The sequence below is a fragment of the Williamwhitmania taraxaci genome (assembly GCF_900096565.1).
GTDB classification, from domain to species: domain Bacteria; phylum Bacteroidota; class Bacteroidia; order Bacteroidales; family Williamwhitmaniaceae; genus Williamwhitmania; species Williamwhitmania taraxaci.
Genome location: NZ_FMYP01000038.1, coordinates 1 through 40,897, shown reverse-complemented (window position 1 = coordinate 40,897; position 40,897 = coordinate 1). Strand labels below are relative to the sequence as shown.

32 protein-coding genes and 3 tRNA genes are annotated in these 40,897 nt (G+C 45.3%); 16 read left to right on the top strand and 19 right to left on the bottom strand.

Annotation, left to right across the window (positions count from 1 at the left end):
- The first annotated feature begins 706 nt into the window (after positions 1 to 706).
- The 4 genes from mutS (at position 707) to BLS65_RS10790 (ending at position 3,885) form a co-directional block, all read left to right on the top strand.
- On the top strand, positions 707 to 3,286 hold the full coding sequence (gene mutS / locus BLS65_RS10805) for a DNA mismatch repair protein MutS (RefSeq protein ID WP_092438845.1): 2,580 nt from the start codon (positions 707 to 709) through the stop codon (positions 3,284 to 3,286).
- Positions 3,287 to 3,423: 137 nt separating this feature from the next.
- A tRNA-Gly gene (locus BLS65_RS10800) sits at positions 3,424 to 3,496 on the top strand.
- Positions 3,497 to 3,507: 11 nt separating this feature from the next.
- Positions 3,508 to 3,592, top strand: a tRNA-Leu gene (locus BLS65_RS10795).
- A 220-nt stretch (positions 3,593 to 3,812) separates the two neighbouring features.
- Positions 3,813 to 3,885 (top strand) — tRNA-Gly (locus tag BLS65_RS10790).
- Between the two features lie 126 nt (positions 3,886 to 4,011).
- Here BLS65_RS10790 and BLS65_RS10785 read toward each other — a convergent pair.
- The 7 genes from BLS65_RS10785 to BLS65_RS10755 form a co-directional block, all read right to left on the bottom strand.
- Positions 4,012 to 6,816, bottom strand: a complete 2,805-nt coding sequence (locus BLS65_RS10785) for a helix-turn-helix and ligand-binding sensor domain-containing protein (RefSeq protein ID WP_092438839.1) — start codon at positions 6,814 to 6,816, stop codon at positions 4,012 to 4,014.
- A 491-nt stretch (positions 6,817 to 7,307) separates the two neighbouring features.
- Positions 7,308 to 9,551 (bottom strand): glycoside hydrolase family 3 N-terminal domain-containing protein, encoded by a 2,244-nt coding sequence (locus BLS65_RS10780; RefSeq protein WP_170830084.1) that lies wholly within the window; start codon positions 9,549 to 9,551, stop codon positions 7,308 to 7,310.
- Between the two features lie 48 nt (positions 9,552 to 9,599).
- Positions 9,600 to 10,901 (bottom strand): glucoamylase family protein, encoded by a 1,302-nt coding sequence (locus BLS65_RS10775; protein ID WP_394331458.1) that lies wholly within the window; start codon positions 10,899 to 10,901, stop codon positions 9,600 to 9,602.
- A 94-nt stretch (positions 10,902 to 10,995) separates the two neighbouring features.
- Positions 10,996 to 11,838 (bottom strand): LamG domain-containing protein, encoded by an 843-nt coding sequence (locus BLS65_RS10770; protein WP_092438835.1) that lies wholly within the window; start codon positions 11,836 to 11,838, stop codon positions 10,996 to 10,998.
- A 15-nt stretch (positions 11,839 to 11,853) separates the two neighbouring features.
- Positions 11,854 to 13,227 (bottom strand): glucoamylase family protein, encoded by a 1,374-nt coding sequence (locus tag BLS65_RS10765; protein ID WP_092438833.1) that lies wholly within the window; start codon positions 13,225 to 13,227, stop codon positions 11,854 to 11,856.
- The gene (locus BLS65_RS10760; RefSeq protein WP_092438831.1) at positions 13,227 to 14,687 is read right to left on the bottom strand and encodes a RagB/SusD family nutrient uptake outer membrane protein; all 1,461 of its coding nucleotides are present in this window, start codon (positions 14,685 to 14,687) and stop codon (positions 13,227 to 13,229) included. The genes BLS65_RS10765 and BLS65_RS10760 overlap by 1 nt, the downstream gene beginning before the upstream one ends.
- Before the next feature lie 11 nt (positions 14,688 to 14,698).
- Positions 14,699 to 17,707: a SusC/RagA family TonB-linked outer membrane protein gene (locus BLS65_RS10755; protein ID WP_092438829.1), complete on the bottom strand. Its 3,009-nt coding sequence runs from the start codon at positions 17,705 to 17,707 to the stop codon at positions 14,699 to 14,701.
- 553 nt (positions 17,708 to 18,260) lie between these two features.
- On the opposite strand from BLS65_RS10755, the gene BLS65_RS10750 reads away from it, so the two are divergent.
- The 6 genes from BLS65_RS10750 (at position 18,261) to BLS65_RS10725 (ending at position 23,074) form a co-directional block, all read left to right on the top strand.
- The gene (locus BLS65_RS10750; RefSeq protein ID WP_092438827.1) at positions 18,261 to 18,965 is read left to right on the top strand and encodes an NUDIX hydrolase; all 705 of its coding nucleotides are present in this window, start codon (positions 18,261 to 18,263) and stop codon (positions 18,963 to 18,965) included.
- Between the two features lie 18 nt (positions 18,966 to 18,983).
- Positions 18,984 to 19,763 carry a cysteine hydrolase family protein gene (locus tag BLS65_RS10745; RefSeq protein ID WP_212590536.1) on the top strand — a complete coding sequence of 260 codons (780 nt, stop codon included), beginning with the start codon at positions 18,984 to 18,986 and terminating at the stop codon, positions 19,761 to 19,763.
- An 11-nt stretch (positions 19,764 to 19,774) separates the two neighbouring features.
- Positions 19,775 to 20,932 (top strand): nicotinate phosphoribosyltransferase, encoded by a 1,158-nt coding sequence (gene pncB, locus BLS65_RS10740; protein ID WP_092438823.1) that lies wholly within the window; start codon positions 19,775 to 19,777, stop codon positions 20,930 to 20,932.
- 2 nt (positions 20,933 to 20,934) lie between these two features.
- Positions 20,935 to 21,753: an NAD(+) synthase gene (gene nadE, locus BLS65_RS10735; RefSeq protein ID WP_092438821.1), complete on the top strand. Its 819-nt coding sequence runs from the start codon at positions 20,935 to 20,937 to the stop codon at positions 21,751 to 21,753.
- Between the two features lie 324 nt (positions 21,754 to 22,077).
- A complete protein-coding gene (locus BLS65_RS10730; RefSeq protein WP_092438818.1) occupies positions 22,078 to 22,602 on the top strand; it encodes a hypothetical protein in 525 nt (174 codons plus the stop codon).
- 160 nt (positions 22,603 to 22,762) lie between these two features.
- Positions 22,763 to 23,074 carry a hypothetical protein gene (locus BLS65_RS10725; protein ID WP_125869844.1) on the top strand — a complete coding sequence of 104 codons (312 nt, stop codon included), beginning with the start codon at positions 22,763 to 22,765 and terminating at the stop codon, positions 23,072 to 23,074.
- Here BLS65_RS10725 and BLS65_RS10720 read toward each other — a convergent pair.
- From BLS65_RS10720 to BLS65_RS10675, 10 genes are all read right to left on the bottom strand, one after another.
- Positions 23,052 to 23,984, bottom strand: a complete 933-nt coding sequence (locus BLS65_RS10720; RefSeq protein ID WP_092438813.1) for a HipA domain-containing protein — start codon at positions 23,982 to 23,984, stop codon at positions 23,052 to 23,054. The two genes, BLS65_RS10725 and BLS65_RS10720, sit on opposite strands and share 23 nt — an antisense overlap.
- A complete protein-coding gene (locus BLS65_RS10715; RefSeq protein WP_092438811.1) occupies positions 23,981 to 24,295 on the bottom strand; it encodes a HipA N-terminal domain-containing protein in 315 nt (104 codons plus the stop codon). Before BLS65_RS10715 ends, BLS65_RS10720 begins: the two co-directional genes overlap by 4 nt.
- Positions 24,282 to 24,518 (bottom strand): helix-turn-helix domain-containing protein, encoded by a 237-nt coding sequence (locus BLS65_RS10710; protein ID WP_092438841.1) that lies wholly within the window; start codon positions 24,516 to 24,518, stop codon positions 24,282 to 24,284. Before BLS65_RS10710 ends, BLS65_RS10715 begins: the two co-directional genes overlap by 14 nt.
- 252 nt (positions 24,519 to 24,770) lie before the next feature.
- Positions 24,771 to 25,520 (bottom strand): NADH-quinone oxidoreductase subunit B family protein, encoded by a 750-nt coding sequence (locus BLS65_RS10705; RefSeq protein ID WP_092438809.1) that lies wholly within the window; start codon positions 25,518 to 25,520, stop codon positions 24,771 to 24,773.
- Positions 25,521 to 25,534: 14 nt separating this feature from the next.
- A complete protein-coding gene (locus tag BLS65_RS10700) occupies positions 25,535 to 27,034 on the bottom strand; it encodes a hydrogenase large subunit (protein ID WP_092438807.1) in 1,500 nt (499 codons plus the stop codon).
- Between the two features lies 1 nt (position 27,035).
- On the bottom strand, positions 27,036 to 28,463 hold the full coding sequence (locus BLS65_RS10695) for a complex I subunit 5 family protein (protein WP_092438805.1): 1,428 nt from the start codon (positions 28,461 to 28,463) through the stop codon (positions 27,036 to 27,038).
- 19 nt (positions 28,464 to 28,482) lie between these two features.
- The gene (locus tag BLS65_RS10690) at positions 28,483 to 29,115 is read right to left on the bottom strand and encodes a hypothetical protein (protein WP_125869843.1); all 633 of its coding nucleotides are present in this window, start codon (positions 29,113 to 29,115) and stop codon (positions 28,483 to 28,485) included.
- Positions 29,116 to 29,134: 19 nt separating this feature from the next.
- The gene (locus BLS65_RS10685) at positions 29,135 to 30,040 is read right to left on the bottom strand and encodes a respiratory chain complex I subunit 1 family protein (RefSeq protein WP_092438801.1); all 906 of its coding nucleotides are present in this window, start codon (positions 30,038 to 30,040) and stop codon (positions 29,135 to 29,137) included.
- A gap of 1 nt (position 30,041) precedes the next feature.
- On the bottom strand, positions 30,042 to 32,072 hold the full coding sequence (locus BLS65_RS10680; RefSeq protein WP_092438799.1) for a proton-conducting transporter transmembrane domain-containing protein: 2,031 nt from the start codon (positions 32,070 to 32,072) through the stop codon (positions 30,042 to 30,044).
- Entirely contained in the window at positions 32,069 to 34,075 is a 2,007-nt protein-coding gene (locus BLS65_RS10675) for a proton-conducting transporter transmembrane domain-containing protein (RefSeq protein WP_092438797.1), read from the bottom strand. Before BLS65_RS10675 ends, BLS65_RS10680 begins: the two co-directional genes overlap by 4 nt.
- Positions 34,076 to 34,438: 363 nt before the next feature.
- On the opposite strand from BLS65_RS10675, the gene BLS65_RS10665 reads away from it, so the two are divergent.
- The 3 genes from BLS65_RS10665 to BLS65_RS18000 all read left to right on the top strand — a co-directional run bounded on the left by BLS65_RS10665 (position 34,439) and on the right by BLS65_RS18000 (position 36,249).
- Positions 34,439 to 34,954, top strand: coding sequence for a hypothetical protein (locus BLS65_RS10665; protein ID WP_092438793.1), 516 nt, complete (start codon positions 34,439 to 34,441; stop codon positions 34,952 to 34,954).
- A gap of 484 nt (positions 34,955 to 35,438) precedes the next feature.
- Entirely contained in the window at positions 35,439 to 35,930 is a 492-nt protein-coding gene (locus BLS65_RS10660) for a hypothetical protein (protein ID WP_092438791.1), read from the top strand.
- Between the two features lie 58 nt (positions 35,931 to 35,988).
- A complete protein-coding gene (locus BLS65_RS18000; protein WP_125869841.1) occupies positions 35,989 to 36,249 on the top strand; it encodes a hypothetical protein in 261 nt (86 codons plus the stop codon).
- A gap of 136 nt (positions 36,250 to 36,385) precedes the next feature.
- Here BLS65_RS18000 and BLS65_RS10655 read toward each other — a convergent pair whose 3' ends face one another.
- Positions 36,386 to 37,510, bottom strand: a complete 1,125-nt coding sequence (locus tag BLS65_RS10655; protein ID WP_092438789.1) for a Fic family protein — start codon at positions 37,508 to 37,510, stop codon at positions 36,386 to 36,388.
- A 619-nt stretch (positions 37,511 to 38,129) separates the two neighbouring features.
- On the opposite strand from BLS65_RS10655, the gene BLS65_RS10650 reads away from it, so the two are divergent.
- Both BLS65_RS10650 and BLS65_RS10645 read left to right on the top strand, forming a co-directional pair.
- A complete protein-coding gene (locus BLS65_RS10650; RefSeq protein ID WP_092438787.1) occupies positions 38,130 to 38,426 on the top strand; it encodes a helix-turn-helix domain-containing protein in 297 nt (98 codons plus the stop codon).
- Between the two features lies 1 nt (position 38,427).
- Complete coding sequence (locus BLS65_RS10645) at positions 38,428 to 39,678, top strand: type II toxin-antitoxin system HipA family toxin (protein WP_092438785.1); 1,251 nt, start codon at positions 38,428 to 38,430, stop codon at positions 39,676 to 39,678.
- Here the strand turns inward: BLS65_RS10645 and BLS65_RS18270 are convergent.
- Positions 39,661 to 39,807, bottom strand: coding sequence for a hypothetical protein (locus BLS65_RS18270; protein ID WP_170830083.1), 147 nt, complete (start codon positions 39,805 to 39,807; stop codon positions 39,661 to 39,663). The two genes, BLS65_RS10645 and BLS65_RS18270, sit on opposite strands and share 18 nt — an antisense overlap.
- Positions 39,808 to 40,034: 227 nt before the next feature.
- Here BLS65_RS18270 and BLS65_RS10640 point away from each other — a divergent pair.
- Positions 40,035 to 40,897, top strand: an 863-nt coding sequence (locus tag BLS65_RS10640; protein ID WP_092438783.1) for a hypothetical protein, incomplete at its 3' end; no start/stop codon positions are given.

Genomic DNA, 40,897 nt, shown 5'->3' with positions numbered 1-40,897 from the left:
CGGACATAGTAATTTACCGTATTGCGGTGTATGGCTAAACTTGAAGAACAGCTGCGGTTGCTTTCTCCTTTGATTTTTAACTGAATTAATTGTCGTACATCCATGATATCTATCTTCTTTGCGGCCATATCCCTGATTTAAGTTTCAGCGATAAGATAGAAATCATTCCTTTCAATGGCTCAATGGCGCAATTTGCGTCGAAACGGGTGGCGCAACTTCGACCGAAACAATAGCCTAAATGCACCTAAAAAAGTGGCACAACTTCGACCGAAACGCCTGGCACAACTTGAACCGAAATGGGTGGCACAACTTCGACCGTTTTATCTAAATAAACATATTTTGTGTTTTGTGTAATAGTTATGCGGGTCTTTAATTAGTCGTAGAGAACACCTAAGGAAATATAAAAATATCTATCGCTCATCGCTCTAAGTGAATATTCTGTGTTGTTTTTATTCCAGCTAGCATTATGTGCCACCAAAATTCATTTTTATGCCTAAAACTTTTATGGGAAGTGATGTTTTTCTATATGGTTTCGGGCATATTGGCTTTCTGTTTCTCCGTATTAAGACTCTTTTTTTTGCAGAGGCGCATAATTAAAAATGTATAATCCCATGGAAGGTTGATCTGAATTTTTACTTTTGCTTTCGAATAATCTAACAATATCCTATCCGTGTCGAGTTACGATAAATACGTGGAAACGCCCTTAATGAAGCAGTACGTTGCTATTAAGCGGCAACATCCTGATGCCATTTTACTCTTTAGGGTGGGCGATTTTTACGAAACTTTTGGTGAGGATGCCATAAAGACGAGCGAGATTGTGGGCATTACCCTAACTCGTAGAGCAAATGGTGCTGCCTCCTTTGTCGAACTTGCCGGATTTCCGCACCATGCACTGGATACCTACCTGCCAAAACTGGTTCGGGCAGGAATGCGGGTGGCAATCTGTGAACAACTTGAAGATCCAAAACTTACTAAGACTATTGTAAAGCGCGGCATTACTGAACTGGTTACGCCTGGGGTGTCTTTTAGTGATAATGTGCTGGAGCGACGCGAAAACAACTTTCTAGCGTCGGTATTCATTGGAAAGTCGGCAGCTGGAGTATCATTTCTCGACATTTCTACGGGCGAGTTTCTCCTTGCCGAAGGCACTTTTGAGTATATCGATAAGTTACTGGCCAACTTTAACCCTAAGGAGGTTCTTGTGGAGAAGGCCAAGACCACGGAGTTTACTGAAATCTTTGGCAGTAAGTATCATCTTTTCAAACTCGACGATTGGGCATTCTCGGCTGATTTGGGTCGCGAGAAGTTGGAAAATCAATTTCAGGCTTCCTCTTTAAAGGGATTTGGAGTTGAGAACCTTGTCTTTGGCGTTACTGCGGCCGGCGCAATTCTCTACTACCTCGATCTGACGCAGCATACAAAGCTAAAGCATATAACGTCTATCTCTCGAATCGATCAAGACCATTACGTTTGGCTCGATAAGTTCACGGTACGCAACCTCGAACTATTTGGAACAGTAAACGAGGGTGGTAAGACACTCCTTAGTGTTATTGACAAAACTATAACTCCTATGGGAGCCAGGTTGCTCCGGCGGTGGATGAGTTTGCCATTGAAGGATGTCCAGCCTATTCGTGAGCGCCTAGATGCGGTTGAACATTTGATTAAGGAGTCCGAAGAAAAGGGTTTGTTGCAGGAGAAATTGAGGGAATTGGGCGATTTAGAGCGTATCGTTTCGCGTATAGCTGTGGGGCGTGTGAATCCTCGGGAGCTCGTCCAGCTTCGCGCTGCATTACTTTTGATTGACCCCATTAAAGAGGTCTGTTCTCAAACGGGCGATCCTACATTGAAGGTTATTGGGGATCAACTCAACCCCTGTCATGTTATACGGGAACGCTTGCAAAAGGAACTGGTGGACGATCCTCCGGTGCTAATTGTTAAGGGCAATGTGATTGCTTCCGGAATAAATGCTGAACTGGATGAGTTGCGGGCCATTGCTTTTTCGGGGAAGGATTACCTTTTGAGTTTACAACAACGGGAGTCGGAACGCACGGGAATCACCTCGCTTAAGGTTAGCTTTAATAATGTGTTTGGATATTTTATTGAGGTTCGTAATACCCATAAAGATAAGGTTCCACCCGAATGGATTCGCAAACAGACCCTGGTGAGCGCCGAGAGATACATTACGGAGGAACTTAAGCAGTATGAGGAGAAAATACTTGGTGCCGAGGAGAAGATACTCGCTATTGAACAAGCATTGTTTGGCGAACTTGTGCTGGCTTTGCTCGACTACATATCGCCAATACAACACAATGCCTCTCTATTGGCCAAGCTCGATTGTTTGCTCTCATTTGCAGAGGTTTCTACCATGTATAACTACCGGAAACCCGAACTTAATGAGGATTTTTCTTTATTAATTAACGAAGGACGCCACCCGGTAATCGAACGAATGCTACCGCAGGGGGAGGAATATATTTCCAATGATGTGGTCTTGGATAAGGAGAATCAGCAGATCATCATCATAACAGGTCCTAATATGTCCGGTAAGTCGGCACTGTTGCGACAGACTGCCCTGATAGTATTGATGGCTCAGATTGGGTGTTACGTTCCTGCAAAGGGTGCCAAAATAGGGGTTGTCGATAAGATATTTACGCGGGTAGGTGCTTCCGATAATATATCGTTGGGCGAATCCACCTTTATGGTTGAAATGCTTGAGGCCGCAAGCATTCTCAATAACATATCGGACCGAAGCCTAATCCTTCTCGATGAAATTGGGCGGGGCACCAGCACCTACGATGGTATCTCCATAGCGTGGGCCATGGCCGAATATATTCACAATCATCCTCACTGTAGGGCCAAAACCCTTTTTGCCACCCACTATCACGAGCTCAACGAAATGGAAGGATTCTTCCCTCGGATTAAAAACTTCAATGTGAGCATAAAGGAGTTGAATAACAAGGTGCTGTTTTTACGAAAGTTGGTGCCAGGAGGCAGTGAGCACAGCTTTGGTATTCATGTGGCTCGTATGGCGGGAATGCCCCAAAGCGTAGTGAAGCGGGCCGAGGAGATATTGGTTCAACTGGAAAAAACACATAAGCAGAAACAGTTCGACAAGCCGGTTACCGACATTGTAGAAAAGCGGGAAGGATTCCAACTTAGTTTCTTTCAGCTAGACGATCCGGTTTTAAAGCGTATTCGGGACGAAATAGTTGGTCTCGACCTCAACAATCTAACGCCGTTGGATGCCCTTAACAAGTTGAATGAGATTAAGAAAATTGCCGGATTATAGGTTCTGATTAACTCTTTTGAGAGAAATAGAATAAAATGCGGCAAAAACGAGTCTAAAGGTTTGTGGTGAAAAAAATTGTTCTATATTTGCACCCGCAATTGCAAGCCAAGCGTGGCTTGATGTTCAGATAAAATGATGCGAGAGTAGCTCAGTTGGTAGAGCACAACCTTGCCAAGGTTGGGGTCGCGGGTCCGAGTCCCGTCTCTCGCTCTTTTTTAGTGGCCCGGATGGCGGAATTGGTAGACGCGCTGGACTTAAAATCCTGTAACCTTTGCGGTTGTGCGGGTTCAATTCCCGCTCCGGGTACCGATGAAAAAAGCCTTCTGGAAACAGGAGGCTTTTTGTTTTATTGGAAGTAGATAAAATATTGTATAAGTGGTTCGCCCTTAAAGGGCAGCGTTTTTGAAGGCGAGAAAAGTTCGAAATCTTCAAAAAAAACGGCATCTCAGTTTTGGATGCAACAGAAAAGTCTTTATATTTGCACCGCAATTCCAGCCCCGCTAAGGGAAACGAGAATTGAAATATTGCGAGAGTAGCTCAGTTGGTAGAGCACAACCTTGCCAAGGTTGGGGTCGCGGGTCCGAGTCCCGTCTCTCGCTCAGAATTAAGGGAAAAGTAAAAACGACCATCTGATATTTCAGGTGGTCGTTTTATTTGGATGTGGTTGAGCGCAGCCTTATCTTATCGTTAGATATCACTGCCAGCCAAAAAAGGGTTATTATATCCTACTCCTTCTCTGGCGAGAAACTCATAAGGAATTCGGTGAGATTTTCGTCGTGTGTCAAGCCCAACTTTCGTCGCAGCCGATATCGACCTATCTCAACACCTCGTGTGGAAATGTTTAACAACCGTGCTATCTCTCTTGTGGTGAAATTCATGCGCAGGTATGAGCAAAGGCGTAAATCATGGGGCGTAAGGTTGGGGTTCTTTTCCTTGAGTTCCTTGAAAAAACCCTGCTCCGATAGTTTAAGATTATTCATGGCTCCCTTCCACTCTTCAGTTTGTAAGTCAAGCCCCTCGGTAATTACCTTCTCAATGTCACGGATATACTTTACTGGATATTTGGACGAATCGTTCTTAAGCAGCTGAATCTTTTCCTGCAATTGGGTAAGAATTTCATTCTTCTGCATCAGAAAGCGCATGGTTAACATCTGCTCATTTGTTTTTATACTGAGTTCGCTTTCCAATCGGTTTTGGCTGAGCGCATATTCCCTGAGCTGATTTCTTCTTCGCACGTCAACGGTGAATATTCGTTTAAAGAGCAATGTTAAACTTACAACCACAGCAATATATAGTATGTAGGCATACCATGTCATATACCATGGTTTTTTGATGGTGAATTTCACCATCGCAGCGTCATCTCCTGTCTCTGTTTTTATGCGAAAATTGTAACTACCATGCTTTAGGTTAAGGTAGGTAATGTTGTCGAGGGTAGTTTTATGCCAACCGTTATCCAACTCATCCAACTTGTAGTAAAAGTTTTTCTCGACCTGTTCGATGCCAGCCGGAAAGGCAAACCAAATGGTAAGGTTGTTTGTTGCATATTCTATCGAAATGGTATTAACCTTTTGGGTCGAGAAAGTTCGGGTCTTATTCTTTCCGCTGAATTCCAATCGGGTTATGGTTGGTTTTATCTGCAAATTGCGCTTTGTGGCAAGCGATAGATCGCATACCGAGAAGAGGTTGTTGTCGGGAAGCAGTATGGTATTGAGCGCAAGCGGCAAAATGTTAATATCACGGGAAGTAATTTCGGCATTTCGGCTTAACAGTTCAAACTTTTTAGTTGCATTAAAGTCCTTGGAGATGGAGAATAGTGCCAGCTTATTGGGAAGAATGAACCAATACTCATTCTTATGAAAGGGAATAATTTGCTTTGCCTGGGCATACTCCAGCAGTGATTTGTTAAGAGAGGAGAATAGTTCTATTCTTTTTTGGTCATAGTTGTATCGGTATAGAAGATTCGAGGATGTGAAGACGATGGTGTTATTAATGGAATAAACGTCGAAGTTAGATTCCGATCGGGAAGCGCTTTGGTAAAACTCCGACTTGCTTATCGTATCCATGGTTTCGTTTAGTTCCAACTTATACACGCCTCGCTGGGGGTGTGCAGCCCAGATATATCCAAGATAGTCGACCTCTATGTGGCGCGTGGGTTCAAAGTAGCCAGCAATACGGTGGTGTATTTGCCAGTTTTCTCCATTTTGCCCAAGCATTACCAGTCCGGTGTAGGTTCCTTCCACCAGTTTGTCTGCATAAGGTTTAATAGTCCAGCAACCGGTTACGTTCGATATTTTTTGCATTCTAGTACCTTTTACCAGAAAAGTGCCCTCGTTATGGCCGCAGAAGATTTGTCCCTTGTGCTTTATCAATGTCCACACCTGGCCTTGGCTACCCGGTATCATCTGTATGTCCGAAAAACTATAGCTGTTGTTTATCTCGCTTATCGAGGCAATGAATAGCCCATGGTTAGTACCAATGTATAGGTTGTCAGCATCGCGAAGAACAGTGTAAATGGTCCCCAATGTACCTGTAGGATTAAAGTAAGGGGTAAATGGATTTTCAATTCCAAGGTAACCTGCTCCCTCATCGAGCCCAACCCAAATACCCTTGAGGTTGTCGCGATAAATCGACAACACCGTATTATTCTTTAGGCCATTGGAGTAGTTATACTGACGAATAATTTGACCCTTATTATTGCTGAAAACAATGCCGTTTAAAATTGTGCCAAATGCAAATAAGGTATCATTAACCTGAATGCCTGCATTGCAATTATAGTAGCTCAGAAAAGATGATACTTCGGAGGTAAATGGTTTGAAAGCGGTGCCGTCATATTTGTAAATACCCTTACTGTCGGTACAAATCAGAAACGTTTTATTGCCGGTGGGTATAATTGCATGGACCTTGCTCTCCTTGAATATTTGACTGCCGGGGATTAGGGTAAACTCTTCCTTTTTTAATTGATAAAGCCCCTCGCTGAGCCCCTGGACAATGAAATCATCGGCTGTTGGGAACATAAATAAGATTATGGTGGGCGCAGCTATGCGCTTCACGGTCTTGTAATCGTAAATATATATGGAGGTAAACGATTGGAAGTAAACTTTCCCATGCTGGAGGTAGATCTTCCATATTTCGTCGTTTTGCGGTGTGGTAATCTTGTTGGAGAGAGAGTGATAGGTGAGGTTGCCATTCTGTTCAGTAGTCCAATACCCAAAATCCTCGAATGAACCGGTAAAAATCTTTCCCGTTGCATCAATTTGAATGGAGCGAATAGTCTTCTGTTCGGGGTGCTTCCAAATTCGACTCGACAGCCCGTTGAACTCTACCAATCCTTGAGTATTGGCAAAGTAGATAAGTTGGGTTGTGGAATTTTGGCAAATCCCCCAACTTTGGCTTGAGATATTGATGTTTCCGGTGAGGTATGGCTTTATAGCGTGGGGATTGCTATTGGATTGCCCTTTGCTTGAAGCAGGTATAAGCCAAGTAAGTATGGCTAAAACAAAAACAAAGCCGTGAACAGTGCGGTAGCGCATATCGCGTGTCTGATTTATGCGCTAATATAATGTATTATTAAGCAATAGGCAACAGGTATCGGCAGCAGGAAGTAGATGGAAAGTATTGCTTTGATGCCCATGGTTTAGTACTTTATTGGAAAAATAATCTTGATTGGAAAAATGGAGAATGTCGATAAGGGTAGAATCCAGGGGCACTTCAAGTAGGTAAATGCGGAGGATCTAAATTATCTGAGAGTTTTAATATCACTGAAGTTGCTAGGTTGGAGATCTTAGGTTGTCTTCTGTAGCCTAGCGAGACGCCCTCGCAATCTTTCGGTGTGCTAATCATGTCTACGCCCCAACCACTATAGTGCAGGGTTTGGTTCTATTTTCGCGAGGATGGTTTGTGAATAATTGACAACATGTTTGTGTCCGCGGGAAGGTTAATGCGATTAAGCAAAAAGAATCGTCCGGAGAGCAAACCCTCCGGACGAAACCACCTAATCCTAAACCCAATAAACTATGAAACCCTATTTGATTGAAAAATTCACTTTTTTTGTTTGATCGGAGTTGGTCCCTACCAATATCTCAAACTGTCCCGGATCGAACTTATAATCCATGTTGCTGTGGTAGTAGCGCAGATCGTTTGCAGTTAGTTTAAAAGTTACCGTGGTGCTGCCTCCGGCTGGAATAAGTACCTTGCTGAAACCCTTTAACTCCTTAACAGGACGAGTTACCTCACCAACTAGATCGTGCACATACAGTTGAACAACCTCTTCGCCATCAAATTTTCCTGAATTCATTACGCTAATCCGAACGACAATGGTGTCCTCAGCGGTATACTCATATTTATCAAGCACCGCGTTGGAGTAGTCGAAGGTTGTGTAGCTAAGTCCATACCCAAAGGGATATAGCGGGGTATTGGCAATGTCGAGATATTTGGATTTATACTTTTCTACCTTTGATGGATCAATGGGTCGTCCGGTGTTCTTGTGGTTATAGTAGATCGGGATTTGCCCAACGTTGCGTGGAAAGGTCATTGTAAGTTTACCCGATGGATTGTATTTTCCGAGCAGCACATCGGCCACCCCATTTCCGGCTTCGGTGCCTCCAAACCAAGTCTCCAGAATTGCAGGAGCAATGGAGTCGAGTTCGGGAATAGCCAGCGGACGGCCATTAAAGAGAACCACCACTGTTTTAGGATTTGCTTTTATTATGGCCTCGGCCAGTTGCTGCTGAACGCCCGGCAGTGAAATGGTCGATCGGCTAGCCGCCTCGCCGCTCATATCGCGGGTTTCGCCAAGGGCAAGGATAACTACCTGTGCTCCTCGAGCTGCTGCAACTGCCTTTGCAAATCCGGCAGTGCTTTGGTCGTTTACGGCACAACCTATTTCGTAGGCAATCTTTGTTTCGGAGTTAAGTGTATTCTTAAGACCCTCGAGTAGGGAAATGCAGCGCTTGCCATCGCCCGCTGCCGACCAACTGCCAAGCATGTCCTGCTTTGCATCGGCCAGAGGACCAATAACCGCCACCGAATTGAGCGTGATGGGGAGGGGCAGCAGCTGATTCTGATTTTTGAGTAAGACGCATGACTTTGATGCGAATTTTCTAGCAAAAGCAATATTCTCGATCGTCAATACTTCCGTTTTCTCCCGTTGATTGCTGCAATAGCGGTAGGGATCTGCGAATAAACCTAACTTAAACTTGGCCACCAAAATGCGCATCACCGCATTGTCGATGGTTTCCTTGGATACCTTCTGCTGCTTTACCAGCTGAATGAGATGCCTGTTGTAAATATTGCCCTGCATATCCATATCAACCCCTGCGTTTATGGCGAGCATACCTGCCTCGGCCGAATCGGTGGCAACTCCATGGGGAATCAGTTCATTTATGGAGGTGTAATCGGTAACCACTAATCCCTTAAATCCCCACTTCTTGCGCAGGAGCTCATTTAAAAGCCAAGGATTAGAGGTGGATGGTGTTCCTGCTATCTCGTTAAAGGAAGTCATTACGGAGCCTACGCCTGCATCAATTGCCGCCTTATAGGGTGGCAAATAGTTCTCGAAGAGCGATTGCTGCGACATGTCCACCGTGTTGTAGTCGCGTCCGGCTTCGGGTGCTCCGTATGCCGCAAAGTGCTTTACGCAGGCTAGCAGTGTGTTCGGGTCAGCTAAATTGTCACCCTGAAATCCTTTCACTCGGGCTGCGGCAATGCTACTTCCAAGCCAAACGTCTTCGCCAGATCCCTCCATTACCCGGCCCCACCTGGGATCGCGGGATATGTCTACCATAGGGGAAAAGGTCCAGTTTATTCCCTCGGCGGTGGCTTCGGAAGCGGCAATGCGCTCCGATTTTTCAATGGATTCCATGTCCCAAGTGCACGACTGTGCCAAGGGTATGGGAAAGATGGTTTTATGGCCATGAATAACGTCGTAGCCAAAGAGGAGGGGAATTTTCAGCCTCGATTCCTCAACGGCAACCTTCTGCAAACTCCTAACATAATCAACGGAGAAGGCGTTGAAAATCGCCCCAGCCTTACCCTCCTTTATCAACTGCTTATAGTTGTTGTTGATCACCGGACCGGTAACGTCCCAATCGCTGGTAAAGAGCGACAGCTGCCCTATTTTTTCCTCAAGGGTCATTAGTTTTAAGATTGAATCGGCCTTTTGCTCATAAACTCTATCCGGTGACGAGGAGTTTGGGCTGCACGACGGTAGCGTTCCAAGATAACCCGAAACACCTAACCAAATTGCTATGCTTAATTTCCAGTTCATGGTGCTTATATTTTATAGTTTCTATCGTCTGTCATGGGTTCAAACTGGTTATTTTCCAGTGTATGTAAAACCAAGGCGTTCGAGCCCCAGTTGCACCTCGGGAATGGAGGAGAATAGATTCCATATTTTCGCGGAGCGATAGTTCTCGATCATCACCACAATTGGGCCTTGATCGATGGCTAAATAGTTGTTGGCATACCAATTTTTCTCATCTGAAAATGCATCAGTAAAACCATATTCACCCCAGATTTTGCCATCCATGTTGTAGTAAAAATGTTTCAGGGCGTCCATGCTTTGCTGGGGTGTGTATGGAAAGGAGGCTAGTGCTGCAGTTGGACTTATCACACCGCGGTCGTTGGTGGGGGAGTGAGCCACATAACCCTCGTAATCATCGCTGGCTGAAAGACCCCAGCACTCTTCTCCGTATCCACTGAATTTCAGCGGGTTGTCGACACAGTAATTATAGTTGATTAATGCGTGATTTTGGTTAAGTTGCCAGTAATCGGCATATTTATCCTTAAGTCCTTTTGGATTCAAACCTAGAAATGAGTAATGAGCAAAAAAAAGTGGTCCACCGTATGGAAAGCCAAGGGCAAGCTCGTGCCCATAGTAACTTTTTTCAAGACGGAAGTGGTTGGACGCAGTCCAACCGCTGTGGTATACATTTGTATCGATGGGATGAGTGGGCGAAGAAGCGGCGAGCACGTATGTAATTAAACACTCGTTCCAGCCTTTGATTGGCATGTTCATAGCCCAGCTAAAGGTAGGCGACCAGTGCCAGTAGAGTGAATCTGAGTTGTTAGTATACCAGTTCCAATCAACCTCATGCCATAGTTTTGTGATTTTGTTGCGCAGGGTAGTTTCTTGGTTATTATCGAGGTTAAAATAGGCTCTGGCGGTGAGTAACCCTTGTATGAGAAAGGCCGTTTCGACCAAATCGCCCCCGTTGTCGGTACGGCTGAAAGGATACGATTTTCCAGTAGATCCGTTATACCAATGCGACCATGCACCATGGTATCGATCGCAGGTATCTAGGAAGTTTGCAATTTTTTGAATTTGGTCGGCGGCTTGGTTCCTGTCAATGAATTTTCGGTCCGAACCAACAATAATGGCCATAATACCAAAACCAGTTCCTCCGGTTGCTACCACTTCATTGGAATAGTTGCACTCGTCGCTGCGCTCCCGGGCCATTCCGGAGATTGGATGTGCAAAGTCGGTAAAGTATTTAAGGGTTTGGCGTTGAACAGTATCCATTAGAGCCTCGTCGGTAAGTCTAACGTTATTTGCCGATTGACACCCCACCAGCAGAAGGGCAATAGCGATAAATAGAATTCTAAGCTTGTTCATGATTAATAGAAAGAGGGGTTGTTGAAAAAAAAGGGGGTGTGTCGTTTAGAAAGCCGAACACCCCCTTGAGTGTAAAACGTTATCTAAAACCTAAGCATTACTCACCTTCAGCATCTTTTTCACCTCTGTAGAGTGCGTCAATTTGACCACTGGTAAGGGCCTTGTCGTAAAAACGAAGGTCGTCCATATCGCCCAAGTAGTTGACAATCCAACCTTGGGAAGTATTAGGATTTTTACCGATGAAAAAGTTTGTTGCAGTAGCAGGAATAGTAATGGCACCCATTGGGGCATCTACGAATTTAATGGTATCCTGAAGAACTTTGCTACCATTTAGATAAAAAGCGCGGATTCCATCACTGGAGTTGTAGGTGTAGGCAACTTGGAACCATTTGCTGGTAGGGAAAAGCGTCTTGTCAGTTTTGCCATATTTAGTGTCGAGCCAAGTATATACAGCCGAACTTTTGTGCATGGTAAAACCTTTAAATCTGAGGGTATCCATTCTGTTATCTCCCTCTTGCCATAGACCAATACCCGCATTCCAGTCAATTGCTGGATCGATAAGGGTAAAGATGAAGGCTGCTCCACCATCGAGCTTTTGGGATCTCAACCAAACGCTGTAAGTCATACTTGCCATTGTTTTTAGCTTTGCAGATGGAACTACTTCGGCATAGGCGGCAGCACCACCCTTGTAGGCCTTGGAGGCTGTGGCAAAACGATCGGTTGTGAATGTTACCCCGTTGTTGGTTGCTATTTGTCCTTTTTTGTCAACCACATCGCCGTTGAACTTAAAGTAGGCTATGAGGTTGTTCACGGCCACAGTATCTGCAATGTTGGTAACGTTGTTGTTATCGTCATTATTGTCGCTGTCGTCCTTAGAGCAGCTTGCAAATGACACTGCAAGTCCTATTGCAGCCATCAAGAAAAACTTTGTGTGCTTCATAATCGTAGTGTTTAGTTAATAAAATTGATAGTTGATAACTGTGAATTCTAATTTTGATAATCCATTCTTTATATCTTGATTTTTCATAAAAGTGTTCCATAGCAATCCTGTACGATAATTCTCAATCATAACCACAATAGGGCCTTGGTCTATGGCTAGGTAGGAGTTGGCATACCACTTCTGGCTAAGGTTAAAAGCATCGGTAAAACCATAGGTGCCCCACACTTTACTGTTCAACCGATGGTAGAAAAACCGTAATGCCTTCATGCTCTCTACAGGAGTGTATGGGAACGACGATAGCGCAGCGGTAGGAGTAATGGTTCCATTGTCATCGCCACCGTTTCGATAGGGAGCATGAGCTTGGTAACCCCTAATTGGATCGTCGCTTGCGGTTAAGCCCCAGCACGAGTCGGAGTAGTGACAGAAACTATATGGGTTTGCCACTGCGTAACTGTGATTTATTTTACTGTGATTAACGTTTTGCTCCCAGTAGTTGGCATACTGATCGGATAGTCCTCGGGGATCTAACCCCAGAAAAGAATAATGGGAAAAGAATAGCGGACCACCAAAGTCTTGACCAAGTGGGAGTTTTGTTCCATAGAAAATTCTTCCGTTCCTTAAACCACCATTCTTAGCCCATCCGTTATCGTAAACTAATTTGGAAATTGGATGGGTAGGCGATGATGCGGCCAGCACATAGGTAATAAGACCTTCGTTCCATCCCGAAATGTGCATGTTTATTTCGAAGCTATAGTTGGCGGACCAGTGCCAAAGAAGAACGTTTTCCCCGTTAGTATACCAATCCCATTCTACCTTATACCAGAGGGAGTCGGCCATTCTGCGCAGGCTATCCTCCTTTTGAGTGGCAGCGCTGAAGTATTCTTTCGCGGCAATGATTCCTTGGACGAGGAACGCGGTTTCGATCAAATCACCGCCATTATCCTTGGTCCCGAAGGCAATGGTTTTGCCGGTTGTTCCATCCATCCAGTGTGGCCAAGCCCCATGGAACCGATCGGCCTTGCTAAGAAAGTTGAAGACCTTAAGGATGCGGTCGGTGGCGGCGTCGCGAGTAACAAAGCCTCTATCGGCACCGACTATTATGGCCATAATGCCAAACCCTGTGCCCCCGGTTGTAACAAGGTTCCCAGAGGTATTCCGCTCCCTACTCATCCCTGAGTTGGGTTCGGCAAAATCCCAAAAATATTTTAACGTTTGCTGCTGCACCTTATTGAGTAGGGCATCATCGGTTATTGTCTCCACGTAGTTCTCCAACTTGACACAAGTATCGGGTGTGTCAATATCTACCGGAGATGTGTCGTCTTCGGACTTGGAGCAAGCTGCAAGAATCAGCAGCGAGGCTAAAAAGTAGTATGGTAGTTTTTTAAGCATTAATAACCAGGATTTTGAAGAAGAACGCCATTGCTCAAGTCAATTTGGGTTTGGGGAATGGGGAACAGGTTGTTTTTTCCGTTAATGTATCCCAGCGATCCCAATTCCGCGGTTGCCTGACCGGTCCGAACCAAGTCGAAGAAGCGGAACTCTTCCATCGCAAACTCTGCCCGCCTTTCATCCCAAACATCCTGAAGGGTAGGGGATCCTAATTCCGTGAGACCCGCTCTTTTTCTAACCTCGTTGAATGGGGTGGCAGCATCGCCTCCTGCATGCAAGGCGGCTTCTGCGTTCATGAGGAGAACTTCGGCATAGCGGATGTAGCGGATGTTTTGATCGAGTCCGTAATCAACCGTGTTGTATTTTTTGGGCGTATATGCCTTGAAGTTGTAGTAGGGGTTGGGGCAGCCCGCATTGATCGAATCTCCCTCGGCGGTTCTAAATCCTCTCGGCAAAACGGTGGCAGCCTTGCGGATATTATCTCCCCTAGACGTGAAGAAATCAACTAACTTTTGGGAAGGAACGCAAAAACCCCAGCCTTGCATCTGTGCAAAATTGTTCCGGGGGCCTTGCACAAAGGCGTATTCGCAGCGGTATTTTCCTTGATTCATGGATGAATTTTGAATCTCAAATACTGATTCGAAGGAACTCTCACCCTCGATACGGAAAAGTCGATAGTAGTTAGGATAAAGGGAAAATGGTCCTAACCCTATGATTTCATCAGTAATAAGTTTCAATTCGGGCCATTTTTCCTCGAACATATAGGTGCGAGCAAGCAAAGCCTTTGCTGCCCAGTTGGTGGCACGACCTACTTGATCAGAAGAGTAGGCTTCGGGTAGAAACGGGATGGCTTCTGAGAGATCTTTTTCGATGAATGCGAATACCTGTTCCTTGGTGGAGCGAGCAACCGTGGCAAAGCCTTCCACGGTTTGGAGGGTATCTACCACTGGAACGCCACCGTAAGCTATATTCATCCGAAGAAACATGAACGCCCGAATAAATTTGGCCTCAGCAACCATCTGGTCTCGTGCGGTGGTGTCGGTGAACTTTAACTTTTTCAGTGTTGTGATGGCATAGTTGCAGGTGCTTATAACGGAGTAGTGATCGTTCCAGTAGCTAGCAATGAGGTCGTTGTTGGCATCGAATTGGAACTTGTCCAGTTCAAGCATAGTGGGCGAGTCATCGGCGGTGCTGCCCTTATCGGCGTCATCGGAGGTTACTTCAAACATTCCGATGTATGGGAAAACGCTTACGCCCCATTTGCGCATGCCTCCGTAGGCTGCACTTACATACTGGAACGCTTCATCGGGGGTTAGTTCCTTGGTATAGTCGGATGGTAGTTGCGACTCAATGGGCACATCGAGATATTTCTCGCAGGAAACAATCAGCGTGGCCGAGGTAATCCCAGCCGCCAAAAGCAGAATGGAGAATCTCTTTTTATATGATAGTATTTGTTTCATGGCTTTTCGGTTTAGAAGGATGCGTTGATTCCAAAGGTGTAAATAGACGATAGCGGATAGGTGGACTCGTCGATACCTGTTGAGGTTGGCCTACCTCCAATTTCTGGGGTAAAGCCGTTATAGCCAAAAATGGTGAGCGGGTTTTGAGCATTTAGGTATACCCGAGCACTCTTGAAGGCTACTTTCTTGGCTATCTTTTCGGAAATAGTATAGCCAAATTGCAGCGATCTTATTCGAATGTAACTTCCCGATTCCACAAAGAAGGAGTTGGGTTGTATGTTCTTTCTGGTAAGAGCCGCAGAAGGATATACGCTGGAGGAACCTTTTCCATCCCAGTGATTTTGGTAAAAGTCGTAGTCGTAGTTGGCATCAGGGAAAGCGTTCCTGTTGGCGCGCTTAAAGTTAAAAAGTTTGTTCCCGGCCACGCCTTGTATTGCAATTGAGATATCCCAACTTCCGTAGGTAACACCCCCATTTAAACCAAGGGTATACTTAGGAACGGGGCTTCCGAGGTAGGTTCTGTCGTCTCCATTGATAATATCGTCCCCATTGGTGTTTGCAAACTTTAAGTCGCCGGGAATGGCGTCGGGTTGAAGAATAGTGCCATTAGCGCTCTTGTAATCATCAATATCGGCATTTGATTGGAATACTCCGACAACATCATAGCCGTAGAACGATCCAATTGGCTTACCTTTTATAGTTCTGGTAATGAAAGATCCATTCAGCAACTGCGGGCCATAAAGTACTCCTGCCTGATTATTGATCTCCAATACCTCGTTGTGAATGGTGGCGAAGTTCGCGCTAACGTTGTATTTTATCTTACCATCTTCGGTTTGGTCGGTCCATCCCAGCACCAACTCTAAACCGTTATTTTGTATTTTACCGTTGTTGCCAAGTAGGTTATCGGTTCCCGTAATGCCTGGAACTGGTGCGTTAAATACGGCATCGTTGGTAACTCTAGTGTAGTAATCCACCTCTAGGTTCATTCTACTATGGAAGGCATAAACTTCAAAGCCGGCATCGTATTCCTCAATAACTTCCCACTTTAGGGGCGATTTAATTACGGTAGAGAAGGTAAGTCCGGGTATGTAGTTGTTTCCACCGAAAATCCCTCCATCCACAGGTCCGCCATAGGTAACGCTTGAATTTGCAGGAACATTACTGTTCCCTAATTTACCCCAACTGGCCCTGATCTTTAGAAAGTTGATATATGTGTTGTCTTTCAAAAAATTCTCATTGCTAAGTATCCATCCTAGTCCAACTGAGGGGAAATAACCCCATTGGTTGTTGGCATATTTTGAAGAGCCATCGGCACGAAAAGTTCCAGTAATGAGATATTTGGAATTGAAACTATATCCAACCCGTGTAAAGAAGGAGGCTACTCTGCTTTTGTTTCCACCATCAGATGCTCGTTGAGTTCCATCATCACCCAATGTGAGGAAAAGGGTGGCGTCGGAGAGGTAGGGCACGTTGTAGCGCGTTCCGGAGAGGTAGGTATCGTAAAACTCTTGGATGGAGCTGCCCACCATAAACTTAAAATCGCTTTTCCCTACTGTTTTCGAATAATCGAGGGTATTATCCCATATAATGTTTTTGCGGAAGTTGTTATTCTTGGCTAGATTGCTCGTCTTGTTCGATTGCAGCCCCGACACGTAGTATGTAGGCGTATAGTTTCGCTGCAGAGAAAAGCCGATGTCGCCGCTGAAGGTGGTTTTAAAGGTTAGGTCGTCGTTGAATTTGAGCGCGAGGTAGGCGTTAGGCAACATGCTATACTCCTCGGTGCGGTCATCGTAGTAGTAAACCGATGCTGCAGGATTTGCAAATGGACCAGAGAAGCCCAACGCTGTTGGGTCTGACCAAGTGCCATCAGGATTTTTTGGCCCAAAGGCAGGCGGAGTTACATATGCTTGAAAAAGTGCATAGTTGTTAGTTGGAATGTTTAGGCTGCGAGAAAATATCAGGCCAAATCCACCGCTTATATGGCTGTTGAAGGTATAATCGTTTTTTGCCCTAAAATTTATCCGGTCGTAGTGGTTATTTTTATTTTTGGTTTCGATAAGTCCGTCTTGGTAGAAATGGCTGATACCAAATGAGTATAGATTCTTCTCACCACCTCCGCTTACGTTAAATTCCACATTGGAAATAAATGGGTTTCGAAGTAACGCCTTATACCATTGGGTAGAAACGGGGAAGTTTGTCGGATCGAAGGTGTTGCCTGCACCAGTAAGGCCTGAGCGCTGGTTCAGCAACTCGATGTATTGCGTGGTGTTGGCCATCTTAACTAAGTTGGTTGCGCGCTGCACGCCAGCGTAGGCGGAAAAGTTGAACTGAGGCTCGCCTATCTTCCCTTTTTTCGTTGTGATAAGCACAACACCGTTGGCCGCTTGAACGCCATAAATTGCCCCTGCCGATGCGTCCTTCAATACGGAGAGAGACTCAATGTCGTTATTGTTTAGGAAGCTGATGTTGCTTACCACAATACCATCCACAATATAAAGGGGACCCGATCCCGTTGCGAGGGCTGTTCCTACTCCTCTAATCCTGATTTGAGGTGCGCTGCCCGGCTCTCCGCTGTTGGTGACTGTTACCCCTGCCATCTTCCCTTGTAGTGCCTGTGCTGGGTTGGCGGTGGTTTGCCTCGATATTTCCTCCGATTTTATGGTAACGATTGGTGCTGTAAGATCCCTCGACTTGGATGTTCCGTAACCAATAACCACAACCTCGTCGAGTTGTCTGCTGCTTGTTTTAAGAACTATGTCGATGGTGGTTCGATTGCCTGGTATAATTTCCAATCGGTTAAACCCCACCATTGAAAACACTACAGTATCCGTGCTATTGACCGATATGGTGTAAAAGCCATCCAGGTCGGTTGTTGTTCCCTTGAATGTGCTCTTTATATACACGTTAGTTCCGGGCATCGTACTGCCGCTTTCATCTGTAACCCTACCGCTAATAGTTTGCTGGGCAAATATTACCGCAGGGAAGAGAATTGCAAAGCAGATTAGTATTATTCTTTTCATAGCAAGGGGTAGTTTGTGGCTAATCGTATTTCAACGAAAGTTAAGGCGACTAAGCATCGATTTCCACAAACGTTTGCACTATTTACCTTCTCAGGTTGAATATATTCGGGTTTGGCGGTACATCATAACCTCTACCGTGTTCTTTAAACGTCATACAGTGATGATATTAACTAATACAAAGTAGAACAGCAATGCTGAAAATTAGTGGTATAAACAGCAGCGTTCCCATTACAAATCTGGGGTTAATAGGACCAATTATTATCAAAAAGATGGGGGAGGAAGGAGTTTCGATTGTTCAGCCGATGGATTTAATGCAAAAGAAACGGGGGTATTACACGCCAAAAAGGGCGAGCAAACTCTGGCCACCTTTCGGTGACTATCTATGGCTGCAAATGAGCCACCACGCAAGTAAGTCGATTTACCTTTCTACTAAGTGCAGCTACCGCCACAGGTTACCCCCCACCCAATTTACTTCTTTGCGTAAAAAATACGCAACAATACTTTGCTATGTGAATAATTGTTTCTTTCTTTGCGTAGAGTCAACACAAAGATTATGGAGGCAATTAAAGGTGCATATACCTACGACTATCCAAGACCAGCAGTAACCACCGATTGTGTAATATTTGGTTTCGATGCAGGGGAACTCAAAGTTCTTCTGATTGAACGCGCCATTGAACCATACAAGGGACGATGGGCTATGCCAGGCGGTTTCTTGAACATGGACGAAAACGCCGATGATTGCGCTCGCCGCGAGCTGCAAGAGGAGACCGGAATTGAGAATGTTTTCATAGAGCAATTATACACCTTTAGCGAAGTGGACCGCGATCCTCGCGGCAGGGTAATTACCGTTGCCTACTTTGCGCTAATTAAGCTATCGGATTATAAGGTTACGGCTGGCGATGACGCCGGGAAGGCTGAGTGGTTCCCAATATCTAAGGTTCCCGCACTTGCCTTCGACCACGACCATATGCTTCGCGTAGCACGCACCAGGCTTAAGGGAAAAATACGCTACCAGCCAATCGGGTTTGAACTTCTTCCCGAAAAGTTTACCATGCCCGAGTTGCAAAACCTATACGAGGCCATACTTGAGGTGAAACTAGATAGGCGCAACTTCCGCAAGAAGATTATGGGCACAGGTGTAATTGTGGATCACGACGAATCCGTTACCGGTGTTCCACATAAGGGAGCCAAATACTACAGCTTCGATAAGGCAAAATACCAAGAGTTGACCGAGCGCGGTTTCAACTTCGAAATATAAACCAAAAACCTCTCGATTATGAAGACAGCACTTTTCATTATCGACATGCAGAACGATTTCTGCAAGCCGACCGGCTCGCTCTACATTCCCGGTGCCGAGCACGATGTAGCAAGGCTTTCGACGTTTATTGATACCAATAGCGGGCTGCTCAACGCCATTATTCTAACACAGGACAACCATCAGGTAATGGATATTGCCCATCCCGGTTTCTGGCGTAATGGGAAGGGCGAGTTTCCTGCACCGTTTACCGGAATAACTTATGCTGATATTGTTTCGGGAGTTTGGATTCCTCGCTTCGAAAAAGAGTTGGTTTTACAGTATCTAAATGCGCTCGATGTGCAGGGCGAATTTCCCCATACCATTTGGCCCGAGCATTGCCTGATGGGAAGTGAAGGCGCTGCCATCGTTCCCGAAATTATGAATGCGGTAAATCAATGGGCCAGCCAAGGTCGCTTTTACCAGCTTGTGGTGAAGGGAACCAACCCATTTACCGAGCACTTTGGAGCCTTACGATCCAACGTACCCATTGATGGTGCACCGGAAACTCAGCTCAATGTTGAACTGGTGATGAAGCTGAAAACCTTTGATAGGATTCTCGTTGCTGGAGAGGCAAAAAGCCACTGCGTTGCCAATACCATTAAGCAGCTGTTTGCCTATCCCGACTTAATGAAGCGGCTGGTAATCCTCAACGATTGCATGTCCAACGTACCCGGCTTTGAGCAAATAGCCGACCCAATTTACCAACGAGCACTTGCAATGGGTGCTGTTATTACCAATTCTACCAACATAAACCTTTAAAACCTTGGGTTATGATAATTAGAGACCTGCTCGATAACGACCTCTACAAGTTCACCACCATGAACGCCGTTCAAAAGAAGTTTCCCAACGCTGAGGTTCTCTACCGCTTTGTGAATAGGGGAAAGACTCCATTCCCAAAAGGATTTGCTGAGGCACTGCGCAAAGAGGTAGACACCTTGAGTAGCCTAAGTCTTACTGCCGAGGCGGAGGAGTATATGCGTAAGAAGTGCTACTTCTTTGAACCGGTATTTATCGACCTACTTAAAGGCTACCGCTTCAATCCGGCTGAGGTAACCATCACACAGGAGGGCACCGGCCTTGAGGTTGAGATCCGCGGGTTGTGGTATCGCACCGTACTGTGGGAGGTGCCAATAATGGCCATAATCTCGGAACTTTACTTTAAAATGACAGGGCAGAAGACCGACGATTACAAACCGCGCATTGTTGCAAAGGCACAGGAGTTTGTGAACATGGGAGCCGAGGTTTCTGAGTTTGGCACCCGTCGCCGCTTCTCCTTCGAAGTGCAGGATAATATGGTAGGATTGCTCAAGGCGCATATGGGCAAAAATCTGCTTGGAACCAGCAATGTTTACCTTGCCATGAAGCACGATCTTACGCCCCTAGGAACCCATCCCCACGAGTGGTTTATGTATCACGGCGCCCATTACGGTTACCGCATGGCCAACGCGATGGCCCTCGAGAGTTGGGTAGATGTTTACCAAGGGAATTTAGGCATTGCGCTCACCGACACTTACACTTCGGACAATTTCTTACAGAGTTTTTCCACCAAGTATTCCAAACTCTTCGATGGGGTAAGGTGGGACAGCGGTAATGCACTAGAGTTTACCGACAAGGTGATTGACCACTACGTTAAGAACCGCATCGACCCAAAGACCAAAACCATTGTTTTCAGCGATGGTCTCGATATGGAGAAGGTGAAGGAGATTAAGGCCTACGTGAATGGACGAATTCATGAAGCCTACGGAATTGGGACATACCTCTCCAACGATGTTGGGGTGAAGCCACTGAATATGGTTATAAAACTTTTTGCTGCAAAACCCGCAGGTTGGAGTAGTTTTGTGCCCACGGTAAAGCTCTCCGATGTTGAGGGAAAGCATACCGGTATTCCCGAGGAGATTGAAATGTGCTTACGAACAATAAATCAATAGCTATGGAGCAGTTAAACTACAAGCAAGTTGCTGAAAATATCCGAAAGGAGCTGTCGACCTATATTCAGCGGTATGGCCTTAAATCATTAGTAATAGGCGAATCGGGTGGAATCGATTCCGCCATTTGCACCGCCTTGGCAGCACCTGTTTGCCGCCAGCTAGGCGTGGCGCTTATTGGCCGCAGCATTACCATCGAAACTAACAAGCAGGAGGAGATCGACCGTGGCGCTGCCATTGGCGAGGCATTCTGCACCGACTTTAAGGCCATTGACCTTACCGAGCAGTATTTCGCTGTGCGCGCTGCATGCGAGTATGAGCAGCCCATTGGCACCGACCTTACTACCAAGTTGCGCATGGGTAATATTAAGGCGCGGATGCGGATGGTTCACCTCTACGACTTAGCCCAAAAGCACGGTGGAATGGTGCTCTCCACCGACAATTACACAGAATTCCTTTTAGGGTTCTGGACCCTTCACGGCGATGTGGGCGACTACGGAATGATTCAAACCCTTTGGAAAACCGAGGTATACGGCCTCTCACAATACCTTGTGGATGGCGAACTGACAAACCCGAGGGAGAAGGCTGCATTGCATAGTTGTATCGATGCCGTGCCCACCGATGGTCTGGGCATTACCAACAGCGACCTTGACCAGCTAGGTGCCGCCACCTACGCCGAGGTGGACCAGCTGCTCATAGCTTACCTCGCCAATCCAAATCAAGTTGATAAGAGCAACCCAGTAATTCAGCGCCATATTCGCTCTGCCTACAAGCGCAGCAATCCGTTGAATTTGGGTAGGGATGTGTTGGTGAATACGCATTGATCGAGCGGACGTTTCGTCCGTTTGCTGAGCAAGGCTGCAAATGAAACCAACATAGGCGTATTGTAGAAAGGTGTAATAACCGCAGTTTAGTCCAGTATTCGAAGCGGCAGCATATGCATTATGCAGGTGGTTTTACTATATTTACGCTGTGTGAGGTTGATGGGAGCGGACGAAACGTATGCTCTTTTAGGGAAAATTGTGTAATACGAATTACAAATAGACCAACTGACTTTGCTTGTGGGATATATTCGACACCTAACCTTCAGCATTGATAAATGCAACCTTTATTTGTTTTCTTGATCAGAAATTCTTAAAATCTAAACAATGAAAAACATAACACTTCTATCTTTATTTCTATTGTTCTTGCTTAAGGTTTCGTATGCACAAGACGTAGACAATAAAGACTTAGACCTTTATCTGAAGGCGTTTCGTTATGTGAATGCCCAGCCGAATGTTGTTGTAAAAGGAGGATTGTTTGTCTCTGACACTATCGTTTATATTGATAATGTTAACTTTTTTAAAGAGATAGGACAGATAGAGAGAATAGATATAAGTGAAAACCAACTGATCACTAAAATAGACAGTCTTGATAAATTAAGAGATTTCAAAGGATTTTATTCTACAAAAATCCATAAAACCTTTAACAATACTTTTAATGGGGGATACACTCTTTTCTTTTCAAAGGTATTCGACAAAACGCTAATCATTGAAATTATTCCGAGTATTGGTTGTGAGTGTAAAAGTTACAGTGATCTAACTGCATATAAAGAAACTACACAATACTTGTTTCGTTTCGATTGTTCAAATGAGATTAAAGATGTGTTTATTAAAGTAATAGCATATGACTAATCTGTGATTCACATTTTGATTATCAGAGGAAAATGTACATTGCTCGAGCGGACGTTTCGTCCGTTTGCTGCGCATGGCTGCCAATGAACCCAACACAGGCGTATTGCAGAAAGGTGTAATAACCGCAGTTTAGTCAAGCACACCAACTGGCAGCATGGGCATGCTGCCCATCTGGAAAGCGAGCCACAGACTTTACACTAACTTTTATATTCCGAACTCCGACGTTGAGGCTTTTTGCTCCGGCTTTGATGTTCCGAACTCTGGCGTCGAGGCTTTTTACTCCGGCTTTGAAGTTCCGAACTCCGACGTCGAAGCTTTTAACTCCGGCTTTGAAGTTCCGAACTCCGACGTTGAGGCTTTTTACTCCGGCTTTGAAGTTCTGAACTCCGGCGTCGAGGCTTTTTACTCCGGCTTTGAAGTTCCGAACTCCGGCGTCGAGGCTTTTTACTCTATTCCAGGCCTAACGTCTTGATTCGCTTCTGTAAAAGTGTTCGATATCTTTCCTTCATTTCCGAGGAGAGGAAACTTGCGTCAATTAGGTTGAACCATGCAGGAAAGGCTTGCATTATTGTAGTCAACGTCGTTTCAACCGTTTTGTCGGTCAGCCCGCAGCGCTCTTTACCGAAGTAGCCGATAAGAACATCTGCGTTCAGGTTGCTCTTTTTGCCTTTGAGGCTTAATGCAATCTCTTCGATGTCACCTTTTAGAACAATGGTTGAGTTCAACAGATCGTAGGCTGGTGCCAGCTCCACCTTACCATCCCTTACAATTACCGAATAGTTTTTGAGGTGCATGTCTTCGTTGCCAATAAGGTAGTTGAAGATTACGCGCTTAAAAAGTTTTGCTTTCTCAATGGCAGGGAAGGTGCAATAGTTGTCCAGCAGGGTTACCAACTTCTCCATGGAATACCCATACTTGGTATCGCGGCTCATGCCGGCCAGCTGGGCAAAATCTTCCACTGCAAGCTTATCTTTCTGGCCCTTTCTGTCGAAACGTTTGATGAAGTATGTAAGCGAGCTATCATTGGCATACACCAAGCCATGTAGGGGAGTGTCTATTCCAACGATGGCGGCCAGATGCATGGTGAGGTCTTCGTTTTGAGGAAGTTCTGGAAATATATGGTGTTGAGGTTTGAGGATATACCGTCCGTTTTTATCGGTAATTTCGAACTGTCCCGCTTTAATGTTTAGTATTGCGCTGAGTTTGGGCTGAACGCCTTGAATGGACATTTTTGTTGCCCTCATCATGGCTTCGGTTCGTAGTCCTTCGGCTGAAAAATCGAGCATCGCAAGGTCCTTTAATATAGGCGAGAGGAGTTTTAGTCCTTTCTCGCTGTATAGGCGATTGCCGCAAAGTTGGTAGGTAATTGGGCAACGGTTCATGCCAATACCTCCTTTACGGTTACGTTGCCAACCAAGTCGTCGCCTACGGCAATAAGCTGAGAGAATAGGTCGTTGCGATCTACCTTGCCAATTTTCAGAAGACCTTCCAGCTGGTATCCCTCCGGTAGCAGGCCATCAAAAAATGGAGGGAACGAATCGAATGCATACGTTTTCTGAACCAGCGGTAAGGTAAGCGAAATGGGAGCACCCGAATAGCCTTCGGCGTATTCAATGCGGTATTTCTTACCGAGTTCCAACTCGGTAAGCGTTCCGGCCTCTTTGCCGTTCACGAATAGGTTAGCCTTTCTCATTGTATGACTGCTGGTCCATAAGCGGGCTGGTAAGCATTACTTTGATGTTGAGCACCTGTAGTATTTTACGCAGGGTGTCGAGTTGAATGGTTTCCTTCCCTTTTTCGAGGTCGAAAACCACTGTTTTCCCAACGCCTGCCATCTCAGAAAGTTTCAACTGGCTTAGGCCAGCAGCCTTTCGGTGCATTTTTATTGCGTTTGCCAATGTTTGAGGTTCGAGCATGCCTGTATTGTTATAGCGGTAAATATAGGCTATTTGATATAGCAAAGCAAATCTAACACGCTAAAAATACTGCCATAGCGGCATAATGATGTGTTTTGCTACGAATTGTATGCAGAGTAAAGGTGTTTTACTGCTTTGGCGGTAATAAATTGGAATGAGTTCAGTTTGCTGTAATAGGCATTTACCGCAGGTTTCAGCCGTGGATAATCATATTTAATCTCTAGCCTTTGCAAAACCTAGACAGGTTTCCAATTACCGCTTCCGCGTCAAATCGAGCAGGCCGTTTATAATCGTTAGCGGATGGGCAGGATTTCCCGGAATGTATAGGTCGACGGGATACCTGTCGAGAAAGCTGCGATCCAAGGCCTCGCTGCCGGCAAAAGCACCACCGCTGATGGCATCGGTGCCCACCAGCACAATAATCTTAGGGTCGGGAATTGCATCGTAGCAAATCTGAACTGCCTCGGCCATATTTTTGCTGATAGGGCCAGTAATCACAATGCCATCGGCGTGGCGTGGCGAGGCTACAAACTCGATACCAAATCGGCCCATGTCGAACTGAACGTTGTTGGATGCATTCAACTCCCACTCGCAGCTGCCATCTCCTCCGGCACTTACCTGGCGGAGCTTAAGCGAGCTGCCAAACAGACGGTGGATCTCCTTCCGAACGGTTGAGGGATTAACTTCTACCGGATTTTCGTCACCTTCCTTAATAATCAATCGTTCGCGCTCGTTGGAGGATATCTTATAGTCGGTGGTAAATGTAATTTTGGAAGGAAACGCCATGGCGCATTCCCCGCAGAAGTTGCATTTACCCAAATCGAGAGTAACCGGATTGGCCGTAATCGCATTCATAGGGCACATCTCCACCAGTTCGGTTTCATTAACCTTTTCGAGGCTAATTACCGGCCTACCCCTGAATATTCCGGGAACCTTTGCAGTGGTCACATCGGGAATAAACTGTTTCCCCTGATGGTATAGGATTTTTATATTATTGAGCATAGCGGGTCGTGTTTTTAAAGGTCGTGTCCACAATAGGAGAGGTTAAAACTCTTATTGCAAACGGGGAAATCGGAAATCTCGTTGTTCCTAACCGAAAGGGCAAGGGCAAGCCAGTTGTGAAACGATGGATCCTTGATTTTGTAGAGCAACAAATCGCCCTTGCTATCGGTAATGGCGCAGTGGCAAATTTCACCTCTCCATCCTTCTACCAGCGATAGGGTAAACGAATTGGGCTTTGGTGAATCCAGCAGTGCCTGTTGTGGGTTTGGTTCCGGGATATTTTGAATCAGCGTTCGAATATAGCTTATCGATTGCCCAACCTCCTCTTTCTTTATTTGCACACGAGAGTACACATCGCCGTGATGCTTGATGATGGGCTGGTGCTGAAGTTCGGGGTAGAGGCTAAACGGATGGGAAGACCTAATATCGCGGTTTAGACCGCTCATGCGGGCCGCCATACCTACGGTTCCAATGGAGAGAACATCTTCGTAGGAAACTCGTCCGGTGCGCTCAAATCGTGATATTGCACTGGGGAGCTTAAACATCTCCTCGTTCATCTCATTGAAGTCGGGCTCGAAGGCGCTGAACATGTCTCTAAGCCTATGTTCCAGAGCTGGAGTAAACGGAAATTTATTACGTCCTGGGCGAACGAATCCTTTTGCCAATCGGTTGCCGCCCCACTCCTGCATAAAGTTGATAATGGGTGTGCGCAGTCTCCCAAATACCGAACTGCCCAGTTGGTAGGCAATATCGGTGCAAACACCGCTTAAATCGCCGGCATGGATGGCAATACGTTCCATCTCGAGGGCAATGGTGCGGGCGTATTCAATATCCCGAGTTGGGGTGAATCCGCACAAGCTTTCCCAAACGTGTGCGAAAGCGGTGGTGTGGCCAACTACTGTGTCGCCGGCAATGCTCTCGGCTAAGATTGTGCGCTGAAGCAATGTTTTCTTCTCGAGAAAAAGTTTCTCTATGCCCCGATGTTGGTATCCCAACTGTATTTCGAGATGCAGGATTTGTTCGCCGTTACAGATAAACCGGAAGTGGCCCGGCTCAATTATCCCGGCATGGATTGGGCCTACGCCAACTTCATGCAGCTCCTCGCTATCGATGGCAAAGAAGGGGTAGGTGGCAATGGTCTTACTCTTATCGTGTCGATTATTGGCATAGCGAACAGGCTTTAACCAAGGATGGCCAATAAATTTAATCCCAAAGTTCTCGTGAATCTCGCGCTCAAATCTTTCGAACCCCAACCATTTGGAGGTAAACGAGGGCAGCTCCTTCGAAGGATCAACCAAGCACGAGGATACCTGTATTTGGTGGGTAGTGTCATCGGCAACGCAGCAGATCAACTTCACCTTTTCGGCAATGGTATAGCCAAAGTAGTTAACGCAGTGGCACTCCGGATGGCCGACAATCAGCCCAGTGTTTACGCTAAAAAAAGTATCGTAATCGGTTTCGGGAATATCCGAAACGGCAATCGTCTGATTGTTTTTTAGGGCGATGGGTTTCATATTACTGGGGTAAAAACATTAGACTTTCCTTGATAAGGTGAACGAATGCTAGAGGTGGGTTTAAACCGAGGTAAACAGAGCCTAGCAGCAAAACTATTTGAGAGGTCGATTCCCATGGGTTGATAGTGGGGATTTCTCTTTCGTCGATTCCAACAGGAGGAATAAAGAGCATTTTAAAGATGTTCTTTCCAAATGCCCATATAATCATGGTGAGCAGTAATAAAATCGCAATTAGGAGAAGCAGCTGGTGGGCCTCAAACATGGAGCGGAAGATGAGAAATTCGCTCACAAATAGACCCGATGGTGGCATTGCGGTAGCGCTAATAAAGCAGAAAAGTAGCACGATGGCTCCCGTGGGGTTGTACTTAAAGTAGTTGCCAACACTGTATATGCTTTTGCTTTGAAACACCCTATAAATCTGGTTGTACTGAAAGAAAAGGCTCGATTTTACCAGCGCATGCAGCACAATGTGTAAAATAGCCGCATAGTAACCAATGCCACCCATGGCAATACCCAGCATTACTAACCCCATGTGCTCAATGCTGGAGTAGGCAAACATTCGCTTGATATTCTTTACTTTTATCATGTAAACCGTTGCCACAAATACCGATAAAAAAGCGGCAATGCCGATTACTAGATTGGCCCAATGGTGCAAGGGCGTATTGGCCACCACCACATAGATGCGGAAGATCCCAACAAATCCCAAGTTCATGAGAACGCTCGAAAGTAGTGCCGCTGCTGGGCCAGGGGCTTTATCCTTGGCATCGACACCAGCGGTAAACATTGGAACTAAGCCTAGCTTTGCCGTAAATCCAGTGAATATGAATAGGAACGCCAGCTGCAACCAAAATGGGTTGAGCTTATCGCTATGGGCTATGAGGTATTTAAACGAAAGGTCGTCGGAGGCTGCTTTCCCAAGTGAAAGGCTTAGAAACAGTATTCCAATAAAGATAAAGGTAATGCTGATGGCACAGATAAACACATACTTCCACGTGCCCTCTAGCGCCAGCTTATTACGGTGGTGATATATCAGGGCAGAGGCGCAAAGCGTGGTAACCTCGGTAAAGATCCAGGTCACCGCAATATGGTTGGAGAGGTAGCCTGCCCCAATGGCCATGATCAGCCCAACGATGGCCGCAAAATACACCCCTCGCGATTGCGGCGTTTCGTCGTGCCGTTCAATGTAAAGCCAGCTGTGAATTACTGCTGGAACGGCTATAATACTTAGGGTAATGAGTAGTATTAAGCCCAGCGAATCGAAGGTGAAATAGTCCAGGTCGGTCTCCTGGTAGTGGAAACAGGCATAGATGGTAATCCCCCACTGCAGGACCAGAAAGGCACCCATCAGCGCATAGTTAACAACTTTACTCCTGTTTACAATTAGGGCAATGCCAATGAGTAAGGCCCCTATGAGGTAAGGTAATATCATGAAACTTTAAATTAGCAGGTTAATAATCCTTCAACTCACTGAGTTCGTTTACGTCTACCGTTTTAAATACGTCCCCAATTTTATTCAGGAAGATGCCTAGAATAAGAACGCTGGCGAAGATATCGAGCATGATACCTAAATTCACCAGCATGGGCATTTCATTTCCTACAGCCAGCGAGAGCACAAAAACACCATTTTCGATGATGAGGTATCCCATTACGTGGGTAATGATTTTGCGACGGGAGGCAATAAAATACAATCCGGTGAATAGGGTCGATAGCGCTACCACAAAGAATATCTTATCGAGATTTGGGTCTTGGATGGCACTGGAAAGGAGTATGGTTACCACCACAATCAGGGTCACAATTATGAGTGAGACGAAGTTTGGTAGAAAGGGCTCTGCCTCTCTGGTAATGCTGTTGCGCTTGAGGAGGTGAGTCAAAAACAGCGGCACCGCTATGGTTTTAAATCCGATAGTTTCCAGAAGAATTAGGGACAAGTTAAGCGTGTCGATCTCTTTCAACTGGAAAAATACCACCACAAACAGCAAGACACCCTGAAATGCCAACACCTTTATGTAGGTGAGCATTCTATTGGCAATTGCCATATAGAACAGGGTCATCAGAAACGTTATGAGTAATACATTTATCATTTCTTTATGCTTTATGAGATTAAATGAACTTGCCTAAGATCAACAATACACTAAAGAATATGAGTAGCGATACGGAGGTAAGCGCTACAATAAACTGGGCGTTGTGACTCATTCGGAAACGCGCCATAAACGATTCTACGATACCCATCCCTACTGCCACTAGAAATTGGATGGCAAAGAATAGTGGTATGGCATATTCATACGAAATGGAACCAATAAACAGATTTGCGATTAGGGCGCCATATAGGGCAAATTTCAGGTAACCGGCTGTAAGTATGAGCCCAAGATCGAAGCCGCTATTGTCCAGAATCATTACCTCATGCACCATGGTTAGCTCCAGGTGCGTTTTAGGGTCGTCGATGGGCATGCGGCTATTCTCAATCATAGCAACCATGGTCAACACGAATGTGGCTAGCCCTGCCAGCGCGTAGGTGGTGTAGGAACCAAGGTGTAAATCGGCGAATATCTCCTGAAACGAGGTATGCCCCGTGAGTAGGGCAAGCGAGCCCATGAGGATAAAAAAGGCAGGCTCGGCAAACATGGAGTAGAGCGCCTCTCTGCTGGCCCCCATCCCCTCGAAGCTGCTGCCAGTATCCATGGCCGCAATTATGCTCATGAACTTGCCCAGCGCCAGCACGTAGGCAAAGAAGATGAAATCGCCATTGAAACTGATGATGCCCTTCGATTGGCCCAAAGGCACCACCATCATGGCCATTACTACCGACGAAAAGTAAATGGTTGGCGCTATCTGAAAGACAAAACTCGTGGTTTTGCTGTAAACCGCTCCTTTCTTAAAGAGCCGGATTACATCCTTTATCGGCTGTAGAATACCGGGTCCTTTTCGCCCCGAGGCAATGCTCTTGGTCCGAATGATGATTCCGGTAAAGAAAATTCCAGCCAGTATGATTAATACAAAACTCAGCATGTTATAGTTGCTTTAAAATATCAATAAATGAGGCAATTTTATCGTAAAAAATGGGGATGCAGATAACGGAAACAATGAATACTATTCCATAGATAATGTAAAGTTGGAGCTTCCCATTCTGAACAAAGAGGAACCGCCCCAAGAAAGATTTTAAAGCCTTGATGGGAACGTCCACAACCCACTTTTCAATCTTGTCGTAGGTGTGCGTTTCGTAGCGCCCTTCGGTTGGAAAGATGCCATTGACCTCCTTCTCGTTCTTAAAGGTTAGTAGCACCAGCTTAAATAGCTTGGAGTATGAACGAACAAAGGAACTTGCGGTATACTGAAGCGATACCGGTGGAGCAACATAGGCACATCCCCACGTATCGGCGGTGGTGTCCACAACCCTTTTCTGCAGCACAAATTTTCGGATTGAGTATATGGCCGCCACCAGCAGGACAAAGCCCCACGAAGCGTAGGTGATGGGAGCCAGTGCGGAAAATTCGATTCCCGTAAATGGGTTGAATGTCACCAGCTCATTCCCTGTCAGTAGGTTTACGGGTTTAATCAGCATACTCAGGAAGAGTTGTGGGTATAAACCGATGAATACAATCATAAACGCTACCAGGTAGAGTGGCAAAAGTTGAAGGAATGGTGGCTCCTTAACCTCATGCTGAAACGCATGCCGCGGGTTACCCAAAAATACCACGCCAAAGGCTTTGGTAAAGCATAGCAGGGCCAGTCCGCCAATCATTACCAAGGCCATTACCGAAATGGTAATAGTGATAAGCGAAACCAGCATTGCGCTCTGAAGCCAGTGGTATAAACCGCTGTATATGATAAACTCCGAAATAAATCCGTTGAAGGGTGGAATGCCCGAAATGGCAATAGCCGCAATCAGGAAGAGGATGGCCGTTTGTGGCATTTTCTTTATCAGTCCGCCCAAATGCTCTACGTTGAGGGTATGGGTGGCTTGGTATACAATTCCGGCCGTGTAGAATAGTAGCGACTTAAACAGGGCGTGGTTCAGGGTGTGCAGCAGCGCACCGGCAAATCCAAGCGCGGCCAGCACCTGATTTCCATCGCCCAAACCGATACAGCCAATTCCAATTCCGAGCCCAATTATTCCAATGTTTTCAATGCTGTGGTAGGCCAGCAACCGCTTAAGGTTATGCTGTATAATTGCTAGCATCACACCATACATCCCAGAGATTACCGAAAATACAATAATCACGTGGCCAATGGCCGTGTAGTCGGCCTTAATTAGCAGGATCATCCGTAGGATACCGTAGATACCAATCTTAATCATCACCCCCGACATTACCCCCGAAATGTGTGCCGGTGCTGCCGGGTGGGCGTAGGGTAGCCAAGTGTGAAAGGGCACAAAGCCCGCCTTTATGGCAAATCCAAAAAAGAAGAAGAGAAATAGGGCCAACGAGTCGGCTCCGTTATGGTTGGCCGTATAGGTGGCAATGGCCGCAAAGTCGTAGCTGCCGGTTTTAGATGCCACCCACATAAAGCCAAGCATAAGAAACAGCAGGGAGACGTGCGAGTGGATAAGGTAGTTTATTCCAGCTTTAATGGTAGCTACCTTCTCGTGCTCAAAAATCACCGAAATAAAAGCAGAAAGAGCCATAATTTCCCACGCCACGAGAAATGCGATGGAGTTTTGAATAACACTGAGTGCTATGAGCGCGGCATGCAGCAGAATAAAGCCAATCCCGTGTAATGTTAGGTTGGTTTTTTGCTCCCGGTAGCTATTCATATAGAAGAGCCCATAAAAACCGCCAGTAACAAATACAAAGTTAATGATTAGGACGAACCAACCCGACAGGGCATCGATGCGCAAAGCAATGGGACCGGTAACCCAGCTTCCCGCAAAGATAAATTCAGCGGGACTACCGATAAGGGCATTCAGTGCAAGGAACCCCGAAAGTGCAGCATTCACGAGAATCGCCAAGAAGAATACTATGCCCTTCGCCTTTACTGGTAAAAACGGAGTGGTGAATAGTATCAAGATGGTTATCAGCAGGAATGCCAAAACTAGGTTCATCGAATAATATTTAGCACCGTTAGAATGAATATGGCCATTACAAAAACAATTCCGTAAAGCACGTAGGTTTGGGTTCGTCCATTCTGGATGAACCGAAAGTAGTTAGCCGTATATACCAGCCGATTCGTTATGAGGCTGATGAAACGACTTTCAAAAAAATCGTGGTAGTAGGAGGCATACTTGCGCGGTGTCGGGAAAATCTCCCCTGGTTCCAATTCCGTAAACTTTTTCCGCTCTAGCAGCAGGAAGTTGAAGGTCTTGCCCAACGGTTTCGAAAATGACTTTCCGGAGTATTGCATACGCGTGTTTGGTGCTGTATAGGCGCAACCCCACGTGGCATCCACGCGCTGTGGCTTGCTTTTGCTTACAATCCATCGAATAGACAAGAACAGTCCAATGAGTGCAACAAAGCCAGCAAAGTAGAGACCTATCTGCGCAATGGTGGTGGAGTAGGAGTTGAATTCGATAAGGTCGAAACCTACAGCGGTTCTGTTGAACCCGGAGAGTATGCGTCCAACCACTCCAAGGTAGAGTTGAGGGATAAACGCTACGCTCAGCATAACCGCAATAATTACATACTGGGGGATTAGCATGAGGGACGAAACCTCACGTGGTTCCTGATGCAAATGTTGACGTGGACTTCCCAGAAATATGGTTCCAAACGTTTTGGTAAAGGTTAGTATCGATAGTCCCCCAATAATGCTCAGCCCGGCAAAGGTGAGCACAAACAGGCTTATCAGGCTGAGGCTGCCGGAGCCGAGGCCGTCGATCAGCCCGTTATAGATTAAAAACTCCGATACAAATCCGTTGAACGGAGGGATGCCTCCAATGGCAATTGCCCCAACTAGAAAGGTTACTGCCGTTTTGGGCATCACCTTTATAAGCCCGCCCAGCTTATCCATGTCGCGGGTGTGGGTTTGCTGGTAAACCGAGCCGGCCGAATAGAATAGCAGCGATTTAAACAGCGAGTGGTTGAGCACATGCAGCAGCGCGCCCCCAAAGCCTAAAAAATAGAGTATTTGCATGTTACTGCCGAGGCCAATAAGCCCAATACCGATACCAATGCCAATAATGCCTATGTTTTCGATGGTGCAGTAGGCGAGCATTCGCTTAAAATCGCGGTGAACGGCAGCGTTGAGGATCCCATACAAGCCGGTCAGTACCGAGATGGTAATTACGATTTCCCCCAACAAAAGGTAATCGGTGCTTAGGTAGGAGATAACACGAAAAATACCGTAGATCCCCAGCTTCACGATTACCCCTGACATTACCCCCGAAACGTGCGACGGTGCTGCAGGGTGCGCGTGGGGCAACCAGCTGTGTAGGGGAATAAAGCCAGCCTTAAGGCCGAAGCCAATAAAGAAAATTACAAACAGCCATATATTGCTATTGTTTCCAAAGAAGATATGAAACGCATTAAAATCGAGCGACCCCGTTTGAAAATACACCCAGATAAAGCCAATGGTGAGAAACACCACGCTGATGTGCATCTGCACGAGGTAATTCATCCCGGCCTTAAGGGTCTTTGGATTATGATGGTCGAAAATCACTAGCATCATCGACGATAGCGACATTACTTCCCACGCAATGAGGAATGCAAAAGCGTTCTGGAGCATACATACCCACACCATGGAGAGGTGGAACAGCCCAAAGAGTATCCAGTGCATGGTTAGCTTTGAGGCCGCATTGGAGTAACCCTTTAAATATCCGATACCATAAATTACGCCGGTTATGCAGGTGAAGTTGATGATTAGGATAAACCACGCCGATAGCCCATCGATACGAATGGGGATGGAGCCTAAGAACGATCCTGCGTTAATCGAAAAATCAACCACATCGCCCTGAAGCGCCGCTATTGCCAGCCAGCTTGTTGCCAGGGCGTTTATTGCGACTAAAATTGCTGCTACGTAACCTTTATTCTTCGATGGGGCAATAAATATGGCAACAAATGCAATTAGCGTTACCACCCACGACAAATTCAATACAAGTCCAAATCCAACCATATCCGTTATAACAGAATTTTATGGCAAAGTAACGGAAATATTGGGAACCCTGACGAAAAAGTTGGGGTTTTATCGAAAGGCGCTTTCTCGGTAAGTTTGCAGCATGGCATACAACCCACTCGTTTGTAATTCGTTTGAGGGTATTTGATGAACACGATTCCTGCTACCGCTGGACCGGCCGTCCGTGCAATCGTTCCGGGTGCTATACAAGGATGCGCAGTTGCTACCCGCGTGCTAGTTTTTTGCTACATTTACATCTGCCAAGGCTTGCAGGGCACGGACAGGAAAAATGTCCGTGCGATCTGGGTGTTAATGAGGCAAAGCATATTGATGATTTAATCAAAAACATAGGGGAGGCTACGTATGAAATTCAAGTTTCTGAATGATCCTGTTCAGACCCATGCTGGTAAAATGTTGGTCGGAGCAATAGTTTGTATATTTCTAGGTACTAAAGGAATTGTTCAGACACCTCCGTTGGAAAAGTTGGAATATTACAAGGGGCGTTTGGAGTGGATAAAAGATGGATATGTGCAATTTAAAGATACAACTAGAGGAAACTATGGTGTTACAATTAAACTTAATAGTAATGAAATTATTTTTGGCACATGGGTTGCAAAACATATAATCGCAATTAAAAAAGTTGCAAAAAAAAATGCAAACATTGAGATTTGGTTGGGAAACACATATGGTGAGATTGAACAGATAAAGGTTAATGATGACGTTATTGTTGAATACGATCAATTATCAGAAATGCATATTGATATAGGATTTCTTGTTGTTGGTCTTTTTCTATTGGCAATAATGGTTTATGCAATAATAAAGCATCCTGAGGTTATCTCTTCTAGAATCGCAGAAAAAAAAGGAATTGAGTTGGACTGATTCACCTGCTGGCGCGGATTTAACACACCCCGCTATCGCGGACATGCTGTCCGTGAACTACGAACCGTTGCCAGTGCAGCCAGCACAGGCGCTAACCCCGCTAGCCCGGACAACTAGCACTGCTCGAGCGGACGTCTTTCGTCCGTTCGCTGCAAAAGGTGGTCAGTGCAGCAAAACAGGCACTTTGCAGTAAGGTAGCATAACCGCAGCCTAGCCAAGAGCAAAAAGCGGTGGCATGGGCATGTTGCGCATACGGTAAGCTTGCCAAGCGAGGCGGCTTAAGGCTTTTGGTAGCTGGAGGGCACGTCCTGAATATATGCCGTGCGCTGGGGTTGCGCAGCTGCTACCACGATGCAGGTTTTTTGTTATATTTACACTTGCATTGGCGTGCTGGGCACTGACGGGAAAAATGTAATGCTCTTCTCACTGCTATCCGATAAGTTGTATTTGTTATTTGAATTTAGGATAATTAAATAATTGAGTTATGGGTTTCTTTAACAAAACTAGGTATTTTCGGACATTGCTATTCCTATTGCCCATTGGAATGTGTTTTACATATTATGGTGGAAATCATTTGCTTGTGGATGTTAATAAATTTCCACAGGCAAAAGGGGTAATTGAAAAAATTGAAAATAGGGACGTTCAATATAAATTCAAAAATACGGTATATACATCACCCACCACAATAATAACAATGACAAATAATCAAATTGATTATACTACAACGATTAAATCACACATGGAAATTATTGACAAATCATTATCGATAGGAGATATAATTATTATATGGTTACATACAGACAATAGAAAAAATGAAATTGCTCAGATAGAAAAGGGCGATAAAATAATTATTCCATATGAGAAAAGCATCGGTATGGCTTGGGGCTTTTTGCTTGCTGGGTTAATTACAAGTTTTATCGCCATTGGTTACTTGATTAAATATCCAGAGGATATACTCGGGAATAAAAAAAGTTAAATCACCACGCTAGCCCGAACGTATAGCATTGGTTGAGCGGACGGAACGTCCGTTCGCTGTGGATAGATCATCAAAACAGGCGCTTAGCAGTAAGGTAGTATATCCGCAGCCATGCCAAGAAGATAAAGCGGTGGCATGGGCATGCTGCTCATACGGCAAGCAGGCCAAGCGAGGTGGATTAAAGCCGTTGCAGCCGGACAACGCTTCCGTCCTTGCAAGCAATGCAGCTAGTCCGGGCGCGACTACTACGCGGCGGAATACTAGTCGCACTCGGACTTTTCGCTGGCGTATGCTGCTTCAGCCGGACGGAACGTCCTGAATATCTATCGTGCGCTGGGGTTGCGCATCTACCACCAGCGTGCTGGTTTTTTGCTACATTTACATCAGCCAAGGCTTGCAGGGCACGGACAGGAAAAATAGCCTGACCGCCGAAGGAGGTTTCGTGCCAGCTAGGTTTACTTAAAAATATTGAGGTAATCCTCGAATATGTAAACTCTTTTCCGTTGGCCGCCGGTAATCTCCTTCAGAATATTTAACTTTTCGAGTTCTTCAATTAGCTTGTATGCCGAAGGTGCTGAAATTGCTGCAATTTCGCTGACTTTTTCTGCATTTAGCATCGGTCTTTGGTATAGATAGTTCACCACCTTTTGGGCATTGGCAGCTCTGCTCCCAAGGGTTTGTAGCTGAGCGGTAACCTGCTTTTCTAGCTGCAGTATGCTATCGAATGTTTGTATACCCTTTTGAGAAGTCTCGATAACACCTACCAAAAAGAACTTAAACCATTGATCCAGGTTATTCTTCACCCTAACAGTCATTAAATTATCGTAGTACAACCCTCTGTTTCTTTCAAAGAAATCGGACAAATAGAGAATAGGTCTTTTTAAGATTCCTTTATTTACTAGGTAAAGGGTAATTAGTAGCCTTCCGATTCTACCATTTCCATCTAAGAAGGGGTGAATTGTTTCAAATTGGTAGTGTATGAGTGCAATTTTAAGCAGGTCAGGTAGAAATATATTTTCATTATGCGTAAACCGTTCGATATCGCTCATGAGGTCCGGAACGGAGGTGTGTGGAGGTGGAATAAATGTAGCGTCATTAATTGTTACGCCTCCTATCCAATTCTGGCTTGTTCTGAATTCTCCCGGCTGCTTGTTCTTACCTCGAACCCCTTGCATCAGCGTTTTATGGGTTTCCCTTATAAGTAGTGACGAAAAGGGCAAATCCTTCATTACGGCTATCGCTGCATCCATGGCCTGTATGTAGTTTTGAACCTCCTCCCAATCATCTCTTTTGTCAAGAGGCACATCTTCCTTGTCTAAAAGAGCCTCTTCCATGTTTGTCCTTGTCCCTTCTATCCTGCTGCTTTGGGTTGCTTCCTTTATAACGTGCATGCTAATGAAGAGCTCCAAATTTGGAATATACTTAGAGTACATATCCAACCTGCCCAGCTCTCGGTCGGCCTGACTGAGTAAATGGAACACCTCCATGTTTTCTATCTGCCACTGCCTATTGATGCTCGTTGGGACGAAACTTTTGTAGTAGCCTTGACTTATGTAGTTTCCAGATATGTAGTTTTTCATCTCCTTTATTAGGTTTAACAAAGATAGTTCTTATTTAAGAAAAAGGCAAATAACTTAAATTAATGTCGCGGTAATTTAAATTTCTTCGCCCCCGATTGTGCAGACATGCTGTCCGTGAACTACGAACCATTGCCAATGCGCAACACAGTCACTTTGCAGCAAGCTTGCATAACCGCAGCCATGCCTAGAGCACAAAGCGGTGGCATGGGCATGTTGCCCATACGGCAAGCAGGCCAAGCGAGGTGGATTAAAGCCGTTGCCGCTGGACAACGCTTCCGTCCTTGCAAGCAATGCAGCTAGTCCGGGCGCGACTACTACGCGGCGGAATACTAGTCGCACTCGGACTTTTCGCTGGCGTAAGCCGTTGCAACCGGACGAAACATCCTGAATATCTGCCGTGCGCTTATCGTGGCTGCTACCGGCGTTCATGGTTTTTGCTGTTTTTACATCTGCCAAGGCTCGCAGGGCACTGACGGGAAAAATGTAATGCTCTTCTCACTGCTATCCGATAAGTTGTATTTGTAATTTGAATTCGGGCACTGATGTTAATCTTTAGTTATAAGTGTTGACTATTATCATCAATATGTATATATTTGTGGATAATAAACAACATATACCAATGAACACCAAGAAGAAGGTATTGTTCCCAAAGCACCAAAAGATAATGGAACAAGTAGGTGAAAATATCAAACTAGCCCGAAAGCGTAGGAAACTGACTACAATACAGGTAAGCGAACGGGCTGGAATTAATAGATCTACTTTGTACCAAATTGAGAGAGGGAATGGGAGTGTTTCAATGGCTGCTTATTTTAATACTTTCAGAGTATTAGGATTGCAAGATGACTTTTTGAAACTTGCTGCTGACGATAGCTTTGGCAGAAAGCTTCAAGATCTTAGCTTAACCGGAAACAAGTAATATGGCAACTACAAAAACGGATATTTTGGTTTATGCTCATTGGATGGGAATGAAAGAACCCAAGCTAATCGGCATACTTAGTGCTCAACAAGCAAAAGGCAAAAAGGCTTTTAGTTTTGAATATTCGTCTGACTGGATTCATTCATCGGAGCAAATTTTATTAGATCCTGATATTGGATGGTATAAGGGACCGCAATATCCTAACGGGAAAGAGAATTTCGGTGTGTTTTTTGATTCGATGCCCGATACTTGGGGCCGAACTCTAATGAAAAGACGTTCTGCACTAAATGCAAAGGAGGAGGGTAGACCTGCGCCAAATTTATATGATATTGATTTCTTACTTGGTGTGTTTGATGAATGTAGAATGGGTGCATTACGGTTTAAGTTAGAATCTGATGGACCTTTTTTGGATAACAATCACGATTCGTCTATTCCGCCAATGAACCATGTCCGAGAATTGCAACACGCTGCTGAAGTGCTCGAATCGGAGGAAGATAGCAACGCTGTAAAAAAGTGGCTTGCAATACTAATGGCACCAGGCTCTTCCTTAGGTGGCGCAAGGCCAAAAGCGAATTTAGTGGACGAGCACGGTGATTTGTGGATAGCAAAGTTTCCATCCCAAGGTGATACAACGAATAAGGCAGCGTGGGAATTTCTAGCCTATAAGCTGGTTATAAGCGCCGGGATAGAAATGGCAGAATCAAGAATTGAGAAGATCTCAGGCAAGTATCATACTTTCTTTACGAAGCGTTTTTACCGCCTTAATGGGGAGAGAATACATTTTGCCAGTGCAATGACCATGACTGGAAATAATGAAGAAACCATTAAGGAAAAGCCAGCCAGCTATCTCGACATTGCTGAATTCATACAGTTTATGGGCTGTCAAAACAAAAAAGATTTGAATCAGCTATGGCGAAGGATCGTTTTTAGTATAGCTGTATCAAACACCGATGACCACCTACGGAATCATGGCTTTATTTTAACTAAACACGGTTGGATTCTTTCTCCGGCATTTGATATTAATCCCTCAATCGAAAAAGAGGGATTGGCCCTGAATATTGATACCGATAATAATGCGTTGGATTTTGACCTTGCAAAAAGCGTGGGTGAGTATTTTCAGCTTACAGATTCCGCTATGGATACAATAATTAGGGACGTTAAGGCTGCAGTAAGTTGTTGGAAAGAAGTAGCGCAGGAAATTAGTATATCCAGAGCAGAACAAGAGATAATGTCCTCATCCTTTAGGTGTTAATACCTGAGTCCACCCCGAAAAGTGATTATATTTTAATACCGTAATGTAGGCGTTGGCGTAAGTTGCTTCAGCCGGACGAAACATCCTCGCAACCGTGTCGTGCGCTAGGGCCGGCTGGGCAGCTGCCATCGGCGTGCATGGTTTTGGCTATATTTACGCTGTGTGTGGTTGGTGGGAACGGACAGCAAAAATGTCCGCGCGAGCTGGGGGCGTCACTTCCGAACAGATTATTGTAACTGAATAAAAGCATTGATTTTGCTTAGAGTGTTTGACAAAGCGCTGGATTTTGGTGATATAAAAATTGCGCAATAAAAATAAAGTGTTATGTTTACTTGCTAGTGCATTAAACAAATTATATGCGATTGATTATTAGTATCATTTTGCTCGTTGCTGCTCCACGGATCTATGCTAATGATGTAGCAAGTTATTTGCAGGAATATGGTCGAACAGGCGTGTCGAATTATAGCACCGAGCAAGCTATTATTAGAGACAGTGATCTCGAGAATCTGCTTAATAAATTAAGCCCGTTTTATGGCGATACGCTTACCCGAATTCGGCAAAAGGCATACTATTTAACCTACAAAAAGGCTATCCAGAGTAACGAGAATCGAACATTAGCCGTCAACAGGTTGCTCAATGGCGGTGGCGATGCGGATGGGGGCATTGTAGGTCAGAATCTTGGCTATCTTAAAAATTTTAACCTTGATGATTTTGACGCAGAATCGGCGAGGCTCATTAATTTGAAACTATCAAGCACTCGAATACAACACTATAAGGATTTTGTTCTTCTTGCTGGATTTATTGGCACTGGCAAAGATATTTTGTATCAAAAGGTGCTGGATAGGGATGTGCCGGGAAAAACCAAGTGGTATATTTCCTTAGCGCTTGCGCGGATGGGAAATTCCGAACAAATTGCTTACTGCATGGATAAGGTTAGGTCGTTACCGATCAATGACAACCTTCTAGATTATGTCGTTCCTGATTTACTGTACATGCGGCAAAAGGTTGGGGTCGATTTTTGTGTAACCATTTTGAATAGCAACGAAAAGCTCTGCCACTCTTCAAATCCCGATAATTCAGAGAGTATTGTTTGTGGATACAAAATTTTGGAAATACTAGCACCCGTAGTGATTGGTATTCCGGTTGCTGTGGATGCTACCGGATTTGTAAGGGTCGATAATTATGAAGAGTTACTGAATAAAGCGAGACAATGGTTTCT

Excerpts from the sequence above, each read along its gene's own strand:
- BLS65_RS10780 (WP_170830084.1), bottom strand. The coding sequence starts at position 9,551 with ATGAACTGGAAATTAAGCATAGCAATTTGGTTAGGTGTTTCGGGTTAT.
- BLS65_RS10645 (WP_092438785.1), top strand. The coding sequence starts at position 38,428 with ATGGCAACTACAAAAACGGATATTTTGGTTTATGCTCATTGGATGGGA.
- BLS65_RS10715 (WP_092438811.1), bottom strand. The coding sequence starts at position 24,295 with ATGAGAAAGGCTAACCTATTCGTGAACGGCAAAGAGGCCGGAACGCTT.
- nadE (WP_092438821.1), top strand. The coding sequence starts at position 20,935 with ATGGAGCAGTTAAACTACAAGCAAGTTGCTGAAAATATCCGAAAGGAG.
- BLS65_RS10785 (WP_092438839.1), bottom strand. The coding sequence starts at position 6,816 with ATGCGCTACCGCACTGTTCACGGCTTTGTTTTTGTTTTAGCCATACTT.
- BLS65_RS10720 (WP_092438813.1), bottom strand. The coding sequence starts at position 23,984 with ATGAACCGTTGCCCAATTACCTACCAACTTTGCGGCAATCGCCTATAC.
- BLS65_RS10745 (WP_212590536.1), top strand. The coding sequence starts at position 18,984 with ATGAAGACAGCACTTTTCATTATCGACATGCAGAACGATTTCTGCAAG.
- BLS65_RS10725 (WP_125869844.1), top strand. The coding sequence starts at position 22,763 with ATGCTGCCCATCTGGAAAGCGAGCCACAGACTTTACACTAACTTTTAT.
- BLS65_RS10680 (WP_092438799.1), bottom strand. The coding sequence starts at position 32,072 with ATGAACCTAGTTTTGGCATTCCTGCTGATAACCATCTTGATACTATTC.
- BLS65_RS10750 (WP_092438827.1), top strand. The coding sequence starts at position 18,261 with ATGGAGGCAATTAAAGGTGCATATACCTACGACTATCCAAGACCAGCA.
- mutS (WP_092438845.1), top strand. The coding sequence starts at position 707 with ATGAAGCAGTACGTTGCTATTAAGCGGCAACATCCTGATGCCATTTTA.
- pncB (WP_092438823.1), top strand. The coding sequence starts at position 19,775 with ATGATAATTAGAGACCTGCTCGATAACGACCTCTACAAGTTCACCACC.
- BLS65_RS10665 (WP_092438793.1), top strand. The coding sequence starts at position 34,439 with ATGAAATTCAAGTTTCTGAATGATCCTGTTCAGACCCATGCTGGTAAA.
- BLS65_RS10700 (WP_092438807.1), bottom strand. The coding sequence starts at position 27,034 with ATGAAACCCATCGCCCTAAAAAACAATCAGACGATTGCCGTTTCGGAT.
- BLS65_RS10705 (WP_092438809.1), bottom strand. The coding sequence starts at position 25,520 with ATGCTCAATAATATAAAAATCCTATACCATCAGGGGAAACAGTTTATT.
- BLS65_RS10655 (WP_092438789.1), bottom strand. The coding sequence starts at position 37,510 with ATGAAAAACTACATATCTGGAAACTACATAAGTCAAGGCTACTACAAA.
- BLS65_RS10690 (WP_125869843.1), bottom strand. The coding sequence starts at position 29,115 with ATGATAAATGTATTACTCATAACGTTTCTGATGACCCTGTTCTATATG.
- BLS65_RS10685 (WP_092438801.1), bottom strand. The coding sequence starts at position 30,040 with ATGCTGAGTTTTGTATTAATCATACTGGCTGGAATTTTCTTTACCGGA.
- BLS65_RS10760 (WP_092438831.1), bottom strand. The coding sequence starts at position 14,687 with ATGAAACAAATACTATCATATAAAAAGAGATTCTCCATTCTGCTTTTG.
- BLS65_RS10660 (WP_092438791.1), top strand. The coding sequence starts at position 35,439 with ATGGGTTTCTTTAACAAAACTAGGTATTTTCGGACATTGCTATTCCTA.
- BLS65_RS18270 (WP_170830083.1), bottom strand. The coding sequence starts at position 39,807 with ATGGCAGCTGCCCAGCCGGCCCTAGCGCACGACACGGTTGCGAGGATG.
- BLS65_RS10675 (WP_092438797.1), bottom strand. The coding sequence starts at position 34,075 with ATGGTTGGATTTGGACTTGTATTGAATTTGTCGTGGGTGGTAACGCTA.
- BLS65_RS10710 (WP_092438841.1), bottom strand. The coding sequence starts at position 24,518 with ATGCTCGAACCTCAAACATTGGCAAACGCAATAAAAATGCACCGAAAG.
- BLS65_RS10755 (WP_092438829.1), bottom strand. The coding sequence starts at position 17,707 with ATGAAAAGAATAATACTAATCTGCTTTGCAATTCTCTTCCCTGCGGTA.
- BLS65_RS10765 (WP_092438833.1), bottom strand. The coding sequence starts at position 13,227 with ATGCTTAAAAAACTACCATACTACTTTTTAGCCTCGCTGCTGATTCTT.
- BLS65_RS10695 (WP_092438805.1), bottom strand. The coding sequence starts at position 28,463 with ATGATATTACCTTACCTCATAGGGGCCTTACTCATTGGCATTGCCCTA.
- BLS65_RS10650 (WP_092438787.1), top strand. The coding sequence starts at position 38,130 with ATGAACACCAAGAAGAAGGTATTGTTCCCAAAGCACCAAAAGATAATG.
- BLS65_RS10730 (WP_092438818.1), top strand. The coding sequence starts at position 22,078 with ATGAAAAACATAACACTTCTATCTTTATTTCTATTGTTCTTGCTTAAG.
- BLS65_RS10770 (WP_092438835.1), bottom strand. The coding sequence starts at position 11,838 with ATGAAGCACACAAAGTTTTTCTTGATGGCTGCAATAGGACTTGCAGTG.